Genomic DNA, 50,244 nt, shown 5'->3' with positions numbered 1-50,244 from the left:
TGGATTTAAAAAGATCGTTGAGGGTATGTCTCAAAACTTAGGTTCCTTCCTAGAGTATGATCAAGATAGCTGCCTATAGTTATTAGCTTCGAACTATGGAGCATTATTCACTAAATAGTTGACAGCTTTTTGCTATTTTTAGTTAGATTATTAATTACCTTATCTAAATGTTTGAGCAATGGTTGGAACTCATCTCTTATATATTAAATTCCAAAATTAATTAGTTCTTATAGGTTATTGAATTATTAATTCTTTGTTTACAAATTAGGGTACCACTATGGTGGACTCTTGACAAGTTCTCTATGATAGAATTTCTCTCTCCAATTTATTTCTCATTCATACTGTTTGGAGCTTAGAGATGTCACAGAAAGCACAGCTGAATATAAAAATTCCTGTAGAGTTGAAGAAGCTCATCTCTGAGATGTCAAAAGAAAACGGACGTTCACTTAATTCTGAAGTTCAAATTCGATTAGAGAAATCTTTTGAAAGTCCAACGGGTAGTTATATTGATGCTATGGAAGAGTTGAGAGACTTTTTTGACGCTCATCTACGTAGTAAGCGCTTGCTCTTGATATCTGAAAAACTCAATTTTCTTTTGAGTGAATCTGAAGCAGTCGGTGGTTTTTATACTCCAAGTATTTCAAGGATAGCTGAGGTATTGGAATATAACAGTGTTGGCAAGATTGAAAGTTGGTTTGAAGGGCGTATAGAACCATTATTCGAAGAGTTAGAGGAGTTAGCGAGATATTTTGGCTGCCAAACTGACTGGCTAATTCATGATGAAGACAAGCCTTATAAAAAAGAAAAGTTTGAGTTCGGCTCTAATATTGAAGACAATGCAAAACGGTTATTACAAGGCAATGACCAAGATGAAGTTAAAGCACTGTGGTTTGCTCGTAATAATACAGAAAATGGTGAATTAATAATCATAAAGCACTATGATACTTGGCGGGGTTCGGTTTTAGATACTCGCGTACATATAAGTGAAAAGGTAGGTATTGGAGGCTCTGAGGATCGAGCATTGTTATCTTTAACTCTAAAGTATTTATGCCGATATCATCTTCTGAAAATTCAGGGCGCAATAATATCAGAAGCAGATTACAACGAACTTATTTGGGCAAGAGAGAATCCGATTAAGATTATTGAAAAATATAGGCACAGTCATTGGATTGAAGATATCTGGGACAGCTCAATGTATTCAAAGAAAAATAATAGCTATTGGAAGGGCTGGTATGAGATGTGTATGTCTAATGCTGCCTATATTGATAGAAATAAAAGTTTATTCAATATGAAGTAATGTTGACTAGAAAGATTCTAACTTCTTAAATGTTAGTAGATGAGAAAGATTAAAGTTATGAAAAGGCAGTGCAATAAGTCTCAATCACTTATTGCACTGCCTTTTTTTATTTGCTGTGAATAACATTGGTCAAGCAAAGCATAGTCTCTTGACACTCTCAATACTCTCAAAGAATTGAGCCTGTTTTTATTAATAGTCCGGATAGAATGAAAGCGTACAAATGTTCTAGTTAAGCAAGTAGATATGTGATCATGATGTAAGAATGTCTATAAATTACCTTGGTAATAGTTGAAGGTAGAGGTATGGGGTATATGCTTTATATGTACATCATTAAAATATGAGTTATCTAGCATGTCAACCTATAAGGAGGTGTGTGCAGCTCATGCAATGCGCTAGCAAAAAATCCATGAGCGAATTCAATTTTTGCGGGTTCGTTATTTTGTGCCGGAAAGTACTCTGGTTCTCCTTGTCCACGAACCAATGTAACGTTTTGATGAGTGAATAAATTATTGAATAATTGGATGAGCCAATCAGTAGCCGCTTGCTCGTATTTATTAACCAATGATGGAGTGCTATCTAAGCCTTTGATAGCAGCTAACCTTTGCCATTCACTTTTTACATCCTCTAAGCACTGATTGTTGTTAAGGTTCCACGAGTCAGTGGAAGAGGCATTCACATTATTGGTTAACGTAGTGAGACGTTGCAATAGTATTTTTGCTTCAAGTGCAGAAAGTAGGTTCGAGAAGTCAGGTTTATCATTAAACACATTCATAGGTAAAACACTGGTCAAATAAAAGATGAAAAGAAGAACTATCTTTGAATATAAATAGGAGAAATAAAGAGATGAAAATAGAGCTTATATCAAATAAATTTAACATACTAGCGCTAGCGTCGCTCAATGCTTTCCGTTAGTATGGCAGGCAATATTATACACCGTTTTGATGAATGAGGTCGCGCATGTCAAGCACTCCAAAAAGTAAACCGTCAGCAGGTTATGCTGATAATAAAAAAGCGCCTTTATCTACTAGTATGCCTGAATCTATTTCTTTGGATAAATGGGCAGATACTGGTTATGAATGGACAGGAGAGGTAGAGCCAAGCGCTTTCAAACGTCTTGCTGCTACCTTAGCCACCGAACATGAACAAGCAGACATCTCGCTTAATGCCAATCTGTATCGACGCAATAATGTCTTACATTTGGCATTCACACTGACGGGTGAAGTTTGGTTAACCTGTCAACGTTGCCTACAGCCAGTGGCTATCGATTTGTCTGATGATTATAATATTGCGCTACTAGAAGATGAGAGCCAAGCACGTTCAATCAATGATGAACAAGACTATTTATTACTTGATGAAATTATTACTGAGCCTGCACCAGAGCTTTTATTGCCATTCAAAAAATTGGTAGAAGATGAGATATTACTGAAGACGCCGATGTCGCCAAAACATGACGACTGTGAAATGACGGTAGAGCAATTTGGTGAGATCCCAGAAGAGGAAGAAAGCGAAAATCCTTTTGCTGCTTTAGCCTCGCTAAAAGGCAAGTTGTAATCTTATTAAGAGACAAGTCATATATCAATGTACTACTTAATAAATTTATGATACCTTTCATCAGCTTTCTACCAAAGAGTGAGAAGCAGGGCTTTATTAATCCGCTAAACATGCGTATAATGTCCCGTTTATTGCATTCTAGCAATCTGCTACTGGCAGATAGATGCTGATCTTGCAGACTAACTATAGATTTTAGACGTAATCAACACTTTAATACGTGGCAATCTATTTAACTAATGATGCGTAAGACTTAGGTTGTTGTGATTATATAGCCTCTGTCAGTGTCGATTAAAGCTGAATTTCAAGCTTATCCCCTTTTAAGTATAGGAGCTATATCATGGCCGTTCAAAAAAGTCGTAAAAGTCGTTCTCGTCGTGACATGCGCCGTTCACATCATCGTATGGAAATCGCTGAGATAAGCGTAGATGCTACCACTGGTGAAAAACATCGTCGTCATCACATGACTAAAGATGGTTTCTACCGTGGTCGCCAGTTGTTTAAAGTTAGTCAAGACGCTTAAATTATTGGCTATTCAATAGCTGATTGTAAAAATAATGATAGTACTGGTGACTGTCATTATTTTTGCAACGCTGTTATTAGGTAATATGCTTTGAGCTGAAGAAAGCCAAGTTATTTCGCTATCATATATTATGTGGCTAGATAACTTGGCTTTTTGCTATTGGCTTTTATGGTAGGTATTTGAACAACCTTTTACCATGTGCCTTTAGAAAATATGAAAATGAACCGATATACTCTACCGTTTTAATTTGAGTGGTATCTTTTACTATACGTGTTTCAGTAGCATCCACTATGATAATAGTGTGCGTCAGTGTATAGTTTATCGATAATCCGTTTTTTTAGACAAATACTAAAGTAACGGCTTTATATCGCCTCTAATAATATAATAAACCCCAATTGTTTTTAGGGATATTTCCAATTAAATAAGGAATATTGGTTATGGCCTCTGTACCCGATATGGTAAAAAAGCCGCCGACACGTATTGCGGTAATTTTTCCTGGTCAAGGATCGCAAGTAGTCGGGATGACTAGTGAGCTTGCTGAAATCTATCCAGAGATTCTCGATACCTTTACTGAAGCTAGCGCCGCGCTTGGTGAAGACTTATGGGCAATCTGTCAAAATGAAGAAAAACTCAATCAAACACAATATACTCAGCCTGCATTACTGACGGCCAGCATCGCCATTTGGCGTATCTTAAAACAAAAAATAACCACAGCGCCTTGTTATTTAGCGGGTCATTCTCTAGGTGAGTACAGTGCGCTTTGTGCGGCTGAGGTCATATCGCTTGCTGATGCGGTTAAATTGGTACATAAGCGCGGTCAGTTGATGCAAGAAGCCGTTGTAGGTGTCGATACTGCCATGGCAGCAGTGCTAGGGCTTGAGGATAATCGAGTAGAAAATTTGTGTGAGCAAGCGACTGAACATGTCGAAGGTGCCATTGTAGGTGCAGCCAACTTTAATAGTCCAGGACAAGTGGTGATATCGGGTAATGCTGCTGGTGTGAATGCCGTTATTGATAAAGTGCAAAACACCGGCAAAAAATCTATCCCGCTAAAGGTCAGCGTACCATCACATTGCGCGCTTATGGAGCCAGCCAGTAGTGCATTGGCTGAGATTCTGGCAGAAATAAAATTTGATCAAGCGACGATTCCTGTTATCCAAAATCGACATGCGCGTGTTGAGAGCAGTGCGGTCGGTATCAAGCAGGCATTAACGGAGCAATTAAGCCAACCAGTGTTATGGTCAAAAACCATGCAAGAGCTGGCTGACAAACAAATTAATATTTTAATCGAATGTGGCAGTGGTAATGTATTGAGCAACTTGGCGAAGCGCCAAGCACAGCCAATTACGAGCTATCCTACTGACAAGCCCGCTCGTCTTGATAAATTAATGGAGGTGTTATCATGAGTCGTACGATTACTCTAGTGACAGGTGCTAGCCGTGGTATTGGTAAAGCCGTTGCCAAACGTTTCGCCAAAGAAGGACATTTTGTTATTGGTACAGCGACTACGGAAAAAGGTGCTGAGCTGATTGATGGTTATCTCCACGATAGTGGCGGTATTGGACGTGTTCTAGACGTGCGTGATACCGCACAAATTGATAAGCTGTTTGAAGAGATTGAGAGCGTCTACGGCGCAGTACAAGTCTTGGTCAATAATGCAGGTATCACCCAAGATGGTCTGCTGATGCGAATGAAAGATGACGACTGGGAAAATGTCATCGATACCAATTTGACGTCGGTATACCGCATGAGTAAACGTGCTGTGCGCGGTATGATGAAAGCACGTCGTGGTCGTATCATCAATATAACCTCTGTCGTTGCGCAAATGGGTAATGCCGGTCAATCTAACTATGCGGCGACCAAAGCAGGCGTCGAAGGGTTCAGCCGTACGCTCGCGCGTGAAATTGGCTCACGACAAGTGACGATTAATTGCGTAGCCCCTGGTTTGATCGAAACGGATATGACGGACGAGCTTGATGAGCGCCTATTGAACTCTATGCTAGACGCTGTACCTATCAGTCGCCTTGGACAGCCAGAAGACATTGCCGCAGCCGTACATTTCTTAGCCAGCGATGAGGCCAGTTATATCACAGGCGCTGTTATCCCTGTCAATGGCGGTATGTATATGTAGGTGATAAACAAGTGTTACACAGTTATAATAAAAAACTCTGTGCACGAGTGTAAACTATAATAAAGGGTGTTATAATGACGGATACTTTTATGTCAAAGCCCTGTATTATAGCAGGGCTTTACTAGACATCAGTCAAAACGTATAACCAGCTATAAAACAAGTTACAAAGTACTCAGATAGCTGTGCTAATCTGAAGATATGATTTTATATACAATGCTGTAGAGCCTAATGATAGGCCTATGGTGACTTGCCAAAATAATAGATCAAAAAGGAGAAATCTACATGAGTAATGATACCGAGCTAAGAGTTAAAGCTGCAGTAGCTGAGCAATTGGGTATGAATGTTGAAGATATCAACAATGATGCATCATTTATGGAAGATTTAGGCGCTGATTCATTGGATCTCGTTGAGTTGGTTATGTCATTCGAAAGCGATTTTGGCATTACCATTCCTGATGAAGATTCAGCTGAATTGACGACGGTTCAAAAAGCAATCGACTACGTACAAGCTCAGCTATAATTCGCTATTCACTTAGCAAGTTTTACAATACCGTTTATCTTGATAGATAGGCGGTTTTTTTATGGCTGTCATTTAGTATAACAAAGCCAATATAGCATTAACATAAGCTTGGCTCATTTAACATTACTCAACATACTCTTACTATTCAAATGGAACATCTTTGCTATACTCAGAACGCTAGCAATAGCAAATGATGGTAATAATTAAAAAATTATCGTTAAAACAATAATGATTAATAATGAATAAAAATACTTCAAGGAGCAATTATATGGGTATGTTTAGTTTTGCAAAAGACATCGGTGATAAGATTTTTAACCGTGATGATGATAAGCATGATGCTAAATCAGAAACCAAAGCAGATGCTAGTACACCAGTCGCCAGTGGCGAGCCTTCAGCGCAATCGGTTGCCAACATTTTGCTGCGTCGCATTCAGCAGCAGAATCTCAATATCAGTAACCTAAAAATTAAATATAATGGTTCGACGGATACTGCCGAAATCAGTGGTAATGCTAAAACTCAGGCTGACCGTGAAAAAGCCATTATCGCTATTGGTAACGTTCAGAACGTCGCTAAAGTGATTGATAATATCGATATCGAAGAGGATGCCCCTGAATCTACGATGTATACCGTAAAATCTGGTGATAGCTTGTCTAAGATCGCAAAAGAGGTTTATGGTTCAGCGGATGATTATATGAAAATCTTCGAAGCCAATAAGCCGATGCTATCAAGCCCTGATAAGATTTATCCTGGTCAAGTACTACGCATTCCTAAGCCATAATATGGTTTTGAACTGTCAGAGATATGCGTGAATAAAATAAAGAATGCCTCTTACTATAATAAGAGGCATTTTTTTGGCGTATAGAAATATAAACTTAAGATTTAGAGGTTTTTTAACTTCTCGTACTGTTCAGCTATGGCCCAATTGATATGTACATCGAGCATTTCGTTATGTACGCCCAACTTTGATTGTAACTGAGTAATGGTTTCTTCATTACCATTAGCATTTCCAAGACCAATCGCGATATTACGCAAAAAGTTCACATAGCCTGTGCGTCTAAGCGGGCTGCCTTCAGTTTTTTTCATAAATTCAGCTTCTTGCCATTGCCACAGCTCAAGCAAACTGCTGCTATCAAGGTTATGCCGTGGTGCGAAGTCCTCTACAGGTGTAAGATTGGCGTAGCGATTCCAAGGACAGATAAGTTGACAGTCGTCACAGCCAAAGATGCGATTACCAATCGCGCGGCGGTATTTTGTATCAATAATACCGTCGTGCTCGATAGTAAGGTAGGAGATACAAGCGGCAGCATTGAGCTCATAGGGCGCGACAATCGCTTGAGTGGGACAGATATCGATACAAGCGCTACAACTGCCGCAATGCTCTTTGACGGGTTTGTCATCAGGTAATTCGAGGCTAATAAATAGCTCACCCAATACAAAAAATGAACCCGCTTGCTTGTTGATTAATAAGGTATGCTTTCCTGTCCAGCCAAGACCAGCAGCATCGGCAATGGGTCGCTCGAAAATAGGAGCAGAGTCGCTAAAAGGCCTAAAAATAAAATCTTGCTCTGAACCTATATTGAGGTGTTGCCACTCAGGAAGCATGGCTTCTATCTTTAGTGCCAATTGCTTCAAACGACTGCGCATCGTTTTATGATAGTCGCGTCCCCTGGCATAACGAGCGATGATACCTTGATTGGGGTAGTCATTGTCAGTGATCGTACGTGGGGTTGGTGCTTGAGTCAGGTAATCCATACGGACACTGATGATGGTTTTTGCCCCTTCTACCAGTTGGTCAGGATTTGCCCGCAGTTCATGGTTGTTATGCATAAACTGCAGTTGTCCCTCATAACCTTTTTCGAGCCATTGTTGCAATTGTACAATCTGCTTAGCAAATAAAGGGTGATGCACCGATAAAAAACCGCAGTCGGCAAACCCTAAAGCCTGTGCTTGGTCTTTAATCCATTGTTTGACATCTGCTGTGGTGGTAAATATTGGGCTATTATTCACATTAATCTTTTTTTTGGACGCAGGCTTAGGTTCAGCAGAGGTTTGCTTAGCTGATTTCTGCTGAGTTGAAGAGATAGGCAAGTTTACTTTAGGAAGATTATTCATGTGTGACAGTAGGCGATAGAGTGAATATCGATATAATAAGCCAGTGAGCTAAGAGCGCAAGTATAAAAGCAAATAATTTCACATTCATATCGATACATACGTTGATGTAAGCGTTTGCTAAGCTGATGCTAAATGATAGTAATCATATCTCAATAAAATAAAAAATCAGCAAAAAATACTCAAGGATTAGTTATGAAAAATCAGATCAATTTATCACCTATAAAAAGTACAAAACCTATCCTGTTATATAGCAGTGAACAACTCTATGCGATGGAGCAAGCATGGTTTGTAGAGGGTCACGATAGTTTTGGGTTGATGAAACAAGCAGCCTGGCAAATGGCGCAACACATAGAGCAATTATATGAACAAAAACAATTAAACATATATCCATCAGCCACTACTTATGTGCCTCGTCGTCATATGCGCCAGCATCGAGTGAGCATTTGGGTTGGAAAGGGTAATAATGGTGGCGACGGTTGGCTCATTGCTTATTATTTACAGCAAATGGGTTGGCAGGTACAAGTGGTGACAGTTGGTTTTGAGAGTGATGATTTTGATACCAATGACACAACTGTATTCTCCGACGCACAAAAAGCCCTAAAAGAGGCGCTATTGGCTAATTGCCCTTATCAACGCTTTGAAAATAGTGCTTGTGAGCTAGAAGAAGGAGTAGATGGTAATCTGCAAGCCGATGTTTATATTGATGCACTGTTTGGTATTGGACTGGATCGTGCGCCTACAGGTGTTTATAAAACAGCCATTAGCACTTTTAATAAGTTATCTGAACGAAATAGTACCTTGGCCATTGCGGTTGATATTCCAAGTGGTTTGGTGGCTTCGACTGGCGAAGTGTTTGAGCATGTGGCTATACAGGCTGATATAACGCTATGCTTAATTACACGGAAATTCGGTTTGCATACCAAAGATGGTATGGATCATAGCGGCAAGGTAGTTGATATACCGCTGATACCTTATGCAATAAACGATAAAAGATTCATGCCAGTAGCAAAACTGATTACTACTGCATATGGTCTAAGTCCTCGCCGTCAAAATAGCTACAAAGGTAGCTATGGTCATGTACTGATTATTGGCGGTAATCGTATCGATGGCTCACAAGGTATGGGCGGCGCTGCGATACTGTCTGCTTCGAGCTCGATGGCGGCAGGATCGGGTAAAATTACAGTTGCTTGCCATGAGGCTTTTCATAGCGCCCTATTAACTTCGCTACCAGATGCAATGACGATTAATTTGCATGATATGGACGGAGTGCAGGAGTTAATCAAGTCAGTCACTGTGATTGCGATTGGTATGGGGCTTGGTCGTGATGAAAAAGCAAAAGTGTTATTTATAAAATACCTACAAACTGCGATGATAGCTAAAAAGGCAATAGTGATTGATGCTGATGGACTTTATCATTTGGCATCATTGCAATTAGAGCATCATGAATTGGTCAGTCAGCTGCGAGAATATAGCGTTAATCATCAAGTTTGTTTGACACCGCACAGTGGCGAAACTGCTAGATTACTGAATAAGAGAATCAGTGAAGTGGAAAGCAATAGACTACAAGCGATAAAACAGTGCGCTACAACTTATGGTGGTGAATGGGTGCTAAAAGGCACAGGTTCTTTGATATTAGAGCAGGGCTTAGATGAGCACCGCGTTTATGTTTGTGCTGTCGGTAATGCAGGTATGGCGACGGCTGGCATGGGTGATGTGTTATCCGGTGTCATTGCTGGTCTGCTAGCACAACAAGATTTATCGTCAGGAATGCAAAGCTTGCATCAGGCGGTTGTTATACATGGATTAGCAGGGGATACGCTGGTCAATCAGAGTAATAATACGTTATTGGTTGGACAACGAGGACTACAAGCTCAGGATATGCCAGCAGCCATTCGTCATGTAATGCAGCTATTGATTAACGTCTATAATTAGCATTAAGCCTAGGTAGTTGAGTTGCCACAATACTGATCAATTGCCTGCTGTACGCGTTCACGTTTGAGCTCAATTTCACGACCGTCTAAATACTGACGCTTGCCATTTGCATCCATCTCATAAATACGTCCGCCGACATTCAAGTTGGTCAAATTATTGCGGAGTGACTGGCAACGCTGTGCATTGGCTTGTGCTTCTTGTTCTTTAATCCGTGCTTCAAGCGCTGCAACTCTTTGTTCTTCTACGCTTTGAGTATTAGTACTTTGATTGGCATCTGTTTTGCCAGCCAATTGTCCTGCATTGCTTTGTCTGCCATCACTACGAAATTCAATCAGCTCAATGTTTTTACCATTTTGCGGTGCATGTTGGCTGTATTTGACCTCACCATGTGCACCAACAGATTTATAAACTTGAATAGCATGACTGGCATTCATCGACAGCATTAGCACATACGCAGTACTCATAAGCAGTTTGGTAGCAGTATTTATTTTAGACGCATATGCCATAGTAGCAATCCTCTCAAGGGGTAAAAAACAGATGTGTATATATGTGTCAATATAACATTTAAGTGTTGGAATGGTACTAAAAATGTACCGGCTTTCGATTCTAACAAATAATCCTTATGAATGTATATTATTTAATAACTAATAGTTAGGGATGGGCTTTAGAAGTTTTTCTTGACAATAGCTCACAAACCATCGAATATAATAGCAGTTGATTGGTCAGTGAGCGGCTTTTATGATATTGCCGTGGCACTTGAAAATGAGGACGATAGGTTACTTATCAGTGGCTTACGCAGTTTTCGTTTCTTTGTGACAATGATATTGCAAAGATAGTAATCATAACGATTGTTATCGATGACTTTATGTATTGTCTCCGGACTTATCTGTCTACAATGACTAAGATAAACTTATTATTTAAAATGCGCTAAGCGTGACTCTAGCGGTTGTATTAAACATGGAAAAATATTCAGCAATTAAATCTTTTTAATAAGCCTGCCGTAAAATCTAACCATTTTATAAATTAGTATTGGCTGTGAGAGTGATTTAAGTTGTGAATATCAATGCCTCTGTATAAATCAATCTGTTGTAAATGCTATCTGCTATTTATCAATAATAAGCTTCTTTTATAGATGCACACGCATCTTGTCACTGTACATCGATAGACTCCTGCCATAAAACTGACCTTACATATATTGCTGTGTTTGAGTAGCCTGCTGTCTTATAAAACAGCGTTACTTAGAGATAGTGGGCACACATTCTTGATATGGATAAGGATTTGCAGCCATTTCTATAAGATGAACCATCTTGTGTAAATAGCGTGGTTTTCTCTTATAAATGAACGCCAACTCTTGACAAAAAAAAGGTGATGACAGTGACGCAAACCACGCAAAGTCCGAATATGACGGGACATACCCAAACGGGGAATGCCGCCAAAAATTTTGAAGAAAAGCAACAACGCCTCGCTGAAGGTAGTGAGCAACCTGTAATGCTATCTGGTGCTGAGATGTTGGTGCAATCACTGACTGATGAGGGAGTCAAATATATTTTTGGCTATCCAGGTGGTGCGGTTCTTCATATCTATGATGCTTTGTTTCAACAAGAAAATATCGAGCATATTTTAGTACGTCATGAGCAAGCAGCCGGTCACATGGCAGATGCTTATTCGCGAGTCACAGGGCAGACAGGTGTAGTATTAGCGACGTCAGGTCCGGGTGCTACTAATACCGTAACGGCTATCGCAACAGCGTTTATGGATTCTGTGCCGATGGTGGTCATCGCAGGTCAGGTACCTAGCAGCCTAATTGGGGAAGATGCCTTCCAAGAAACAGATATGGTCGGTGTATCACGTCCTATCGTGAAGCATAGCTTTCAAGTGCGCCACGCTAGCGAAATTCCAATGATTGTCAAAAAAGCCTTTTATATTGCTCAGTCTGGACGCCCAGGTCCTGTAGTCATTGATGTACCAAAAGATATGACCGCGCCAAGTGAAAAGTTTGCTTACGCTTATCCAGAAGAAGTGTTTATACGTTCGTATCAGCCGTCATTAAAAGGTCATAGTGGTCAGATTAAAAAAGCGGTTGAAACGCTGCTTGCTGCAAAGCGTCCGATTATTTACTCTGGTGGCGGTGTTGTTTTAGGCAATGCGCATAAAGAGCTTACTAATCTTGCGCACCGTTTAAATTTACCAGTAACCAATACCTTAATGGGCTTGGGTGCGTTCCCTGGTTCTGATAGTCAGTTCTTGGGTATGCTCGGTATGCATGGCACGTATGAAGCCAATATGACCATGCATCATGCCGACGTCATCTTGGCAGTTGGCGCACGTTTTGATGACCGTGTCACTAATAATGTCAAAAAATTCTGTCCAAATGCGACGATTATTCATATTGATATTGATCCTACCTCTATTTCAAAAACGATTAATGCGCATATTCCGATCGTGGGTGATGTTAAATCTGTCCTGACCGATATACTAGAGATTGTTGGTGAAGATAAAGAATTAGATCAACCAGCATTGTTGGATTGGTGGTCACAGATTAATGAGTGGCGTAAGCGTCATGGCCTGCGTTATGACACCAGCACTGATAATGGCATTAAGCCTCAAGCGGTGGTTCAAGCTTTAGATAAAGTGACGAATAGTAACGCTATTATCACCAGTGACGTCGGTCAGCATCAGATGTTTGCAGCGCTTTATTATACCTATAATGAGCCGCGCCAATGGCTAAACTCAGGTGGTTTAGGGACGATGGGCGTTGGCTTGCCGTATGCGATGGCAGCCAAACTTGCTAACCCTGAGCGTGACGTGGTTTGTATCACGGGTGAAGGCTCTATTCAGATGAATATTCAAGAGCTCTCAACCTGCTTACAATATAATTTGCCAGTTAAAATCTTAAATCTAAATAACGCCCAATTAGGTATGGTGAAGCAGTGGCAAGATATGCTGTATGAAGGTCGTCATGCCCATTCTTATATGAATTCACTACCAGACTTTGTCAAACTCGCTGAAAGCTATGGTCACGTCGGTATCAAGATTACTGATCCTGCGACCATGGAAGCGCAATTGGCGGAAGCCATGGCAATAACAGATAGATTGGTATTTATTGACGTTTATGTCGATCGTAACGAGCATGTATATCCGATGCAAATCGCTGGGCAAGCAATGCGTGATATGTGGTTAACAAAAGGGGAGCGTACCTAATGCAACAACAACATCTGATTTCGGTATTGATGGAAAACGAAGCGGGTTCGTTGTCGCGAGTGGTCGGTTTGTTCTCTCAACGTGGCTACAACATTGAAACTTTGAACGTTGCGCCAACAGACGACTCGAGTATTTCTCGCTTAACATTGACCACTATTACGTCACCTGAAAAAATAGAACAAATCACCAAGCAATTGCATAAATTGATTGAAGTGGTTAAAGTGCTTAATCTATCAGATACCGTACACGTCGAGCGCGAGTTGATGCTCATAAAAGTACGGGCGACGGGTGGCGTACGTGAAGAGATTAAACGCAGTGCCGATATTTTCCGCGCACAAATCGTTGATGTGAACGCCAATCTATATACCATTCAAATCGTCGGTGACAAAGCCAAACTTGACGGCTTTATTGATGTGATTGGTCGTGAACGTATTATGGAAGTGGTGCGTTCGGGTGTGATTGGTATTGCACGCGGCGAAAAAACGCTCAGTTTATAATGGGTGCTTACTGTACCTATTGTAGGTCAAATTATTTATTCAAACATTAACATAGCGCTTATCTCACCCATCACTTCGATAAGGTGATTATAATTTAAGTGTTTATTTATCCATGGCAAGCCATGATTTAGGAAAAGGACTCTGTTTATGAACGTTTATTATGATAAAGATTGTGATCTATCAATCATCCAAGGTAAAAAAGTTGCCATCATTGGTTATGGTTCACAAGGCCATGCACACGCGCTTAACCTACAAGATTCAGACGTTGATGTGACCGTTGGTCTACGTGCTAACTCTGGCTCATGGAAAAAAGCGGAAAACGCAGGTCTAAAAGTAGCTGAAGTAGAAGAAGCGGTAAAAGCCGCTGATGTCATCATGATTTTGACGCCTGATGAGTTTCAAAAAGAGTTATATAATGATGTAATCGAACCAAACATCAAAGAAGGTGCAACCCTAGCATTTGCTCATGGTTTTGCGATTCATTATAACCAAGTCGTACCACGTGGTGATCTTGATGTCATCATGGTTGCGCCAAAAGCACCCGGTCATACGGTACGTTCAGAGTTTGCAAAAGGCGGCGGTATCCCTGATCTTATCGCTATCTACCAAGATGCCTCAGGTCAAGCCAAGCAATTAGCCTTGTCTTATGCTGCTGGTGTTGGTGGTGGTCGTTCAGGTATCATCGAAACAACCTTTAAAGATGAAACTGAAACTGACCTATTTGGTGAGCAAGCGGTACTTTGCGGCGGTGCAGTAGAGCTAGTGAAAATGGGCTTTGAAACCCTAACTGAAGCTGGCTATGCCCCAGAAATGGCTTACTTTGAGTGCTTACATGAGTTAAAGCTTATTGTAGACCTCATGTATGAAGGCGGTATCGCTGATATGAACTACTCAATCAGTAACAACGCTGAATATGGCGAATACGTAACTGGTCCTGAAGTCATCAATGAGCAATCACGTGAAGCCATGCGTAATGCCCTAAAACGCATTCAGTCTGGTGAGTACGCGAAGATGTTTATCTCTGAAGGCGCAACCAACTATCCATCAATGACTGCTCGTCGTCGTAACAATGCAGAGCATCAAATCGAAATCACTGGCGCTAAGCTACGTGGCATGATGCCTTGGATCGGTGGTAATAAAATCATCGATAAAGAAAAAAACTAATTCAGTATTAAGAGATTAATCGCTGATATAGATCTAAGAGCCCATGCTATTACTTAATAGTGTGGGCTTTTTTAGTTTGCACTACTTTAGTGAAATTTTAACCACAATCGTTTTGGTGTTGGTTGAAAACGACCAATCGATGCCTCATATATCTAGCCTTCATTGATTTTTTTGAATATTCTTAGTGCAACCAATTGCTGGTTAATTATCAAGACGATTGAGTTGCGCGTTCTCATTTTTTATAAATTATAGGTTGTGTGTTGTGCAAATATCTTATCCAGACTGGCTAACGCCGCAATTCGTATATATTACTCTTAGCGCTGTGGTAGCTGTTTTAATATGGATAGAAGGGGAGATGCTCAAAAAAACCGATGGCAAATTGCCTAAGTCTAAGTTTTTTCAAATCAGCTCACTTTTAGATACTTTGTGGTTCTTTATTTCCGTTGTCATATTATATGTGATTGACTTGACGCCACTAGCCATTACGGTACCTGCTGCTTATGGCATCTATACTACCTTTGGATGGATATACGGGACGCGTTTACTAAAACGTAAAGGTATTCCTGATTCTCCTAAAGACTTGGTGATACCTGCTAAATATATCGCCTATAGTCAGTCATTTTCGCTGATATTTTTTGCGCTTTGTTTGTTAGTATTAAGTTCACCGTGGTTACCGATATCTCAATGAAGCATATGCTGACTTATCACCTATTTATTATTTGAGATAATGCTGTCACCAACTTAAATGACACCTTTACGTTAGAATGATAGATAGTAAATAATATAAAACATCTTTCTTATCAATGTATTAGATAGTATTTTATTGGCTGTTGTGACTTTTCAAAACGGATTATCGTTATTTACAAAAATCATCAATTTAACCTGTTGCGATTATAAAAAGCTGCTATAATCAGCCTGTACTCAAAAGATTTTAGGTCGTAATTTCAAGCTATCTAACGATATTTTGATCGTATTGACTGTTGCATTTAGCAGAAAATAGTTTGGGTATATATCAATTAATCGGTGATGACACACGTCTCGCCAACAGTTAAAGAGTTAGGAAAATTTATGTCAGATAAAGTTGAAGGCACTGTAAAGTGGTTTAATGAAGCTAAAGGTTTTGGTTTTATCGCTCAAGACAATGGCGGACAAGACGTATTCGCTCACTACAGCGCTATCCAAGGTGGTGGTTTCAAAACTCTAGCCGAAGGTCAAAAAGTGTCTTTCATCTTAGGTGATGGCAAAAAAGGCCCACAAGCCGAGCAAATCGAAGCTATCTAATCTCATTTGACATCTGGTAAGCTGATTAGTCAGTAAGCTTGATGACAGTAAGATTATCAATATGCATTGATGCCTTTGTTTGTTAAAACAATAAAAATACTGTTTCAACTCTAAAAAAAAGCAACCTCTTATCAGGTTGCTTTTTTTATGCCATTTTTCTCGCTATAAGCGTAAAATCATCAAAAGCATACTGATATTAGCTGTCAGTCATCAGCACTGACTCAAAAAAGATCTAACAAAATAAGGTTGTTTTATGAAGTGGGAGGCATGGTTTTCAATCGATTGGCAGCAAGTTTTGGGTATTTCTCTATCTGCAATTGGTTTTTATTTAGGATTAATGTTATTTACAAGATTGATGGGGTTGCGAAGTTTCTCCAAGCTCTCAAGCCATGATTTTGCGATGACTGTCGGTATTGGCAGTATACTCGCTTCAACGGTGCTATCAGACACACCGTCATTAATGCAAGGGCTGTTTGCTGTCGCGGTATTATTTGTGATTCAAGGGGTTATCTCATTTATCAGGCGTAAATTCAAACCTTTAAAATCTCTGATAGACAATCGAGCCATTATATTAATGGCCCATGGCGAGTATTTTAGTGGAAATTTAAAAGAGGCCAATCTTAGTACCAGTGATGTTCAACAGGTTTTACGCAAGAATGGGATCAAGTCTAAAACGGAAGTATTTGCTGTCATTATGGAAACTACAGGGGATATGAGTGTCATCAAAAATAATGCGGTTACGCCTGACTGGTCATTATTCGATGATATACGCGACAGTGAGTTGCTGATTGGTTCCAGTAAAAACAGCAAATCGTAGATTTTGAGTTTTTGATTGTTGTTCTCGATTGATGCCAACGAGATAGATCACAACAATCCATTAAGTAACTATCGTGTTGACAGTGCTAAAAACAGGTGAAATATTGAGAATGTAGGTTAAAGAAGGCTGTAAAATTGTGCACTTATAAACTATTTATTATAGAATGGTGACAAATTTATGACGCATTATTCACGGCGTTGTCTTGACCTTATGCCTGTGGTCACGCAAGATACAGGGGTCTGATAATAACGGTTGGCTTAGCTTTAGCAGATTTTATCAATGAGTAGTGTGATACTAATACCATTTTCGGTATTGTTTCTTCTTGCTTAATTAACTACTATCTGTTGACGCAGTAACAATCCTAAGTAGTATTTTGAACGACAGTTTAAAAAATGAACCTTTGGTTCTTAACTGACAATTTTTAATTCATAACATTAATAAACGAGGAACGTATGAAAGCATTAGTAGCGGTCAAGCGTGTCATTGATTACAACGTAAAAGTTCGTGTAAAAGCTGACAACTCTGGCGTTGATTTATCAAACACTAAGATGTCAATCAACCCTTTTGATGAGATTGCAGTAGAAGAAGCGGTTCGTCTAAAAGAAGCGGGTGTGATTGATGAAATCATTGTTGCTTCAATCGGTCCAAAAGAATCACAAGAGCAAATTCGTGCAGCGTTAGCATTGGGCGCTGATCGTGGTGTTTTAGTGTTGACTGATGACAAGCCGTATCCATTACAAATTGCTAAGATCCTCAAAAATATCGCCGAGAGTGAAGGCACTGATATTATCTTATTGGGTAAGCAAGCCATTGATGATGATAACAATCAGACTGGTCAGATGCTAGCGGCATTGATGGGTATTGGTCAGGGTACGTTTGCATCAGAAGTAAAAGTTGAAGGCGATAAAGTAAACGTGACTCGTGAAATCGACGGTGGTTTACAGACGCTAGCACTTGAGCTACCAGCGGTTATTACCACTGATTTACGTTTGAATGAGCCTCGTTATGCTAAATTGCCTAACATCATGAAAGCGAAGAAAAAGCCACTTGACGAAAAAACGCCGGCTGATTTTGGTGTTGATATGGCCTCTAAGCAAGAGATCATTAAAGTTGTGCCACCTGCTGAACGTAAAGCTGGCATCAAAGTGGGTTCAGTGGATGAGTTGGTCGATAAGCTAAGAAACGAAGCAAAAATCATTTAATGTTTCAATGATTGGATACTTCGCTACGGCATATCCTGTACAAGGCTATAGATTTAACTGATTTATTTTATATAAAATAATAGTTGTTCAAACAGCTTTGTACACAAACAACCGCATGAATAGATGATACGAACAAAAAAGGATTAAAATCATGGCAATTTTGGTATATGCAGAACATGACAATGCCAGTCTAAAAAAGGCAACTTTGAATACCATCGCTGCTGCTAAGCAAATGGGTGATGATATCCATGTGTTGGTTGCAGGTAGTGGTGCTCAAGCTGTCGCTGACCAAGCAGCTAAAGCAGAAGGCGTGACTAAAGTATTATTAGCGGATAACGCTGCCTATGAGCATCAATTAGCGGGTAACGTCGCGCTATTGGTTGCTGATATCGCTGGTGATTACAGCCATATCCTTGCACCTGCTACCACCACTGGTAAAAACTTTATGCCACGCGTTGCCGCTTTACTTGACGTAAGCATGCTATCAGAAATCTCAGCCGTCGTAGATGCGCAAACGTTTGAGCGTCCTATCTATGCTGGTAACGCAACAGCAACTGTTAAGACCACAGAAGATAAAGTCGTCATGACAGTACGTACCACGGCTTTTGACCCAGTAGCAAGCGAAGGTGGTTCAGCTACTGTTGAGACAATCGACAACGTGCAAGAAACTGGCAAAGCAAGCTTCGTTAATGAAGAGATGGCGAAATCTGACCGTCCTGAATTGACTTCAGCAGGCATTGTGGTTTCTGGTGGTCGTGCATTGGCAAATGGTGAAAACTTCACCAAATATATCGAACCATTGGCTGATAAACTTGGCGCTGCTGTTGGCGCATCACGTGCCGCTGTTGACGCAGGGTATGTGCCAAACGATATGCAGGTCGGTCAAACGGGTAAAATCGTTGCACCAGACTTATATATCGCAGCGGGCATTTCAGGTGCGATTCAGCATTTAGCGGGTATGAAAGATTCTAAAGTTATTGTTGCTATCAACAATGACCCAGAAGCACCTATCGCTAGCATTGCTGATTACTTCTTAGAAGCGGATTTATTTACAGCATTACCTGAGCTTACTAGCAAGATTTAATCGTTATTTAGTGATTAGTTAAGTAGAAAACCCGCTATTATTTATAGCGGGTTTTTCGTATTTGAGAGGTATTTTTTTGATTCAGTCAAACAACATTAGTTATAGTTTCTTTGACGCAGCGTCTCATATAAGCACAATGAGCCTGCAATGGCGACATTCAAACTTTCTTGACCATTAGGCTGTGGTAGAGCGATAGGGGTGGCGCACTGCATCAGCTCATCACAAACACCTTGTCCCTCATGCCCCATAATCCAAGCGATAGGTTTTTTTAAGTCATGTTGATAAATGACTGTATCAGTATGGGAGCTGGTAGCAAATAGCGGTGTTTGCACATGCTCCAAAATATCTTGCACATTTAGACCTTCATAAATAGTCAGAGCAAACTGAGCGCCCATGCCTGCTCGTAATGTCTTAGGAGACCACACTTGTGCTGTCGCACTGGTACAGAGTATATTTTTGATGCCAACCGCTGCTGCGGTGCGTAATAGCGTGCCCACATTGCCGCTGTCTTGCACATCATTTAAAATCAAGCAGTCATCATTAATCATCGATAAACTAGGCGTTGGTACCTTAATGATTGCCATGATATCGATACCAGTACCTAAGCTACGAATGCTCTCATACAGCGAATTTGATAAGGTTAAAGTAGGCGTATAAGTAGGCAAGCGCGTCAAAATTTGCTGAACCTCAGGATGGTTGTGCGCAGACTCTGCGAGTAGGATTTGGACAAACGGGTAGTCGCTACGCAGCGCCGCATCGATGAGATGCACGCCCTCAATCAACGTTTGACCTTGCTTCTTCCGCTGCCGCGCTTGCGTTAACAAGGATTTGACAAGTTTAACGGTCGTGTTTTTATCTGAGGTAATAAGCTCGGTGGGATTTGCTACCATAGTAGATCGCTTAGAAAAAAATATAGAAAAATTAAACAATCAGTATAAAGTATTACAAATGCTCTGGCTTTATACTGATTATTATCAAAGTAACGTTAAAGTGCTTATTTATCAGCGTAAGTTACATGCAGATTTTTAACATAATCGACTTCATTTTTACTGCCTAGTACCACGGGAACGCGTTGGTGAATATCGGTTGGCTCTATGTCTAAAATGCGATTGACTGCATCAGTAGCAGCGCCACCCGCACGCTCAATCAATAAGCTCATTGGATTGGCTTCATACATCAAGCGTAATTTGCCCGCTTTATTGGCATATTTGGTATCGAACGGATAAGTGAAGAGACCACCACGACATAAAATACGATGCACATCACCGACCATGGCCGCCACCCAGCGTGTATTGAAATCGCGACCACGGACACCCGTTTCGCCAGCAATTAACTCATCGATATACTGCTGCATGGGTGCGCGCCAGTAGCGGTAGTTTGAAGCATTGATGGCATATTCGCTGGTATTGATATCGATTTGCACGTTTTCTTGTATTAATACATAATCGTTAGTGTCAGGATCTAGGCTAAACATCACGACATGATCGGCGATAGTTAGCGCTAGTACGGTAGAGGTGCCATAAAGCAAATAACCGGCGGCTAACTGTTGATTGCCTGCTTGTAAAAAATCAGCATTCTCACTGATTTGACCTTGGCGCTGGTACGGTAAAACGGAAAAGATAGTGCCAACGGCCATATTAATATCGATGTTTGATGAACCATCAAGCGGGTCGAACAATACCAACAAACTGCCATCTGCATTGGCAGGGGTAGCATCGTCAAGCTCTTCTGAGGCCACGCCTGCACAATGGGTATTTTTCGCCAAAGCATCTAACAATAAGTCATTGGCCAGTACGTCCAGTTTCTTTTGATCTTCACCTTGGACGTTTTGGTTGCCAGCTTCGCCTAGAATGTCTGCTAGTGCCCCTTTTCTCAATAATTGTGAGATGGTTTTACCCACGTCGGTGACAGTCGTAATAACGTCACTCAGTGCAGGATTGGGTGAATAATCATTGAGATAGTCTGTAAGGGTTGTCATAAGGCTTCCTAATAAATGCTGTTAAAATAAAGGCTACTGAAACTAAGGATTAAATAAGGGGTTGAAAAATCGGTTGGGTCGCACGTTACAGACCTAAATCTGGCAAATTTTTAAATACCTCGCACGGCATCTTTGTCCTGACCACAAAATCAGCTACACTATCATTATTATTTATTTATCGTTTGGCTAAGCGGATTTTTGATGATGGTTTTGACAGGTCTATGGCTACTGCCCAAGAGGATGACAATGGCTGTTTTTTACGGCGCTATGTCTCTCACTGCCACTGGGGTAAATTGTAGCAAATAAGTGCCAAAATGTCCTTGTCTCTGTGCTTATCGTCGACTATAAATCGCCAAAAAACGCATAAATAATGATTATTAAATCATATAAACCAACAATAAAGACCTGCCATTATGCCAAATTCTATCGATAGCCGCTCAACTCAGACAGTCTCGCCAACGGATTATGCCAAATTCGACCCTGATACCATTCATGAGAAACTTGATGCGTCGTTAAGTCGTCCGCAGCTTAATAGCGATGGCAGTATTCGCCATTTTTTGGGGGTAGAAGGTCTTAATAAAGCGCAGCTGCAAGCGATTATTGCCAAAGCAGAGACGTTTTTTGATGATAATGGACAGCTCATTAACCGTCCTGAGCTCGAAGGCTATACGGTGATGAATTTGTTTTTTGAACCGTCAACGCGTACCCGTACGACCTTTGAAGTAGCCGAAAAGCGTCTCGGTGCCAATGTGCTCAATATCGATATCGAGCGCTCTAGTACCAAAAAAGGTGAAAGCTTGCGCGATACGCTGTGGAATCTACAAGCCATGACGGCAGATATCTTTGTGATACGGCATTCAGCATCAGGTGCTGCCCATTTTATGGCAACAGAGGTGACACCCGATATTGCTATTATTAATGGCGGTGATGGCTGGCATGCGCATCCAACGCAAGGGATGCTTGATATGCTCACTATTCATCGTGAAGCGCCGCGCCCATTTGAGGAATTGTCAGTGGCTATCGTTGGCGATATCAAGCATTCGCGAGTGGCGCGCTCAGACATTAGTGCTCTGCAAACTTTAGGCGTCAAAGACATCCGTGTCTGTGCGCCGCGTACCTTATTACCGAAAGGCATTGAACGTTTTGGGGTACAAGTCTATGAAGATATGAATGACTGTGTCACGGACTGTGATGTCATTATGGGATTAAGAATACAAAACGAACGTATCGGCTCGCCACTATTGGCATCATCGAGTGAATATTATAAACACTACGGTATTACACCAGAGCGCATGGCATTGGCCAAGCCCGATGCGTTGGTCATGCATCCAGGGCCGATGAACCGCGGTGTTGAGATTGCATCAAGCGTTGCCGATGGCGACCAGTCAGTGATTTTAAAACAGGTGAATAACGGCATCGCTATTCGTATGGCAGTACTGTCATTAGCTATGGAAGGTCAGCGCGCTCACCAAGCTGCGAGCAAATAATTCTTTGCCTCGCTGTTTTATATTTATTTATCCCATTTTATTGATACGGTAATAACGCTCATGACAACTATGTTAAATACGGATGCACCGATACTTAACCATCTTCCTCAATCATTTAAAGACTCACTATCAAGTGCTGCGACAGATAAGTTGGCGTCACTCGAAGCTGGGCGTGAAATGTGGCTACTGCCGCCTTTGGTGGATCTGTGCGCCCGCCTACGTGAACCAGGTCAACAACAACATGGCACTTTGGAGTCAGAAGGGCGCGCTGCTCGCGCTAATGGTTTTTTGCATGTGGTCATTCCTCCTGATACCAATCCTATCTTAGAGAACGGTTCATTATTAAAAGGCTTACGTGAGCGCGCGCTTGGTGATGGCGGCATATATTTGCATATTTTGGGTGCATTGACTGCTGGTTTAGAAGGCGAGCGTCCATCAAATATCGCTGGGCTTAAAAAAGGCGGTTGCATAGCCGTTTCTAATGCGCGCCGCCCTTTTCGCAATGATTTAGTATTACTGCGTACACTGGAATACGCCGCGACTTTTAATATGAAAGTATTCTTTTATCCTGATGAACCAAGTCTATCTGGTGATGGCGTGGCGCATGAAGGTTATATCGCGTCATATCACGGCTTGCAAGGGATTCCTTGGATCGCTGAAACGGTTGCCTTGTCAACGCAGTTGCTAATGGTTGAAGAAACGGGCATCGCTGCTCACTTTAGTCAATTATCCTGTAAATCTTCAATCGAATTGATGCGCTGGGCAAAAGATAAAGGCTTGCCCGTGACTTGTGATGTGGCGATGCATCAGTTGTATTTGACCGATGATAATTTAGAGGGTTTTAACGCCCAAGCCTATGTATTACCACCCCTGCGTAGTAATACCGATCAGCAAGCCATCCGCCGTGGTCTAAAAGATGGCACCATTGATGCGATATGTAGCCATCATGAACCCTTGAACAGTACCGCTAAAAAAGCCCCATTTGCTGAGAGCACACCAGGCATCTCAAATTTTGATACCTTTATGGCGCTGGCTTGTCAGCTAGTCAATGATGAGGTGTTAACCTTAGAGCAACTTGTCGATAAAATCTGTCTCAATCCGGCGAAAATCGCTGGTATTAGTGAGCAATATGAAAAAATCGGCGGCGCAGTACTGGTGGATCCTAATTTGGAGTGGCAAGTGACCGCCCAATCCATGCTGTCCAATGGTAAAAACACGCCATTCTTTAATCAGCAGTTGCAAGGCCGCGTTGTGGAGACTTTCTTTGGCTAATTTGCCTAGGCAGGATGATAGTCTGCAACCATCCTCGAAGGATAACGATCATCACTTGCACAACCAAACCATCAAGTCGCACAGTACTGCCAGTGAGTCTATCAAAGCGGTGGCAATCTATGAGGTGGTTAAAGGGATCGGTGCACTATTAGGGGCAGGGGCTTTATGGTCATGGCATACTGACCTTGAGCATTGGCTGACGACAGCGACTGCTTCTTGGCAACAGACTTTTGGACAGCTACTGGCACCGCAAGTTGACAGTGCAGTACGGATTGCCCAGCAGGCAAGTAAAAACTGGCCATTATTCTTGTTATTAATCTTTGCTTACGCCAGTTTGCGTTTCCTTGAGGCTTATGGCTTATGGCAAGATAAAACATGGGCGTATTGGTTTGGTGTGCTGGGTTATGGGGTGTTTATTCCTATTGAGCTTTACTATCTAATCGTTAGCCCATTTGATTGGTTTAAGCTTGGGATATTAGTCTCGAATCTTCTTATTGTGGTCGTGGTCTATCGTAATATGAAGCGTAAAGGCTTGATATAAAAAGAGCCTATTATAGTGCCTATCAAAAAAAACTGAATGTGTATGAAAAAGCCAGCGTAAGATACTCTCTTATGCTGGCTTTCTTTTGATAAAACGACTGGCTTAAAACTGGTTATAAATTATGGCTTTGCTGTACTTTTATCAGTGCGAATGCTTTTGGCGACTTTGCCAATACTCAAACCTTGCACCAAGATAGAGAATATCACCACTGCATAAGTGAGCGCCAACAAGATATCGCGTTCGGTTCCCAGCGGCAGCTGCAACACTAAGGCAACCGAAATACCACCACGTAATCCGCCCCATGTCAGCACTTTCCATGCACCAGTCGGTAAATCGAGCTGACGATGAAAGGTTTTGGTCGTCATACCTACAACGATAAAACGCGCAACTAGGGCAATGACAATCGTCAAGCCAGCGGCGATAAATAAATTACCCGAATAAGCAATCATCACTACTTCTAAACCGATGAGTACGAATAAAATAGCATTGAGAATTTCATCGATTAATTCCCAAAATAAATCGATATAATGCCGCGTTTTATCGCTCATCGCCAATGCTCGTCCGCGATTACCAACCATTAATCCCATCATCACCATGGCGAGTGGTCCTGATAAATGCCAATGGCTGGCGAGTGCATAACCACCTATCACACCAGCAAGCGTTAACAACACTTCTTCTTGATAGCTATCGATACTTTTCAGCATGTAATACAAAATCGCCCCAAGTACTAAGCCAAAAATAATGCCGCCACCAGCTTCAACCGCTAGAGTATGCGCCACATAATTGGCGGTTGGGATATCACCACTGGATAAAATCCCTAGCAGCAATACAAAGATGACAACGCCGATACCATCATTAAATAATGACTCACCAGCAATGACGGTTTCAATACTTTTTGGCGCGCCAGCCGATGAAAGGATGCCCATCACGGCAATGGGGTCGGTCGGTGATATTAGAGCACCGAATAGCAAACACCAAAGAAATGGCAAACCGAAACCAAGCAGCGGTAGCATAAAATAAAGCGCCGTGGCGATGAGCATCGCAGAGACGATGGTACCGACGCAAGCAAGGATACCAATAGGCAGTTTATAACGTTTTAAATCGCTGATATTGACGTGCAACGCTCCTGCGAACAGTAGCATAGAGAGCATGCCGTCTAATAAAACTTCGGTAAAATCAAGCTGCTCTAATAAGCTTACTTCATAATCAATCAGCTGATCAAATCCCAAAAATCCCAAAAATATGGCGCCAATAGATAATAAAATGGAGATAACCATCACGCCAATCGTGGTCGGTAGACCAATAAAACGATGGTTAACGTAAGTTAATAGGGCTGTGATTGATAAGAATATCGCGCTGATTTCAAGTATGGTTAGGCTACTGGTAGGGGCCATGAAAAAATTCTCAAGTGAGTTTAAAATTGTCATAAGCTTAGCGCTTACAAACACTAAATAGGTTTGATTTTAGTTTAGTTATCGTTTGTCTTTTTATTTTGATTGCGTTTGTAATGCTTGGCGAATATGGGCGTCAAACGCGCTAACATAGTTAAAATACTGATGACGAGCATCGTTGCTAAGTATAAATTGTTGGGCTTGTCGGCACATCGCGCTCAAGTCATCTATCAGCTCTTGATAGCTTAGGTTTTCTTCTCCTGCGCGCTCAATCAGTTTTATCTCATGCAATAAGGTTTGCTGCTGTGCGTTATTTACGCGAGCATAACTTAGATTGACCATCGCCTGACATAGCGCTTTTAAGACCATCAAATCTGCTGCTGCATACCGACGTATCTCGCCTAGCGATGTATTGATAAAATCAGATATTTTGGGAGTATGAGTAACTATGGCTAATATCGCCAAGCGTCGCTGTTTAACTTCGGCTTTCGATGAATCATCGTTTTGTGCCGGTGTATAAAAATGATAGGGGCTGGGCGGCTGGCAACGCATCATAATACTTAAGCAACTGGTTAGTGATTGTACGCAGTTGACCGCTGTTTTTGGATCATTGATACCGGGCGATAAGGCACGGACGGCGATTTCAGTCATTTGTCCCAAGCTATAAGCAATATCGTTAGAATGAGTCAATCGTTGTTCGATACGTATACAGCTGGCAAAGCGTTGCCAAAAAATTCCGTCAGGGGCACGCGGTACAACAGCTAAAGATGGCGTTGCTGTTTTTTGTCGATTGTTTGGATGATCTGCTGGCCGCTGGTAAAAGTAGCCGATGACGTTTTTGTCAGTGACATAATCGCCAAGATTAATACGCATTTGCACCACGCCGCCATAGTCTTGTGTCAGTGTAATCAGCGACTCAAGGTAAAATTGTTGGACATAACCTGAGCTTGGTGGATAAATGGGCATCGCTGACCAATGATGAAACTGTTCAATGTCATGATGTTCTATATCGCGTTGATGCTGGATATCGCAATGATCACGATACCAATAGTGAATATTATTAATCGCATCATTGCTGGCGTTTTGAATCACATGTGAGGCTTGAATGGCATGTACCATATGCTGTACAAAGTACACCAGCAACAGCGCACATATAATTGCCATGATAATCGCAAAAGTCACTGCGAGCTGTGGCACACCAAAAGCCACGTCATATTTATGGATAGATTTTAACACCAATAAACTATAACTAAACGTGCCAATGAACGCCCCCAATACAAATTGATTGGGCGTATCGGTCAAAAAATTGCGCAATAGCCGTGGGCCAAATTGCGAAGAGGCCATCGACAGCACGGCGATTGTAATGGAAAAGGTCGTGCCTGCTACGCCTAATACTGCGCCTGCAATCGCTGTCATGATAGCGCGCGCCGCATCGTCGTCACCGGTAAAAGCAAAAGTAATCTCTCTAACTGTTTCGCGGTCAAAGTGTTGATCGATAGTGACCAATAAAGGCGCAAGCAATATACCTACAATGACGCACGCAGTCGGAATAAACCAATAAGAGCCAATAAGCTGCTGCCATAGGTTTCTTAGTCGATCAGGCATATCGATCAGTGTTTGTAGCGACCATAACTTGGCAAACTGCTTTAGTCTATGCGTTATTGTCAGCAATGCAGAGTTAAACCAGCCACTTTCAGGGTGTTTATTCAATATTATATGCTCCACAAGTGACCTAAAAAGTGACCCATTTTTTATTACTAAGCTAGGATTTTATTTGGCTAATAAAAACTCTTAAAAGTAAATTACCTTACCATATAAGCCACAAAGATTAAAAATTTAGTAAAAAATAAGCCCCTATCATAGGAGCTTATTTTTAGCATAATGAATTCTTTTGTTAACTGACTAGATTGTCAATCCAATTGCTTATCGCAGTGCTTACTTTTGCTAGCACTGATGGCTCTTCTTTACTGTCCATACTTAATGAACGCGTTTGCATATCATCCGTCGATACTGGCTGTTTTTGCAGACTATCTACGATTAATGGTAGGTTGTTACCAGCGGTTGCTAAGATAAAGCTTGGGTTTTTGGTTAACGTTGTCCATTTCTGATTCCAGCCACCACTACAATTGTAAGTAATTAAGCTTCCGCGATTATCTACTAAATTACCAGTACGCAAATCAAAGCATTTGCCACCTTGTTTGATTTGGTCAGTACCGTTCATCTCCCAAACTTGCGCTGGCGAGTCCAAGCTACAAGCACCCAAAACCACCCAAGAACCTTGTTCTGTTAAGCACTGATCTAATGCCATTTTGCTGTGAATTTTACCTTTAAGATCGTAAATCCACTGTTCAGAGTCGTCACCAGTACAGCCACTTGGGCCACTAATAAAGGTATTTAGCGTGCCATCTTCTAGAGTTTCAGCTTTAAGGCAGTTGTTGCCATTACGGATGGTAGTCACATTATCTAAAGGTTTATCATCTTGTAGCTCTAAATCTACAACAAACTTTTGAAATTCGGTAAGTGCTTCAGGCTCTTTTTTGATTAAATCCGTACGATATACATTGACCCAACGGTTTAGACGATTTAGAGTTTCTTGCTGCTTCTCATAACGCTCTAATGTTTGGAGTGCTAAAGGGCTAAGCTCATCACGATACTCTTTATAAGAATCATATAATAACTGACCGTTGGCGTCTAAACTAATAGTCGAATGTTCTGCTTGAGCAAGAAGTTTCTGCTCTAAGATTGGTAACTCTACCTTTCTTAGTGCCGTATAGCCCTGTTCTTTACCAAAGGTAACCGCGGGTTTAATCGCATCACTATATTGACGAATATCAATGGTTGAGAGCTGTACTTGTGCTTCATTGACCTTTTTACAGTACAAATCTACTTTTTTCGGGTTGTCTGCAATCGCTAAATTAACATGGAACTTATTGGCGTTACTGGTCATCCGATTAGGAGCCAACGCAATATCATTAATCGTGTTATTACTATAAGTAACGCTTAACCAGCAGCTTGCTGATTCAAGCGAGTTATGGGGTGTCGGTAACTCAAAGACGTTGCCCCAGTTACCACGTGCTTCTGGATAAATAATACCCTTTTGCGCGACAGGGTCATAACCGCCTAAAATGGTAAATACTGGCACGCCCTGCAAACGTGGTTTTAAGTAATTACCATCCGCGCTGTTGTACCAAACGTTTTTAGAACCTTGCCATACCTTAGGCTGGATGACTTCCATCTTTCTAAGCTCAGCATTCCATTTCTTATAGCCAGTTGGTGAGTCAGCGTCAAATACTGCTTTATCAAATGCTGGCTGGATCTTAATTTTTGTACTATAACCCGTATAGTGAGTATAGTTTGAATAAGCGCCACTCTGTGATCCACCAGACATCGCATCGCGACCATAGCCATAGGTGGCTAAGAAAAGAGGTTTACCAGTGAGACCATCACCCTCGACCTGTCGTGGCCAGTCTAAGTTGCTGCGCATTTTGTTTCTGACGCCATTATAGCCCCAGCCACTATTGGCATGATGCTCGGCCCAAAAGAAATCGCCGTTCTGTTCACCAGGATAATGACCCAAGCCATAATGATGACCGATTTCGTGGCTGAACTCATTACCTTGAGAGTCGATTAGGGTCAACATACCATTACCGCCGCTTAAGCCGTGGTTATATTCACCATTCTTATATTTACCGCGAGCGTGATGCGCATTAACGTTCTGGGTCAATTGCGGTTGCTCTTGACTTTGCATTGAAGCACTGGTGACGCCCCAATTGGCTAAATTAATGCCCACACCAAAGGTTGATTTCGCGGTGTTTTCGCGCATATCACCAGCATAAACGCCAGCATCATTTGAGTCACTGACTGAATCATAAATAGTGCCATTGGCGACCATTACTCGTTCGAGCTTCATGTCATCATAGCTAGCAACGGTCATTTGTGCTGCTGGAATGGTTTGGAAGTAGTCTGAACCCGCTCTTTCTGGATCGCGTAGCATATAATGACCCCAAGATTGAGGTGCATCCGTTAACATGCCTAGACGGATATTGGTCAATACCAACTCACCAGGGGCGGCAAAATCTATGTTATCTTCTGACAGTTCACCGCTACGATTTTGGTCATCCACAATGCGAATTTTGAGACCACCTTGTACCTCATCCCAGTTGAGTTTGGTTGACCATGCGCGCTTACTGTAAGCAACGCGTGTGCGCTGATCAGTGTTAGTCTGATCCGTGTCTGGGATTTGAGTCGGATCGGCTAAATTGACAGTTCGTAATAAACCCCCGTCTTGATAAATCTCTACCACTAGCTCATCAATGTCACCCATTTCAAGCGTAGGCGTCACCAATAACAGCGCCTCTTTTTCTGCCGTCAGGCGCGGCATGTTTTTTGCTTCGTTACCCTGTGGATCAACGGTATGATTCTGCCCAAACTGTATCATCGCTTGAAATTCGCCAACCAAGTCTGGACGAATAGCACGAATTTCTCCCGCTCTACCATCGTGGTCAAAAAACCCTAATAAATAAAAATCAGCAATATCCTTTTTTGGTTCTGGATATTTAACAGGCGTACTTGGCTCAAGTGGCGTAGCAGGAATACTCGTTATTGGTGGCTTAACAGGCGTACTTGGCTCAAGTGGCGTAGCAGGAATACTCGTTATTGGTGGCTTAACAGGCGTACTTGGCTCAAGTGGCGTAGCAGGAATACTCGTTATTGGTGGCTTAATAGGTGTACTTGGTTCAAGTGGCGTAGCAGGAATACTCGTTACTGGTGGTTTAACAGGCGGCGTTTCTACTGGTAGATTAACTGTTGGTGCAGGTGATGATGTGCTGCCATCACCTTCACCACAAGCAGAAAGCATAATGGATACGACACAAATGCTTAGCGCTTTTACTGGGAATGCTATTGTGTTTTTCAATTTATTGCCCTAATAAAGTTTAAGGCAATATAACAGCTGTGTTAGTATCTCGTACGACTTTTGTTCTATAGATAATAATAAGTTCTATTACAAACTCTAGTGAAAATTAATTTTTATTATTCAATATACCTCATTCATTACTAACGCTTTTCTTAATTCGTCTTTGGGTTATCTGATTCAGTAATGATTTCGTCTTTATAATTAAAGAGATTACCATTGGTTTTAATTTGAGAGTCATTCAAATCTTTAGGAATAAGAATCTCATTGTCCCGCTCATCGCATTCAATATCACTGTCTTTATCATAAGCTATTGGGTCAAAGTGTGGGGTGTCTTTGATCGGCTCATTCTTGTCTAATGCTGCAGTGGTTGCCGAGGTTTTTCTAAATAAATTTGATTGACCGCCTTTGATGCCTTTCCCATTAGAATCAGCTTTCTTACGTGGCTCACTATTGGCAAAAATAGCATTTAACGGTAGATCTAACTGTTGCTTGGCATAAGCTTCCGTATTTTCAAAACGGTTGACTAGCAAGCTAAGCCAAGGTTTTTGATCCTCTGGCCCCATCTCATCCAGCTCATCTTTGATAGGCAAGGGGTAAGGTAGCGTGCGATAAAAATCCCATAATGTCATTTTGCTCAAATCTCTCTTGAGCACATAATCATTATCTTCAGTCATGGTGATTAAATTGCTGTCTTGCAGATAATTAATATAGGTATACCATTTTGGTAGCTCTTTGCGTCCTAGCACGTTACGTAGCGCTTGTTCGCTTACCGCTTCCCCTTTTAAATGATGGGTATAAACGAGGTTTAGCATATCGAGCAAACTTAGGAGTGGGTGGCGTGGATAGACCTCTTCAGTCTCAAAAATCGTCAAGGTATAGCTAATCTCAACACCTAATAGAATTAAGTTCCAAGACAAATATATCCATAATAAGAAGATGGGCAGTGCCGCAAAAGCCCCGTAAATCGCTTCATAACTGGTGAAATTTGCCATTACTGTACCAAACAGGTGCTTCATCAGCTCGAATACGATAGCGACGAAGAGACCAGCAATGGCTGCATTTTTTGCGGGTACGCGTGCTTTTGGGATAAACCAGTACATACCAATAAAGCCTGCGACAGTGATGCCAATGGATACGGCTTGTACCCAAAAAGACCAGTCAATGCCATAACCAGCGATTTGTCGATTTAAAAAACTCAGACTTTGTACCGCGCTTGAAGCAAGAAATGCCGTACCAAGTACTAACGGTCCTAAAGTGACGATGGTCCAATAGCGCAGCATACTTTTCATACCGCCAGAGCGATTTTCTACCCGCCAGATTTGGTTAAATGCGCGCTCGATGGTTGTTAACGTCATAATGGTCGTAAAAAATAACACCATTGCCCCAATGATGGTTAGATTTGAGGATTTTTCAGCGAAGCTATTGATATACTCACTGACCTGCATGCTTGATTGTGGTAGCAAGTTACTATAAATCACTTCATATATCTGTGCTCTAACGGACGCAAGTGCGGGTACAGAAGATAGGATCATCAATAGGACGGTTAGGACGGGTACAATTGACAACATAGTCGTGTAGGTCAGCGATGCCGCTTTTTGCTGGCAATTGTCTTCAAAAAAGTGCCGAGTCAAGAATCGTAAAAATTGAAACCAGCGTTGATGTAAAAACGGGATTTTTTTTGATAAATTTTCCATATCGACCATTTAGCAGGTGTTTGAGTGACAGTAGTGTAACAAAGATATGCTGTTATCATCTGCGGTTTAATTGTGTCAAAATGCACAGCAGTAACCCCTCTAGCAGGTTATTAGCGACAATGTGTACCAAGGCTGTTTGCATGTCGGTGAATGACTGGGGCATAATATATGCCTATATTGCAGTATCTGTCACAGATTATGTATATAGTCATTCCACTATAAAATTATTACAGCGTTAACCTCGCTTGAAGTATTAAATATACATCTACACTCGGTTGCCTTGTACTAGTACTATTTTTAAATTGAATCGACTATAGCTACATAATCAATAAGGTTTTATGCTAGAGAAATAGACTGCATAGAAGCTGTTGTAGGTGATTAAAATCAACAATAACATTAATGGTTTTATGAGGAAGTATTGCTAATGAGTCAGACCGCCCCTTATGTTTTGGTGCTCTATTATTCAAATTACGGTACGACTAAGACATTGGCTTATGCTATCGCTCAAGGTATTGAGGATGCTGGTATGACAGCCCGTATCCGTACTGTACCAACGGTTGCACCAGAGACCACGTCGAGCAAGCCTGCGATACCTGATGAAGGTGACTTATATTGCACTATGGACGATCTAAAAGACTGTATGGGTTTGGCGCTTGGTAGCCCGACGCACTTCGGTAATATGGCTGCTCCCATGAAATATTTTTGGGACAATACGGTCACTATTTGGCTGGCAGGTAATTTACAGAACAAACCTGCTGCTGTATTTACTGCGACCGGCTCGATGCACGGCGGTCAAGAGACGACATTGCTGACCATGATGTTGCCGTTGATGCATCACGGCATGATTCTTGTTGGTGTGCCTTATGCTGAGCCTGCGCTTAATCGTACTCATCGTGGTGGCTCGCCTTATGGTGCCAGCCACGTGAGTGGGGCGTTACATGATCAACCCGTCTCAGCTGATGAGCGCGAGTTGGCTATCGCCCAAGGTCGCCGCTTGGCTATTAGTGCTACTGCATTGGCGCAAGCTAACTGGACTCGCTAAGCGGATTTTTATAGCATGCAAGGTCTTATATAACGCTATTAATTAGGAAGTAAATATATCTAATGGTTACAAACCGCTCCGATAGTGAGATAAGCGCACCAGCCAAAAAATCTGCCAAAGCTGCTAAACTTAAAAAGCCAATTACGCCCATTCGTCAGCGCTTGATGGTGACTTGGCTGATTTGGTTGGTTTATAGACTGCTTGGGCTACCTATTTTTATCAATGTTTTTAATCCCAGTAGTCCTGATGTCATTGGCGGTATCGCCTGGCAAGCATTATGGCTAGTGCCAGCATTTATTTTGACGCCCGCGATACTACGGGGTCGTTCGCCGTATGTGCTATTGATAGGTAGTATGCTTACCTTGGTTTATTTGGGGGCGAGTGGTGTGGTGCTGTTTACCCGCGTTTACGGCAGCAGTTGGGCAGAGATAGTGGTTTATCTGCTTGATTTTGTCTTATTACTGGCAATCAATATTTGGTTATTTATTCTACTAAAGCGTCTTCCTTCAATGAACAACGTCGTTAAGCAGCCGCGTTAGTTGATTTAGCGAAGTGTAAGACAAAAAAAGCGGCGCTCTATTTAGAGCGCCGCTTTTTTATGCTATTTCTGTTTATTTAATAAAAAGCTTAATTTACTTTGGTTAATTCTAAATCCATCTTTTTGCCATCATTAATTTGGCTAACTTTTACTGGTAGGTAATTTAAGCTTGGTGCGAGCCAAAAACTGGTAGAACGACTATTGTCATCGTGGATACGGTCGACACGTACGGTATCAAATGTGCCAGCTGGAACGGTAATCTTGGTGTTACCAGATTTTTTAAAAGGGGTTTTCTCTATTTTGTCTTTTTTCGCCATGTAATAGTTGCCAGAGAATTTACCGTTCAATAAATCTTGGCGAATTTGTACTTCCAAACTTAAATCATCAAAAGCTTGTTGTGCCATGTTCATGGTCGTCGATTTGCCTTTATAGTTACTCACCACCTTCTTACTGCTTGGATTGAAGTCTAATTTGTGCGTACGACCAACGCCTAATAGCTTATAAGTGGTGCTGGCTTGAGTCGGAATGACATTATTACCGTTGATGGTAAAAGTACTGTTTTGCGAAGCGCTTGCGACACCTGCCACCCGAGCATTGACATTATATTTCCAAGTATTGCCAGATTTGTTAAGCGTGCGAGTAGCCGTACCTTTATATTTGTCCTCAACCGTAAAGCTGTAGTTGGCGCTTGAAGGTTCGATATTCTTTGCGCTGGCAAGGGTTGGTGCAGTCATACTTATCGCTCCAATCGTAGCAATACTGGCCCCAGTGGTTAGGGCGGTTAAAAACTTAGACTTGCTACGTTTAGTATTATTAGTATCGGTTGTTAATGACTTTTGATCGTTTGATAAAAAACTCATGGACATTCCTTAATCGCTATTTATGGCATTGCTTATAACTATTGTTATTTTCTCAAGGACTATAATGGTCATGTCCTGCTATCTTTTCAAGAGTGCCAGCTGTCCCTGTGGTGTTGCTATTGTAGCCAAGGTTGCTGGCATCGAGCGCGATATCATCAGGCGTCACTTGCTGTAACTTGAGTAAGCAGGAGTAAGTTAATCGGTCAGTTGTAAATGATATGCTGTAACTTATCGGTGTTGAAATTTAGCACTCATATGGCGGCTTTTAAAATCATGCTAAGGCCTTTAATACGGTGCAATCCAATCAAATGACTGTTCATAAACGTCATTACCAACTAAATCATAAACGTCATTACCAACTAAATAATCCACGATATGCAAAATTCTTGTAAATTTTTGGGCTTTACACTTGAAGCTAACTCACTTTGCCCCCACTTTTTGATACAAGCTCAAAGCTTATCTTTAGAATGCTGTTTTAAGCAGTAGTGCCTATAGATATTGGTATTGAGACCATTAATTCAAATAAACCCTTATTGCAAATAACCAAATTATTGGAGACATATTGATGAATATTCGTCCTTTACATGATCGCATCGTTGTCCGCCGCATAGAAGAAGAAACAAAAACGGCTGGTGGTATCTTGCTTCCTGGTTCTGCTCAAGAAAAACCTTCACAAGGTGAAGTGCTAGCAACTGGTAACGGTCAGATTCGTGACAACGGCGAAACTCGCGCGTTAGATGTAAAAACTGGCGACAAAGTCTTGTTCGGTCAATATGCTGGTCAAACCGTGAAAGTTGACGGCGAAGAACTATTGATTATGAAAGAATCTGATGTATTGGGTGTGTTAGAAGGCTAGTCCTTTTTGAGTATTTTTATACTCAGCGCATTTTGACAACATTATTGAAAAATCATTGAAACATTTAATTGCATTCTCATACTTATAATAGTGGAGTAATTTAACATGGCAAAAGACGTAAAATTCGGCATTGATGCCCGTAAACAAATGATGGATGGCGTAAACATCCTAGCAAATGCAGTACGCGTAACCCTAGGCCCTAAAGGTCGTAACGTGGTTATCGATAAGTCATTTGGCGCGCCTACCATCACTAAAGATGGTGTTTCGGTTGCCAAAGAAATCGAGCTTGAAAACAAATTCGAAAACATGGGCGCACAGTTGGTCCGTGAAGTGGCTAGCCGCACAAATGATGTTGCTGGTGATGGCACGACTACTGCGACCGTATTGGCGCAATCTATCTTGCAAGAAGGCATGAAATCAGTTGCCGCTGGCATGAACCCAATGGATCTAAAACGCGGTATCGATAAAGCGGTTCGCGCTGCTGTTGAGCAAATTCATTTGCTAGCTACACCAGCTGACGATTCAAAAGCGATTGCCCAAGTTGGTTCTATCTCTGCCAACTCAGACACCAAAATCGGTGAGCTAATTGCTCAAGCGATGGAAAAAGTCGGTAAGCAAGGCGTTATCACCGTTGAAGAAGGTTCAAGCTTTGAAGATACCTTAGAAGTTGTCGAAGGTATGCAGTTTGACCGTGGTTATATCAGCCCGTACTTTGCGAACAAGCAAGACAGCCTAACCGCTGAATTTGAAAACCCATATATCTTGTTGGTTGATAAAAAAATCAGCAATATTCGTGAAATAGTGCCATTACTTGAGCAAGTGATGCAGCAGAGCAAGCCATTGCTAATCATTGCTGAAGACGTTGAAAACGAAGCATTGGCGACATTGGTTGTCAACAACATGCGTGGCGGCTTGAAAACTTGTGCCGTAAAAGCACCAGGTTTCGGCGATCGTCGTAAAGCCATGCTTGAAGATATCGCAACGCTAACTGGCGGTACGGTTATCTCTGAAGAGATTGGTCTAAGCCTAGAGACTGCTACTTTAGAGCAATTAGGTACGGCGAAAAAAGTCACTGTTGGTAAAGAAAACACCGTTATCGTTGATGGCGCTGGTAACTCTGCTGACATCGAAAATCGCGTTGAATCTATTAAACGTCAAGTAGAAGAATCAACGTCTGACTACGATAAAGAAAAGCTTCAAGAGCGTATGGCGAAACTTGCTGGCGGCGTTGCCGTTATCAAAGTTGGCGCGGCGACTGAAACTGAAATGAAAGAGAAGAAAGACCGTGTTGATGATGCGCTACATGCGACTCGTGCAGCGGTTGAAGAAGGCGTTGTACCTGGCGGCGGTGTTGCCTTAGTTCGTGCAATGAATGCATTGTCTGAGCTACGTGGCGATAACGATGACCAAAACGCGGGTATCAATATCTTACGTCGCGCAATGGAAGCACCATTACGTCAAATCGTTACCAACGCTGGCGAAGAAGCATCAGTAGTAGTGAACGAAGTGAAGAGTGGCAGCGGTAACTATGGTTACAACGCAGCTTCTAGCGAATACGGCGATATGCTAGAGATGGGTATTCTTGATCCAGCCAAAGTAGCTCGTTCAGCGCTAGAAAATGCAGCATCTGTTGCAGGCCTAATGCTAACGACCGAAGTCATGATTACTGATTTGCCACAAGGTGATGACGGTATGGCTGGCATGGGCGGTGCTGGTGGAATGGGCGGTATGGGTGGAATGGGCGGCATGATGTAATTTATGCCTCGACTAAATTTGTACGACGTTGTTAACCTCGCTCGATGTACTATTAGTACAATCTTCACTTGGTCGCCTAGTCGTACTGCTTTAGTCAATCCATAAAGCGCTTTTCGCTAGAAGTATGATTTTGTCATAAAGTTTATTTGATCATTAGAGGCTCTGTTATCGGAAGATAGCAGGGCTTTTTTTTGCCTAATTTTTATAGCGCTACTCATTGGTATATGAGGTATTCACGGTTTTATATACATTCATTCGATAGTGCTGGATAAGTGTTTTATGCTTGGAAAGGTTGCCAATTGACAGACATAGTGAGAGCGTTGCTATTTCCCAGACTCAGTGGTGACACTCTATCTATTATTTACTCATGATCTTTGATGTATTTCTAAAAACTTCAACAAGTAAAATACCAATTAGATCAACAAAATCGATCTGACATTATCAAAAGTATTGAATATATAAAGTTTTTTTATATATGTTATTATTTAAATGTAATTAATAAATATAATCAATGGACTGATACTTTATCAAAGGACAATTGAACATGTGTTATGGCTGCCCAGCCACAAACTCTTGTGCAATTCAAGGTGATGATGATGAAAAAAATTAGGCTTGGAATTCTGGTAGAAGAGGAAACATTGCCATGGCATAAGTTCAAACCATTAAAATCTCTCGTCGATGAAGGCAAGGTTGAGGTTTGTATTGCTGTCCAACGAGATAAAAAACAAGCGTCTCACATGTCTCGTCTATCCAAAGTTATTCCTTCCATTAATCAAAAGTTATTTTCTTTTCTTTCTCGAAATAAGAGTAATACCAAGCGTTATTCTATTCATGACTTGGTGGCTAATGGTACGATGCCCATCGTAATATCAGTCGCAAATCAGGATAAGATTTATGATGAGATTGAGGATTCAGTAATTGAGAAACTTGAAGCCGCCAATCTAGATTATCTAGTCAAATTTGGTTTTCGAACCTTAGCAGGGAGAATTCTGAGTGTTTCAAAAAAAGGTATTCTGTTATTTCGTTACGGCGATGAAACCAAACAAAGGCACGGATCAGCATTGTATTGGCAGTTTGCCGAACAATGGGAGAATAGCGTAGTCACGCTACATCTGTTAAATGAGCGTCTTAATGGTGATAAAGTCGTTGGGAGAGGATATGGTTCTTTATTTTACTGGGACTATAATTTAACCGAGCATAAATTAAATGGTGTCACAGCATCGATATTGTATTGGTATTTCCATAAAAATAAAATTGGCGTCAAAAGTAGAAATTCGACGAATTCAATGCTTGACGATGCAATTTATGAAGAACCCCAGCAACTGACTGCCATACGGCATTTGATGAGTTTTTTTAAAAACTATACGATAAAGACTTTCTATAAAAGTCTTTATCACAATAACTGGAGTATTTTGATTGGTTCTATTGATCAGTCGATGCAAACATACACTGAGCTATTGCCTGAAAAAGGATGTTTTTGGGCTGACCCTTTTTATATTGAGCGAGATTCAAGGCGTTATATATTTTTTGAGAGCTTAAATTACAAAGAAGGTATCGGCCGTATAGAGTGGGTGGAACTGGATGAGCACCATCAAGTTATCAATTCTGGACCAGTCGATTTAGGTATTCGCTCTCATTTAAGCTTTCCTAATGTATTCGAGCATGAAAACGCTGTATATATGATTCCAGAAGCCGCCAAGACCAATTGTATTAACCTATTAAAAGCGACGGATTTTCCGCAGAAGTGGGAAAAAGTTCATGAGTTGGTGTCTGGGGTTCAGGCAGCAGATAGTGCCGTTATTGAGCACAATGGCTTATGGTATCTTTTTACCACGCATGGTTCAATTTCAGTCCTTACGATGGATTTAGAATTGCATATTTATACGTCTGATAAGTTGGAGTCAGATAACTGGAGCATTCATCCCTCGGCGCCTTTAAAAATTGATGTGCGTGGATCACGATTAGCAGGTGCATTATTCCGAAAAAATGGTCAGCTGTTTCGTACGGCTCAAGATGGCACTATTAGGTATGGACGTAGAGTGGCTTTGTATCTGGTAGAAGAGTTGACACCGACATCTTACAAAGAAACCTTTGTGCGTTATATCGAACCCAATTGGGAAAACGAGATCGATCGTCTTCATACCTATAACGTATATGATCAAACTGTCGTACTTGATGTTTCAAGAGATAAATTGCGCTTTACCGTATAATCATTGAGAGGTTTTACGGCAACTGGTGATAATATTTTTTCGAAAAACCCTGATAGGCTGAGCTTATCGGGGTTTATTTATACAAATTAGATTTTTTTTAAACTACTGATCCACCGCATCCCGTCTAAACGTCCACGTTTTATCATCAGAAGCGGCTTCACAGTAATAATATCCCACCAAATCAAACTGCTTTAGCTGCTCAGCATTGGTTAGCTTATTATCAGCAGCATACTTCACCATCAGTCCGCGTGCTTTTTTGGCATAGAAGCTAATTACTTTGTATTGACCATTCTTTTCATCTTCAAATCGTGGCGTGATAACTTCCGCATTTAGCGCTTTTTTCTTTACCACTTTGAAATATTCATTTGACGCCAGATTAATCAAAATCTTATCATCACTATCCGCCATACGTGCATTAATAATGGCAGTTACTTTCTCGCCCCAAAACTCATAAAGGTTATCACCACGTTCATTTTTCAGTTTGGTACCCATCTCTAAACGATAGGGTTGGATTAAATCGAGCGGTTTCAATACGCCATATAATCCAGACAAGATACCCAGATGCTTATTGACGTAAATGGCGGTGTCTTTATCCATGTGATACATATCAAGTCCAGTATAAACATCGCCATCGAATAAATAACCTGCAGGTTTGGCATTGTCTAAAGTAAAGGGCTTATCGTTGCTCCAACGCCACTCTTGATTGCGCTTGGCATTGAGCTGTGCCAAATCATCAGAGATTCCCATCAGTTCTTGTAAATCAATCGGTTCTTTCGATTTTAAGTTTTTCATCAATGCTTGCGCATGTTCGATGAGCTCTGGCTGACTATAATATTTGTCTAAGTTCACTGGCACCGCATCTTTCTCATTTAAAGATTTGGCAGGGGAAAGTAAAAAATACATCGTCATTCCTTATTATAGTGAGTCAATGGGTATTCTATTTATGTATCAAGTTTTCTTATTATACGATAAGCAGCAATGTATCTTGACCTACCCATCGTTATTTCGTGTTTTTTAACGTTACCCTTAAAAAGGACAGATATTTGAGTAATATAAGCCGATAGCTTGTCAAGTCTAGTGTTTAATTGAAAAGGAAAAATTTTTAATATAACAATAAAAGTTATGCAGATGGTGTAAATGCCTAACTTTTTATTTTACTTGTGGGTCATCATTAGGCAATGAAAGTTGGCAGATGATGTCTCTATAATAAAAAGGCATGATGGCAAAGTCGCTATCATTTATTAAATTGATAATCTTTGGTGGTGATGTTGAACCAACCATGACCAAAGGTTTTTTGTCCCCTGTGCTTTTTAAATGTGCGTTGAGGGTGTTAAAGGTAGTCGTGAGACGTAAGTATAGTCATTAGACGTAAGTAAGGAGACGGTATGAAAATCGGTGTAATCAGTGCAGATATCGCGAGCGAGAGCCGTGTAGCGATAACCCCAGACGCAGTCAAAAAATTGCGTAAGCTTGGGTTTGAAGTCGTCATACAGTCAGGTGCAGGTCAAGCGGCATATTATGCTGATGAGTTATATCAGGCTGCAGGTGCCGATATTGCTAGCAGCAGCGCCGAGGTAATCACACAGTCTCAAATTATTACCACCGTCAATGACTTACCTGCTGCAGCTATTGAAGGCTTAACGTTAGGTCAGATTGTCATTGGCATGCTCGACCCATATCGTAATACTCAGCTTGATACTTATGCGACCAAAGGTGTTACTGCCTTTGCGATGGAACTTTTACCTCGTACATTGTCACGCGCACAGAATATGGATGTACTGTCATCGCAGGCCAACCTTGCTGGTTACAAAGCAGTATTGCTCGCGGCAAATGAATACTCACGTCCTTTCCCGATGTTTATGACCTCAGCCGGTACAGTTAAGCCTGCTAAAGTGGTCATCTTAGGCGTTGGGGTTGCTGGCTTGCAAGCGATTGCGACAGCCAAGCGTTTGGGTGCAGTGGTAGAAGCGAGTGATTTACGTCCAACTGCTCGTGAGCAAGTAGAGTCATTGGGTGGTAAGTGGCTGGATGTACCAATGAGTGCAGAGGAGGCTGAGACAGCTAAGTCTACAGGTGGCTATGCGTGGACGCCATCAGAGCAATATGTCAAAGATCAAGCCGCTGTCGTAGACAAAGCCTTGAGCAATGCGGATATCGTCATTACCACAGCGCAGATTCCTGGTCGTAACGCTCCTCGTCTGGTGCACGGCGCAACCCTTGCTAAAATGAAGGCAGGTTCTGTGCTGATTGATATGGCTGCTGGTACAGGTGGCAACGTCGAAGGCAGCGTGCCTAATGAGACCATCAGCACAGACAATGGCGTACGTATCGTTGGTGCCGCCAACATCCCATCGATGCTTGCAGCGCAGTCTTCAGATTTGTATGCCAACAATTTGGTTAACTTTATCACCACATTAATTGCGCCTGCTAGCGATAACGCTTCAGCAAATGACTTATCGCTTAACTTAGACATGGAAGACGAGATTCAAGGCGCACTGGCAGTGACACATGACAGTCAGGTACGACTAGCCAAACGCTAAGTTTTGACTGCCTTTCACTACACATTTGCCAGTAACGAATAAATTTTTAGGAGGATTAGATGATTGCCACTATTTTAGCGGCAGCGCCAGCTGGTGCGGCCATGAGTAGCACACCATTTGTAGCGATTTTTACCGTATTTGTACTTGCTATTTTTGTCGGATATTACGTCGTTTGGGGCGTCACGCCTGCATTGCACACACCATTAATGGCTGTCACCAACGCACTATCGAGTATCGTCATCGTAGGTGCGATGCTACAGACCGTCACCATTGACGGCTCTGTGTTTACACCGACCAGTTTATTAGGTGCCTTCGCGGTATTTTTGGCCAGTATCAATATCTTTGGTGGTTTTGCCGTGACCGAACGTATGCTTGCGATGTTCAAACCTAAAGTGAAAAAAGCACCCGCTCTTGAAACTGGGACAACAGAAACTGGAGGCGACGCATGAATGATTTCTCAACAATGATTGCGGCAAATGCTGATTGGTTTTATTTAGTAGGCGCTATCCTCTTTGTATTGACCTTGCGTGGTTTGTCTAGCCCTAAGACGGCTATCCGTGGTAACCGCTTTGGTATGGTAGCGATGGCGATTGCGGTCGTCACGACATTCTTCTTAGCAGAAGGCCCTGTGCTGTGGTTAATTATCGGTGCGATGATTTTGGGTGCCCTCGTCGGCATGTGGAAAGCGAAAACAGTCGCGATGACGCAAATGCCAGAAACCGTGGCTTTGATGCATTCGTTCGTCGGTTTGGCAGCGGTCGCCATTGCATTGGCAACCGTATTGCATACTGAACAACAGCATGGTGCAGTGGCGCGAGTTGAGCTATTTATCGGTTGTTTCATCGGTGCGATTACCTTTTCAGCATCCGTCTTTGCCTTTGGTAAATTGGCAGCTAAAAGCTGGGCTAAAACGTTGGTTGGCGGCTGGGTAAAACCTGTCCAAGCGTTATTATTCATTGCAATGATTGGTTTCGGTGGCGTTTATTTCGTTACTGACTCATTACCAGCATTTTATGCGATGGCAGTGATTGCCGTTATCTTTGGTTGGATGTGGATTGCGCCAATCGGTGGTGGTGATATGCCAGTGGTGGTCTCGCTATTGAACTCGTTCTCTGGTTGGGCAGCAGCAGGCATTGGTTTCACCCTTGGTAACTCAATGCTGATTATTGCAGGGTCGCTCGTTGGTTCATCAGGTGCGATCTTGTCTTACATCATGTGTAAAGCCATGAACCGCTCATTACTCAACGTCTTATTTGGCGGTATGGGTACAGGCGCTGTAGCAGCGGGCGGCGATGATGGCGCACCGAAGAACTACAAAGCTGGTTCGGCAGAAGATGCGGGTTTCTTAATGGCCAATGCAAGCAGTGTTGTGATCGTACCGGGATATGGTATGGCACAGGGCCGTGCACAGAATGCGGTAAAAGAGTTGTATGAGCTGCTAAAAGAAGAAGGTGTGAATGTGCGTTTTGCGATTCATCCGGTTGCGGGTCGTATGCCAGGTCACATGAACGTTCTATTGGCTGAAGCCGATGTCCCTTATGATGATATTTTAGAGATGGATGAGATTAACTCGGACTTCGCAAGTACCGATGTGGTGTTGGTCATCGGTGCGAACGACGTGGTAAACCCCTCTGCGAAAGATGATCCAACTTCACCAATCTTTGGTATGCCAATTCTAGAAGTGACCAAAGCGCAAACGGTCATGGTCATCAAGCGTTCAATGAACACAGGTTATGCAGGTCTTGATAACAGTCTGTTCTATATGGACAAAACCATGATGATCTTTGGTGATGCCAAGAAGATGGTCGAAGAGATGGTTCGTAGTATCAATGGCGCAGGTCATTAATCATTAAAATATGTGTTTAACGGTTAGCTTTTGCCTATAAATTTTTAAGTAAAGAAAGTCACTGAGGTGGCTTTTTTTGCGTTAAGGTACGCTGCATTTATAGCCAGTCGCTGTTTATATATTATATACAATAATTTATACCCAATAAATTTACACAAAATAAGCGTTAAGAGAGTCATTTATGAATATGTTGATACGTTTTTTTATTATGGTCAGCTTGCTAAAACAACAACTTAAGCAGCAATCAGTAAGCGAGCGCCTTAGTATTGAGCTCTTGATTGCACCGACAGTTCGTCATTATCGAGTGTTGCCGCATGATATGGGCTTTCGGAATCATCTGCCTAATTATCGTTATTTGTCTTTTATCGAGCTAAACATTACTCGCTGGCTGATGGCGTGCTGTCATCAAAAAGGTATTAAACCATTAAATTGGGTTATCGCCATGCAAGAAATGGTTTATCTGAAAGAAATTAAATTTTTAGATAAGATGACGGTAAGTAGCACGCTTGTTGGCTGGGATAAAAAATACGTTTATTTTGAAACGCGCTTTTTTGTAAAAAACCAGCTGATGGGCGTTGGTATGACTAAGTTTGTATTGACCAATAAAAAAGGCAAATGTGCGCCAGAGATATTGGATATGATAGGTGAGCGGTTGAATGAGGTCATTGATTCTTGGAATCAGCATCAAGTGGCGATTAAATCTGCCAAATCTGCTGAAACGAGTAAAACAACAAGTGCGGCATAACGAACTTGTCTATAATCAGCAGGCGAATTTTGGTAGGATAGCGGTTATTAAGTTGCCAATCAAATCACCAGTCAAATTGACTACTGATTTGATGAGGTGTATAAAAATGATTAAAAGTTAAGGAGCTATCATGACCCCGCAAAAATTAAAATGGACAGACAGCTTAGATATCGCTATTGAGCTGTATGAGAAGTTTCCAGAGACCGACCCGCAGTACATCCGTTTTACTGATTTACATCGCTGGGTGACTGAGCTTGAAGGTTTTGATGATGATCCACAAAAATCAAATGAAGGCATCTTGGAAGCGATTCAAATGAATTGGATTGATGAAGCAGATTAGATTTATACCCTGAAGCGCTATTTTTAATACTATCTCAAATAGAAAACTGAATAAATATATAGGACTTACAGATCATGACGTCACAAATTAAAGAGTTACCTGAAGCAATAACTTGTAAAGGTATTAGCGTTCGTACGACCAATAACGCTGAGATTAGCGAAGACACGGCGAAACTGGGTCGTTTATGGCAAAAGTTTTATCAAAATCATGCCAGTGATCTGCCTAAAGGCGAAGACATTTATGGTGTCTATCATAACTATGAGAGCGATGATTTGGTCGGCGCTTTTGATGTGGTTGCCAGTTGGAAAGTAGCCAGCGAGCAAGAGCCATCAGACAGTGAAAATATGTCTAAGGCTGCAAACCTAGTAACAGTATATATTCCTGCAGGAAAGTATTTGGTATTCTCTGAGCAGGGTAGAATGCCATACACGGTGATGAATGCTTGGGAAAAGGCTTGGACCTATTTTAATGATCGCAGCTGTGAGCATACCCGAACTTTTGATGTCGATTTTGAGCATTATATCGGTGGTAATCTAGAGTATGGTCAAGTTGATCTCTATATTGGTATTGAGTAAAATTAGTATTGAATAAATCAGTCAAAATAATAAAAAAGCGCCAAGTCTGCTATCAGACTTGGCGCTTTCTTTGCTTACTTCAACGAATGATTAATCTAGCAGCAAATTCTCTAAAATCCCTTCATAAATCTGCGCAAGCTTGCCTAAGTCATCGACTTCTACCTTTTCATCAACTTGGTGAATCGTCGCATTTCTTACACCAAGCTCAACGACTTGTGCACCCGTTGGTGCAATAAAGCGTCCATCAGAAGTACCACCTGATGTAGATAGTGTCGTGTCAGTATCGGTTACCTTTTTGATGGCTTTTTGACAGGCAGAAACCAACTTACCTTCAGGGGTCAAAAACGGCTGACCAGATAATTTCCAATGGATATCATAACTGGCCTTACTATTAGTAAAGTGTTTGTCAAAGATAGCATGCGTTTTTGCCTTCAGCTCATCTTCAGTCGTTTCCGTTGAAAAGCGGAAGTTGAAGATAATTTTTAACGTCTCAGGAATGACGTTGGTGGCACCTGTACCGCCATTGATATTAGAGATTTGCAGTGAAGTCGCAGGGAAATAATCATTGCCATTATCCCAAGTAGCTGAGGTCAAATCTGCCAAAGCTGACATGGCTGCATGGATAGGGTTGCAAGCTAAATGCGGGTATGCAACATGACCTTGTTTGCCAGTGACCGTAAGTTCCGCACCCAATGAGCCGCGGCGACCGTTTTTAATGATATCGCCGAGCGTATCTGTGCTCGATGGTTCGCCAACCAAGCAATAGGTGATTTTTTCTTGACGTGCTTCTAAGGTTTCAATGACTTTGACCGTGCCATTAATAGACGGGCCTTCTTCATCTGAGGTGATTAAAAAAGCAATCGAACCATTGTGCTCAGGATAATTAGCGACGAAACGCTCGGCGGCGACGGTAAAAGCCGCAATCCCCGTTTTCATGTCAGCTGCACCGCGAGCCCATAGATAACCATCAGCGATGGTGGGCGTAAATGGCGGATACGTCCAATTGTTTTCATCACCCGTAGGCACGACGTCGGTATGACCAGCAAAACAAATAACTGGATCAGTGGTGCCACGGCGCGCCCATAGATTTTTAACTTCTGCATGTTCGCCGCTTTGATCTCTATCGCCAAAATACATAAATTCGCAGTCAAACCCAGCTTGTGATAGTCGTTTTGACAAGATATCTTGACAGCCATCATCATCTGGGGTGACGGAGGGACGTTCAAGTAGCGCAATACTTAAATCTAGCGTTTGCTGCTGATGGTTTTCTTGTTGATGGATGGTTTGTTTATTAAAGTCCGACATGAATAAACCTTTTTATTATAAATTAAGATGATAATTTTTTAAAATTGGCAGCCACGATAAAATACAATCAGTCGTTGCTTGTTACTTGCTAATGCGTTTTAAATCTTGTCTTCAACAAAAGGCACCAAACCATCACGGCGCATCCACGTAGCGATAGAGTAACGCTGCCGATGGGCAATTTGTACTTGATGTTGTAGGTCACTGTCAAATATCACCAATCTATTGGCGACAGGCATGACGTTATGATGAACGCCATGTTTATCAATGATTTCTAGTGCGCCGCCGTCAGTTGGTTCCCATTCATCATTGAGATAAAACACCGCAGAGATAACGCGTTCATCACGCCCAGCTGGATTGTCACTATGCCATTGATAGCCAAAACCTACCGGATAGCAAGCATAATGCGCTTCACTGTGGCGAATACCGGCAAATAAACTGCGATTAAATAAGGCGGCAAGCGCATTGATACTTTGCAAATAATAAAACCCAGCAAAGAAGTTTTCTGTAATCCAGCGGATGCGATCACCGCGAATATCACTGACACGAATCCCAGCCGTCAGCTCTGCGTCACGATAGTCAATAAAACCACTCTCTGCTTGCAAGGCTAACAGCGCTTTCGTTTCAAAGACCTCATCAATAATGATCCAACCATCATCAACGAATGTATCCAGTTGTGTATCAGTCAGCTTATCTTGCCAACTGATATCGAAATCAGACTGTTGTAATACGCGCTGAGTCAGTGGTTTTTGGCTTGGGTCGTCGCTATGAGGAAATAATAATGGTGGATTATCTTCTCCTATCGGATGATCAATCACCAACTTTGTCACATCAAGATTGCTAATAATCTCTGTCATTTCGTCTCACTATGGTCAGTTAGCTAGCAATACATAGCCAATCAATGCCTTTTTACCAAAACCATCGTTATCTTTTACTCTGCCTATGCTACCATAGATGTAATTTTTCTTATTTAAACTTTTGAGATTATGAACTATAAACACGCCTACCACGCTGGTAACTTTGCTGATGTGGTTAAACACATTTTATTGGTACAACTCCTTAATCAATTGGGGCAAAAAAACAAACCTTTTTATGTGCTTGATGCTTATGGTGGTCGCGGACTGTATTCACTGAGCAGTGAAGAAGCGCGCAAGACAGGTGAGGCCAAAGGTGGTATCCAAGCGTTACTAAATGCCAATACCGACAAGGCACCCGCTGCTGTCAAAGATTATATGGAAGGCATTAAGCAAGCGCGTTTCACTTATGACAATAAAGTCTATCCTGGTTCTCCTTGGTGGGTTGCCCATCATATCGAGAAAAATCCAGATGCGGGCGTGCGCGGTGAAGCTTTTGAAGCCAAAGCTAGCGAATATGATGCGCTAAATTATCAGTTGCACAAGTTACCCATTGGTATACAGCATCGTGATGCCTTTGAAGGTATTACCGCCGTTATTCCGCCAAAAGAAAAGCGTGGTCTGATTTTTCTTGATCCGCCTTATGAGCAAGAGCACAAAGATTTTACCCGCCTTATAAATTTACTCGTTGCTGCTTATAATAAATGGCCACAAGGCACTTATGCGCTTTGGTTCCCTATTAAGAACGTTGAAGCCGTTGAATTGTTTTATAAAAAACTGAAGCGTACTGAAATGCGCCGCCAGTTGGTTTGTGAGCTGAATATTTATCCAAATGATGTGGCGGTTGGTCTTAACGGTACAGGTTTACTGGTAATCAATCCACCTTGGCAATTTGATAATCATGCACGTGAGATATTACGCTTCTTACAGCCTGCATTAAAAGTGGCTGATGCTCCAGACTTAACGCCTGATAGCGCAACCAATGTACGCTGGCTAGTCGGCGAATAACCATGTTAGTGAATAACTATGCCGGCAAATAAGGATATTGAGATGACTAACGTGCAATCACCTAAAGACGAATCAAATCATCCGCTTCTAAATGATGGATTGTTACAAGACAGCGCAGCCGCCCAGCCGCCCTTTGTCGATGAGCATGATTTCAATATTCGCTTAGCGGATAATGAGAGTTATGATGGCTTGACCTTTGAAGTGATTGAAGCAGAAGTTGCTGAAGGGCAGCGAGTAGTCAGTCGCGGTGTCTATTTAGCGCCAAACCTAATTACAACCTTGTCACTGCTATCTGGCTTTTATTCGATTTTAGCCAGTACGCAAGGCGAGTTCTACAAAGCTTCTTTAGCCATCTTTTTGTCCGCTATTCTCGACGGTGCTGATGGGCGAGTGGCGCGTATGCTTAATGCGCAAAGCCCCTTTGGCGAGCAATATGATTCGCTTGCCGATATGCTGGCTTTTGGTGTTGCACCAGCGATCTTAGTTTATAGTTTTGCGCTACAGCCGTTAGGTCGCATTGGCTTGGGCTGTGCGTTTGTCTTTACCGCCTGTGCCGCCTTCCGTCTCGCACGTTTTAACGTTCAGGTCGGTATTGTTGATAAAAAATACTTTGTCGGTTTGGCCAGTCCACTTGCTGCTATATTAGTAACGGCAGCCGTTATGGTCGCTGTTGACCATAATGAATGGGTTGGGCAGTACGATACGGCAGTCATATTCTTATTTGCTGCTTGGGTGGTGATTTGTGGTTTACTGATGGTTAGTAATGTCAAATACTATAGCTTTAAAGAGTTTGATAAAAAGAAAGTACCTTTTGTAGTTCTAATAATTGGTGTGTTGGTTATGAGTATTGTGCTCTATGATATACCTGTTGGTATCTTGGCGATTGGTATTATTTATGCGTTATCGGGTATTGTTACGACGATTAAAGCAAAAGCAAATTTTTAGAATTGATTGTTCGTGTCATATTAAGGAATTTACCGTAGGGTAAGTTCCTTTTTTTATACGCTTTATATATCAAACCGGCTATCAGTGTATTCATCACGATAAGATAAAGAAAGACCAGCTCATTTTTTAGATAATGATCATTGATAACGACTTGTTAAAGAAACCCACATGATTGAGATGAAATAAGCATGCTTATTTACGAGCTTACCTCAGCCCAACGCAAAACCCCGTAGACTGCCATT

At 41.7% G+C, this 50,244-nt stretch carries 44 protein-coding genes and 1 pseudogene; 32 read left to right on the top strand and 13 right to left on the bottom strand.

Features of this window, described 5'->3' with window-relative positions; all coding sequences use genetic code 11:
* Positions 1-358 precede the first annotated feature (358 nt).
* Positions 359-1,297, top strand: coding sequence for an Arc family DNA-binding protein (locus ACT3S4_RS12205; protein WP_298907776.1), 939 nt, complete (start codon positions 359-361; stop codon positions 1,295-1,297).
* A 376-nt stretch (positions 1,298-1,673) separates the two neighbouring features.
* Here ACT3S4_RS12205 and ACT3S4_RS12200 read toward each other — a convergent pair.
* A pseudogene (locus ACT3S4_RS12200) lies at positions 1,674-1,973 on the bottom strand (elongation factor P hydroxylase); the annotation flags it as partial.
* 281 nt (positions 1,974-2,254) lie between these two features.
* Between ACT3S4_RS12200 and ACT3S4_RS12195 the strand changes: the two are divergent.
* From ACT3S4_RS12195 to lysM, 6 genes are all read left to right on the top strand, one after another.
* The gene (locus ACT3S4_RS12195) at positions 2,255-2,848 is read left to right on the top strand and encodes a YceD family protein (protein ID WP_201553341.1); all 594 of its coding nucleotides are present in this window, start codon (positions 2,255-2,257) and stop codon (positions 2,846-2,848) included.
* A 337-nt stretch (positions 2,849-3,185) separates the two neighbouring features.
* On the top strand, positions 3,186-3,368 hold the full coding sequence (rpmF, locus tag ACT3S4_RS12190; protein WP_011512869.1) for a 50S ribosomal protein L32: 183 nt from the start codon (positions 3,186-3,188) through the stop codon (positions 3,366-3,368).
* A 437-nt stretch (positions 3,369-3,805) separates the two neighbouring features.
* Positions 3,806-4,774: an ACP S-malonyltransferase gene (gene fabD / locus ACT3S4_RS12185; RefSeq protein ID WP_087814664.1), complete on the top strand. Its 969-nt coding sequence runs from the start codon at positions 3,806-3,808 to the stop codon at positions 4,772-4,774.
* Positions 4,771-5,499, top strand: a complete 729-nt coding sequence (gene fabG, locus ACT3S4_RS12180; RefSeq protein WP_045454442.1) for a 3-oxoacyl-ACP reductase FabG — start codon at positions 4,771-4,773, stop codon at positions 5,497-5,499. Before fabD ends, fabG begins: the two co-directional genes overlap by 4 nt.
* Before the next feature lie 282 nt (positions 5,500-5,781).
* Positions 5,782-6,018: an acyl carrier protein gene (gene acpP, locus ACT3S4_RS12175; protein WP_025652201.1), complete on the top strand. Its 237-nt coding sequence runs from the start codon at positions 5,782-5,784 to the stop codon at positions 6,016-6,018.
* 268 nt (positions 6,019-6,286) lie between these two features.
* Entirely contained in the window at positions 6,287-6,796 is a 510-nt protein-coding gene (lysM, locus tag ACT3S4_RS12170; RefSeq protein ID WP_444761143.1) for a peptidoglycan-binding protein LysM, read from the top strand.
* Between the two features lie 101 nt (positions 6,797-6,897).
* Here lysM and queG read toward each other — a convergent pair whose 3' ends face one another.
* On the bottom strand, positions 6,898-8,130 hold the full coding sequence (gene queG, locus ACT3S4_RS12165; RefSeq protein ID WP_444761142.1) for a tRNA epoxyqueuosine(34) reductase QueG: 1,233 nt from the start codon (positions 8,128-8,130) through the stop codon (positions 6,898-6,900).
* Between the two features lie 192 nt (positions 8,131-8,322).
* Between queG and ACT3S4_RS12160 the strand changes: the two genes are divergently transcribed.
* The gene (locus ACT3S4_RS12160; RefSeq protein WP_444761141.1) at positions 8,323-10,062 is read left to right on the top strand and encodes an NAD(P)H-hydrate dehydratase; all 1,740 of its coding nucleotides are present in this window, start codon (positions 8,323-8,325) and stop codon (positions 10,060-10,062) included.
* Positions 10,063-10,070: 8 nt separating this feature from the next.
* Here ACT3S4_RS12160 and ACT3S4_RS12155 read toward each other — a convergent pair whose 3' ends face one another.
* Positions 10,071-10,568, bottom strand: a complete 498-nt coding sequence (locus tag ACT3S4_RS12155; RefSeq protein ID WP_045446657.1) for a DUF4124 domain-containing protein — start codon at positions 10,566-10,568, stop codon at positions 10,071-10,073.
* A gap of 982 nt (positions 10,569-11,550) precedes the next feature.
* Between ACT3S4_RS12155 and ACT3S4_RS12150 the strand changes: the two genes are divergently transcribed.
* The 8 genes from ACT3S4_RS12150 to ACT3S4_RS12115 all read left to right on the top strand — a co-directional run bounded on the left by ACT3S4_RS12150 (position 11,551) and on the right by ACT3S4_RS12115 (position 19,308).
* Positions 11,551-13,263: an acetolactate synthase 3 large subunit gene (locus tag ACT3S4_RS12150; RefSeq protein WP_444761145.1), complete on the top strand. Its 1,713-nt coding sequence runs from the start codon at positions 11,551-11,553 to the stop codon at positions 13,261-13,263.
* Positions 13,263-13,760, top strand: coding sequence for an acetolactate synthase small subunit (ilvN, locus tag ACT3S4_RS12145; RefSeq protein ID WP_045454430.1), 498 nt, complete (start codon positions 13,263-13,265; stop codon positions 13,758-13,760). Before ACT3S4_RS12150 ends, ilvN begins: the two co-directional genes overlap by 1 nt.
* Positions 13,761-13,907: 147 nt before the next feature.
* Complete coding sequence (gene ilvC, locus ACT3S4_RS12140; RefSeq protein WP_045446660.1) at positions 13,908-14,924, top strand: ketol-acid reductoisomerase; 1,017 nt, start codon at positions 13,908-13,910, stop codon at positions 14,922-14,924.
* Between the two features lie 262 nt (positions 14,925-15,186).
* Complete coding sequence (locus ACT3S4_RS12135; RefSeq protein ID WP_045454429.1) at positions 15,187-15,612, top strand: hypothetical protein; 426 nt, start codon at positions 15,187-15,189, stop codon at positions 15,610-15,612.
* 380 nt (positions 15,613-15,992) lie between these two features.
* A complete protein-coding gene (locus ACT3S4_RS12130; RefSeq protein ID WP_010196799.1) occupies positions 15,993-16,205 on the top strand; it encodes a cold-shock protein in 213 nt (70 codons plus the stop codon).
* 253 nt (positions 16,206-16,458) lie between these two features.
* Complete coding sequence (locus tag ACT3S4_RS12125; RefSeq protein WP_045446667.1) at positions 16,459-17,022, top strand: DUF421 domain-containing protein; 564 nt, start codon at positions 16,459-16,461, stop codon at positions 17,020-17,022.
* A 452-nt stretch (positions 17,023-17,474) separates the two neighbouring features.
* A complete protein-coding gene (locus tag ACT3S4_RS12120) occupies positions 17,475-18,224 on the top strand; it encodes an electron transfer flavoprotein subunit beta/FixA family protein (RefSeq protein WP_444761140.1) in 750 nt (249 codons plus the stop codon).
* Between the two features lie 151 nt (positions 18,225-18,375).
* Positions 18,376-19,308 (top strand): electron transfer flavoprotein subunit alpha/FixB family protein, encoded by a 933-nt coding sequence (locus ACT3S4_RS12115; protein ID WP_444761139.1) that lies wholly within the window; start codon positions 18,376-18,378, stop codon positions 19,306-19,308.
* Between the two features lie 95 nt (positions 19,309-19,403).
* On the opposite strand, the gene ACT3S4_RS12110 is transcribed toward ACT3S4_RS12115, so the two are convergent.
* Entirely contained in the window at positions 19,404-20,198 is a 795-nt protein-coding gene (locus ACT3S4_RS12110) for a TrmH family RNA methyltransferase (protein WP_250163798.1), read from the bottom strand.
* A gap of 104 nt (positions 20,199-20,302) precedes the next feature.
* Complete coding sequence (locus ACT3S4_RS12105; protein WP_250163799.1) at positions 20,303-21,286, bottom strand: class 1 fructose-bisphosphatase; 984 nt, start codon at positions 21,284-21,286, stop codon at positions 20,303-20,305.
* A 413-nt stretch (positions 21,287-21,699) separates the two neighbouring features.
* On the opposite strand from ACT3S4_RS12105, the gene ACT3S4_RS12100 reads away from it, so the two are divergent.
* From ACT3S4_RS12100 to ACT3S4_RS12090, 3 genes are read left to right on the top strand one after another with little or no spacing between them, the layout of a single operon-like run.
* The gene (locus ACT3S4_RS12100) at positions 21,700-22,773 is read left to right on the top strand and encodes an aspartate carbamoyltransferase catalytic subunit (RefSeq protein ID WP_250163800.1); all 1,074 of its coding nucleotides are present in this window, start codon (positions 21,700-21,702) and stop codon (positions 22,771-22,773) included.
* Between the two features lie 60 nt (positions 22,774-22,833).
* Positions 22,834-24,045: a dihydroorotase gene (locus ACT3S4_RS12095; protein ID WP_201605539.1), complete on the top strand. Its 1,212-nt coding sequence runs from the start codon at positions 22,834-22,836 to the stop codon at positions 24,043-24,045.
* Positions 24,038-24,586, top strand: coding sequence for a DUF2127 domain-containing protein (locus ACT3S4_RS12090; protein WP_238034854.1), 549 nt, complete (start codon positions 24,038-24,040; stop codon positions 24,584-24,586). Before ACT3S4_RS12095 ends, ACT3S4_RS12090 begins: the two co-directional genes overlap by 8 nt.
* 119 nt (positions 24,587-24,705) lie before the next feature.
* Here the strand turns inward: ACT3S4_RS12090 and ACT3S4_RS12085 are convergent, their stop codons facing one another.
* From ACT3S4_RS12085 to ACT3S4_RS12070, 4 genes are all read right to left on the bottom strand, one after another.
* Positions 24,706-26,013 carry a cation:proton antiporter gene (locus ACT3S4_RS12085; protein ID WP_444761138.1) on the bottom strand — a complete coding sequence of 436 codons (1,308 nt, stop codon included), beginning with the start codon at positions 26,011-26,013 and terminating at the stop codon, positions 24,706-24,708.
* Positions 26,014-26,073: 60 nt separating this feature from the next.
* Positions 26,074-27,687, bottom strand: a complete 1,614-nt coding sequence (locus ACT3S4_RS12080) for a DUF2254 domain-containing protein (RefSeq protein WP_444761137.1) — start codon at positions 27,685-27,687, stop codon at positions 26,074-26,076.
* A gap of 184 nt (positions 27,688-27,871) precedes the next feature.
* On the bottom strand, positions 27,872-30,880 hold the full coding sequence (locus ACT3S4_RS12075) for a M66 family metalloprotease (RefSeq protein WP_444761144.1): 3,009 nt from the start codon (positions 30,878-30,880) through the stop codon (positions 27,872-27,874).
* Positions 30,881-31,044: 164 nt separating this feature from the next.
* Positions 31,045-32,586 (bottom strand): YihY family inner membrane protein, encoded by a 1,542-nt coding sequence (locus tag ACT3S4_RS12070; RefSeq protein WP_250163803.1) that lies wholly within the window; start codon positions 32,584-32,586, stop codon positions 31,045-31,047.
* Between the two features lie 424 nt (positions 32,587-33,010).
* Here ACT3S4_RS12070 and wrbA point away from each other — a divergent pair, with 424 nt between their 5' ends.
* Both wrbA and ACT3S4_RS12060 read left to right on the top strand, forming a co-directional pair.
* Entirely contained in the window at positions 33,011-33,628 is a 618-nt protein-coding gene (gene wrbA / locus ACT3S4_RS12065) for an NAD(P)H:quinone oxidoreductase (protein WP_060490546.1), read from the top strand.
* 62 nt (positions 33,629-33,690) lie between these two features.
* Positions 33,691-34,167, top strand: coding sequence for a hypothetical protein (locus ACT3S4_RS12060; protein ID WP_055125291.1), 477 nt, complete (start codon positions 33,691-33,693; stop codon positions 34,165-34,167).
* 88 nt (positions 34,168-34,255) lie between these two features.
* Here the strand turns inward: ACT3S4_RS12060 and ACT3S4_RS12055 are convergent, their stop codons facing one another.
* A complete protein-coding gene (locus tag ACT3S4_RS12055; protein WP_250163805.1) occupies positions 34,256-35,026 on the bottom strand; it encodes a DUF3108 domain-containing protein in 771 nt (256 codons plus the stop codon).
* Between the two features lie 562 nt (positions 35,027-35,588).
* Between ACT3S4_RS12055 and ACT3S4_RS12050 the strand changes: the two genes are divergently transcribed.
* From ACT3S4_RS12050 to ACT3S4_RS12040, 3 genes are all read left to right on the top strand, one after another.
* Entirely contained in the window at positions 35,589-35,882 is a 294-nt protein-coding gene (locus ACT3S4_RS12050) for a co-chaperone GroES (protein ID WP_041757514.1), read from the top strand.
* Between the two features lie 105 nt (positions 35,883-35,987).
* Positions 35,988-37,637: a chaperonin GroEL gene (groL, locus tag ACT3S4_RS12045; RefSeq protein ID WP_109591437.1), complete on the top strand. Its 1,650-nt coding sequence runs from the start codon at positions 35,988-35,990 to the stop codon at positions 37,635-37,637.
* A gap of 551 nt (positions 37,638-38,188) precedes the next feature.
* The gene (locus tag ACT3S4_RS12040; protein WP_444761136.1) at positions 38,189-39,847 is read left to right on the top strand and encodes a glucosamine inositolphosphorylceramide transferase family protein; all 1,659 of its coding nucleotides are present in this window, start codon (positions 38,189-38,191) and stop codon (positions 39,845-39,847) included.
* 102 nt (positions 39,848-39,949) lie between these two features.
* On the opposite strand, the gene yaaA is transcribed toward ACT3S4_RS12040, so the two are convergent.
* Positions 39,950-40,750 (bottom strand): peroxide stress protein YaaA, encoded by an 801-nt coding sequence (yaaA, locus tag ACT3S4_RS12035; RefSeq protein WP_444761135.1) that lies wholly within the window; start codon positions 40,748-40,750, stop codon positions 39,950-39,952.
* A gap of 482 nt (positions 40,751-41,232) precedes the next feature.
* Between yaaA and ACT3S4_RS12030 the strand changes: the two genes are divergently transcribed.
* From ACT3S4_RS12030 to ACT3S4_RS12005, 6 genes are all read left to right on the top strand, one after another.
* Complete coding sequence (locus ACT3S4_RS12030) at positions 41,233-42,387, top strand: Re/Si-specific NAD(P)(+) transhydrogenase subunit alpha (RefSeq protein WP_193009095.1); 1,155 nt, start codon at positions 41,233-41,235, stop codon at positions 42,385-42,387.
* Between the two features lie 101 nt (positions 42,388-42,488).
* On the top strand, positions 42,489-42,836 hold the full coding sequence (locus ACT3S4_RS12025) for a proton-translocating transhydrogenase family protein (RefSeq protein WP_296240300.1): 348 nt from the start codon (positions 42,489-42,491) through the stop codon (positions 42,834-42,836).
* Complete coding sequence (locus ACT3S4_RS12020; protein ID WP_444761134.1) at positions 42,833-44,233, top strand: NAD(P)(+) transhydrogenase (Re/Si-specific) subunit beta; 1,401 nt, start codon at positions 42,833-42,835, stop codon at positions 44,231-44,233. The genes ACT3S4_RS12025 and ACT3S4_RS12020 overlap by 4 nt, the downstream gene beginning before the upstream one ends.
* Positions 44,234-44,414: 181 nt before the next feature.
* Positions 44,415-44,978, top strand: coding sequence for an acyl-CoA thioesterase (locus ACT3S4_RS12015; protein ID WP_426138558.1), 564 nt, complete (start codon positions 44,415-44,417; stop codon positions 44,976-44,978).
* 130 nt (positions 44,979-45,108) lie between these two features.
* Positions 45,109-45,318 (top strand): Fe-S cluster assembly protein IscX, encoded by a 210-nt coding sequence (gene iscX / locus ACT3S4_RS12010; RefSeq protein ID WP_021812734.1) that lies wholly within the window; start codon positions 45,109-45,111, stop codon positions 45,316-45,318.
* Positions 45,319-45,392: 74 nt separating this feature from the next.
* Positions 45,393-45,893 carry a GyrI-like domain-containing protein gene (locus ACT3S4_RS12005; protein ID WP_426138557.1) on the top strand — a complete coding sequence of 167 codons (501 nt, stop codon included), beginning with the start codon at positions 45,393-45,395 and terminating at the stop codon, positions 45,891-45,893.
* Between the two features lie 90 nt (positions 45,894-45,983).
* On the opposite strand, the gene dapE is transcribed toward ACT3S4_RS12005, so the two are convergent.
* Both dapE and ACT3S4_RS11995 read right to left on the bottom strand, forming a co-directional pair.
* Positions 45,984-47,198 (bottom strand): succinyl-diaminopimelate desuccinylase, encoded by a 1,215-nt coding sequence (gene dapE / locus ACT3S4_RS12000; RefSeq protein WP_444761133.1) that lies wholly within the window; start codon positions 47,196-47,198, stop codon positions 45,984-45,986.
* Positions 47,199-47,296: 98 nt separating this feature from the next.
* The gene (locus ACT3S4_RS11995; protein WP_444761132.1) at positions 47,297-48,052 is read right to left on the bottom strand and encodes a 2OG-Fe(II) oxygenase; all 756 of its coding nucleotides are present in this window, start codon (positions 48,050-48,052) and stop codon (positions 47,297-47,299) included.
* A gap of 129 nt (positions 48,053-48,181) precedes the next feature.
* Here ACT3S4_RS11995 and ACT3S4_RS11990 point away from each other — a divergent pair, with 129 nt between their 5' ends.
* Both ACT3S4_RS11990 and pssA read left to right on the top strand, forming a co-directional pair.
* Positions 48,182-49,057: a 23S rRNA (adenine(2030)-N(6))-methyltransferase RlmJ gene (locus ACT3S4_RS11990; RefSeq protein WP_045446718.1), complete on the top strand. Its 876-nt coding sequence runs from the start codon at positions 48,182-48,184 to the stop codon at positions 49,055-49,057.
* A 42-nt stretch (positions 49,058-49,099) separates the two neighbouring features.
* On the top strand, positions 49,100-50,002 hold the full coding sequence (pssA, locus tag ACT3S4_RS11985) for a CDP-diacylglycerol--serine O-phosphatidyltransferase (protein ID WP_227676082.1): 903 nt from the start codon (positions 49,100-49,102) through the stop codon (positions 50,000-50,002).
* Positions 50,003-50,244: the final 242 nt, after the last annotated feature.

The organism is Psychrobacter sp. AOP30-A2-5 (assembly GCF_052378115.1).
Classification (GTDB): Bacteria; Pseudomonadota; Gammaproteobacteria; order Pseudomonadales; family Moraxellaceae; genus Psychrobacter.
This window is presented reverse-complemented; position numbering and strand designations above follow the sequence as displayed.

Excerpts from the sequence above, each read along its gene's own strand:
- ACT3S4_RS12205 (WP_298907776.1), top strand. The coding sequence starts at position 359 with ATGTCACAGAAAGCACAGCTGAATATAAAAATTCCTGTAGAGTTGAAG.
- ACT3S4_RS12195 (WP_201553341.1), top strand. The coding sequence starts at position 2,255 with ATGTCAAGCACTCCAAAAAGTAAACCGTCAGCAGGTTATGCTGATAAT.
- rpmF (WP_011512869.1), top strand. The coding sequence starts at position 3,186 with ATGGCCGTTCAAAAAAGTCGTAAAAGTCGTTCTCGTCGTGACATGCGC.
- fabD (WP_087814664.1), top strand. The coding sequence starts at position 3,806 with ATGGCCTCTGTACCCGATATGGTAAAAAAGCCGCCGACACGTATTGCG.
- fabG (WP_045454442.1), top strand. The coding sequence starts at position 4,771 with ATGAGTCGTACGATTACTCTAGTGACAGGTGCTAGCCGTGGTATTGGT.
- acpP (WP_025652201.1), top strand. The coding sequence starts at position 5,782 with ATGAGTAATGATACCGAGCTAAGAGTTAAAGCTGCAGTAGCTGAGCAA.
- lysM (WP_444761143.1), top strand. The coding sequence starts at position 6,287 with ATGGGTATGTTTAGTTTTGCAAAAGACATCGGTGATAAGATTTTTAAC.
- queG (WP_444761142.1), bottom strand. The coding sequence starts at position 8,130 with ATGAATAATCTTCCTAAAGTAAACTTGCCTATCTCTTCAACTCAGCAG.
- ACT3S4_RS12160 (WP_444761141.1), top strand. The coding sequence starts at position 8,323 with ATGAAAAATCAGATCAATTTATCACCTATAAAAAGTACAAAACCTATC.
- ACT3S4_RS12155 (WP_045446657.1), bottom strand. The coding sequence starts at position 10,568 with ATGGCATATGCGTCTAAAATAAATACTGCTACCAAACTGCTTATGAGT.
- ACT3S4_RS12150 (WP_444761145.1), top strand. The coding sequence starts at position 11,551 with ATGCTATCTGGTGCTGAGATGTTGGTGCAATCACTGACTGATGAGGGA.
- ilvN (WP_045454430.1), top strand. The coding sequence starts at position 13,263 with ATGCAACAACAACATCTGATTTCGGTATTGATGGAAAACGAAGCGGGT.
- ilvC (WP_045446660.1), top strand. The coding sequence starts at position 13,908 with ATGAACGTTTATTATGATAAAGATTGTGATCTATCAATCATCCAAGGT.
- ACT3S4_RS12130 (WP_010196799.1), top strand. The coding sequence starts at position 15,993 with ATGTCAGATAAAGTTGAAGGCACTGTAAAGTGGTTTAATGAAGCTAAA.
- ACT3S4_RS12125 (WP_045446667.1), top strand. The coding sequence starts at position 16,459 with ATGAAGTGGGAGGCATGGTTTTCAATCGATTGGCAGCAAGTTTTGGGT.
- ACT3S4_RS12120 (WP_444761140.1), top strand. The coding sequence starts at position 17,475 with ATGAAAGCATTAGTAGCGGTCAAGCGTGTCATTGATTACAACGTAAAA.
- ACT3S4_RS12115 (WP_444761139.1), top strand. The coding sequence starts at position 18,376 with ATGGCAATTTTGGTATATGCAGAACATGACAATGCCAGTCTAAAAAAG.
- ACT3S4_RS12110 (WP_250163798.1), bottom strand. The coding sequence starts at position 20,198 with ATGGTAGCAAATCCCACCGAGCTTATTACCTCAGATAAAAACACGACC.
- ACT3S4_RS12105 (WP_250163799.1), bottom strand. The coding sequence starts at position 21,286 with ATGACAACCCTTACAGACTATCTCAATGATTATTCACCCAATCCTGCA.
- ACT3S4_RS12100 (WP_250163800.1), top strand. The coding sequence starts at position 21,700 with ATGCCAAATTCTATCGATAGCCGCTCAACTCAGACAGTCTCGCCAACG.
- ACT3S4_RS12095 (WP_201605539.1), top strand. The coding sequence starts at position 22,834 with ATGACAACTATGTTAAATACGGATGCACCGATACTTAACCATCTTCCT.
- ACT3S4_RS12085 (WP_444761138.1), bottom strand. The coding sequence starts at position 26,013 with ATGACAATTTTAAACTCACTTGAGAATTTTTTCATGGCCCCTACCAGT.
- ACT3S4_RS12070 (WP_250163803.1), bottom strand. The coding sequence starts at position 32,586 with ATGGAAAATTTATCAAAAAAAATCCCGTTTTTACATCAACGCTGGTTT.
- wrbA (WP_060490546.1), top strand. The coding sequence starts at position 33,011 with ATGAGTCAGACCGCCCCTTATGTTTTGGTGCTCTATTATTCAAATTAC.
- ACT3S4_RS12060 (WP_055125291.1), top strand. The coding sequence starts at position 33,691 with ATGGTTACAAACCGCTCCGATAGTGAGATAAGCGCACCAGCCAAAAAA.
- ACT3S4_RS12055 (WP_250163805.1), bottom strand. The coding sequence starts at position 35,026 with ATGAGTTTTTTATCAAACGATCAAAAGTCATTAACAACCGATACTAAT.
- groL (WP_109591437.1), top strand. The coding sequence starts at position 35,988 with ATGGCAAAAGACGTAAAATTCGGCATTGATGCCCGTAAACAAATGATG.
- ACT3S4_RS12040 (WP_444761136.1), top strand. The coding sequence starts at position 38,189 with ATGGCTGCCCAGCCACAAACTCTTGTGCAATTCAAGGTGATGATGATG.
- yaaA (WP_444761135.1), bottom strand. The coding sequence starts at position 40,750 with ATGTATTTTTTACTTTCCCCTGCCAAATCTTTAAATGAGAAAGATGCG.
- ACT3S4_RS12030 (WP_193009095.1), top strand. The coding sequence starts at position 41,233 with ATGAAAATCGGTGTAATCAGTGCAGATATCGCGAGCGAGAGCCGTGTA.
- ACT3S4_RS12025 (WP_296240300.1), top strand. The coding sequence starts at position 42,489 with ATGAGTAGCACACCATTTGTAGCGATTTTTACCGTATTTGTACTTGCT.
- ACT3S4_RS12020 (WP_444761134.1), top strand. The coding sequence starts at position 42,833 with ATGAATGATTTCTCAACAATGATTGCGGCAAATGCTGATTGGTTTTAT.
- ACT3S4_RS12015 (WP_426138558.1), top strand. The coding sequence starts at position 44,415 with ATGAATATGTTGATACGTTTTTTTATTATGGTCAGCTTGCTAAAACAA.
- iscX (WP_021812734.1), top strand. The coding sequence starts at position 45,109 with ATGACCCCGCAAAAATTAAAATGGACAGACAGCTTAGATATCGCTATT.
- ACT3S4_RS12005 (WP_426138557.1), top strand. The coding sequence starts at position 45,393 with ATGACGTCACAAATTAAAGAGTTACCTGAAGCAATAACTTGTAAAGGT.
- dapE (WP_444761133.1), bottom strand. The coding sequence starts at position 47,198 with ATGTCGGACTTTAATAAACAAACCATCCATCAACAAGAAAACCATCAG.
- ACT3S4_RS11995 (WP_444761132.1), bottom strand. The coding sequence starts at position 48,052 with ATGACAGAGATTATTAGCAATCTTGATGTGACAAAGTTGGTGATTGAT.
- ACT3S4_RS11990 (WP_045446718.1), top strand. The coding sequence starts at position 48,182 with ATGAACTATAAACACGCCTACCACGCTGGTAACTTTGCTGATGTGGTT.
- pssA (WP_227676082.1), top strand. The coding sequence starts at position 49,100 with ATGACTAACGTGCAATCACCTAAAGACGAATCAAATCATCCGCTTCTA.